At 48.6% G+C, this 57,671-nt stretch carries 53 protein-coding genes, 2 tRNA genes and 3 pseudogenes (1 of these 58 running past the window's edge); 15 read left to right on the top strand and 43 right to left on the bottom strand.

Features of this window, described 5'->3' with window-relative positions:
• The 9 genes from AK963_RS02040 to AK963_RS02000 form a co-directional block, all read right to left on the bottom strand.
• Positions 1-1,900 carry the 5' portion of an AAA family ATPase gene (locus AK963_RS02040; protein WP_066013678.1) on the bottom strand. 221 nt of this gene lie to the left of the window's left edge, so only the first 1,900 of its 2,121 coding nucleotides appear in the window; the start codon lies at positions 1,898-1,900; its stop codon lies beyond the left edge, outside the window.
• Entirely contained in the window at positions 1,897-2,802 is a 906-nt protein-coding gene (locus AK963_RS02035) for a PDDEXK family nuclease (RefSeq protein WP_238593617.1), read from the bottom strand. The genes AK963_RS02040 and AK963_RS02035 overlap by 4 nt, the downstream gene beginning before the upstream one ends.
• A 2-nt stretch (positions 2,803-2,804) precedes the next feature.
• Positions 2,805-3,560 (bottom strand): BRO-N domain-containing protein, encoded by a 756-nt coding sequence (locus AK963_RS02030; protein WP_066013676.1) that lies wholly within the window; start codon positions 3,558-3,560, stop codon positions 2,805-2,807.
• Positions 3,561-3,619: 59 nt separating this feature from the next.
• Positions 3,620-4,204: a hypothetical protein gene (locus AK963_RS02025; protein ID WP_066013674.1), complete on the bottom strand. Its 585-nt coding sequence runs from the start codon at positions 4,202-4,204 to the stop codon at positions 3,620-3,622.
• Positions 4,205-4,206: 2 nt separating this feature from the next.
• On the bottom strand, positions 4,207-5,055 hold the full coding sequence (locus AK963_RS02020) for an ATP-binding protein (protein ID WP_066013672.1): 849 nt from the start codon (positions 5,053-5,055) through the stop codon (positions 4,207-4,209).
• Complete coding sequence (locus tag AK963_RS02015; RefSeq protein ID WP_066013670.1) at positions 5,052-5,528, bottom strand: hypothetical protein; 477 nt, start codon at positions 5,526-5,528, stop codon at positions 5,052-5,054. The genes AK963_RS02020 and AK963_RS02015 overlap by 4 nt, the downstream gene beginning before the upstream one ends.
• Complete coding sequence (locus tag AK963_RS02010; RefSeq protein ID WP_202969702.1) at positions 5,525-5,827, bottom strand: helix-turn-helix domain-containing protein; 303 nt, start codon at positions 5,825-5,827, stop codon at positions 5,525-5,527. Before AK963_RS02010 ends, AK963_RS02015 begins: the two co-directional genes overlap by 4 nt.
• Before the next feature lie 170 nt (positions 5,828-5,997).
• Positions 5,998-6,933 carry a hypothetical protein gene (locus tag AK963_RS02005; RefSeq protein ID WP_066013668.1) on the bottom strand — a complete coding sequence of 312 codons (936 nt, stop codon included), beginning with the start codon at positions 6,931-6,933 and terminating at the stop codon, positions 5,998-6,000.
• Positions 6,923-8,095, bottom strand: coding sequence for a hypothetical protein (locus tag AK963_RS02000; RefSeq protein ID WP_066013666.1), 1,173 nt, complete (start codon positions 8,093-8,095; stop codon positions 6,923-6,925). The genes AK963_RS02005 and AK963_RS02000 overlap by 11 nt, the downstream gene beginning before the upstream one ends.
• Positions 8,096-8,305: 210 nt before the next feature.
• On the opposite strand from AK963_RS02000, the gene AK963_RS01995 reads away from it, so the two are divergent.
• From AK963_RS01995 to AK963_RS01980, 4 genes are read left to right on the top strand one after another with little or no spacing between them, the layout of a single operon-like run.
• Positions 8,306-8,503, top strand: coding sequence for a hypothetical protein (locus AK963_RS01995; protein ID WP_066013664.1), 198 nt, complete (start codon positions 8,306-8,308; stop codon positions 8,501-8,503).
• Positions 8,490-8,951, top strand: a complete 462-nt coding sequence (locus AK963_RS01990; protein ID WP_066013660.1) for a DUF2924 domain-containing protein — start codon at positions 8,490-8,492, stop codon at positions 8,949-8,951. Before AK963_RS01995 ends, AK963_RS01990 begins: the two co-directional genes overlap by 14 nt.
• Positions 8,938-10,266 carry a recombinase family protein gene (locus AK963_RS01985; protein WP_066013659.1) on the top strand — a complete coding sequence of 443 codons (1,329 nt, stop codon included), beginning with the start codon at positions 8,938-8,940 and terminating at the stop codon, positions 10,264-10,266. Before AK963_RS01990 ends, AK963_RS01985 begins: the two co-directional genes overlap by 14 nt.
• Positions 10,267-10,283: 17 nt before the next feature.
• Entirely contained in the window at positions 10,284-10,733 is a 450-nt protein-coding gene (locus AK963_RS01980) for a hypothetical protein (RefSeq protein ID WP_066013657.1), read from the top strand.
• Positions 10,734-10,777: 44 nt separating this feature from the next.
• On the opposite strand, the gene AK963_RS31745 is transcribed toward AK963_RS01980, so the two are convergent.
• From AK963_RS31745 to gspE, 12 genes are all read right to left on the bottom strand, one after another.
• Entirely contained in the window at positions 10,778-11,797 is a 1,020-nt protein-coding gene (locus AK963_RS31745; protein WP_139117198.1) for an RING finger protein, read from the bottom strand.
• 478 nt (positions 11,798-12,275) lie between these two features.
• Positions 12,276-12,352, bottom strand: a tRNA-Asp gene (locus tag AK963_RS01970).
• Positions 12,353-12,392: 40 nt separating this feature from the next.
• A tRNA-Val gene (locus tag AK963_RS01965) sits at positions 12,393-12,468 on the bottom strand.
• Positions 12,469-12,847: 379 nt separating this feature from the next.
• Positions 12,848-13,360 carry a type II secretion system protein GspM gene (gspM, locus tag AK963_RS01960; protein ID WP_175404413.1) on the bottom strand — a complete coding sequence of 171 codons (513 nt, stop codon included), beginning with the start codon at positions 13,358-13,360 and terminating at the stop codon, positions 12,848-12,850.
• Between the two features lie 11 nt (positions 13,361-13,371).
• Positions 13,372-14,778, bottom strand: coding sequence for a type II secretion system protein GspL (gspL, locus tag AK963_RS01955; RefSeq protein WP_066013654.1), 1,407 nt, complete (start codon positions 14,776-14,778; stop codon positions 13,372-13,374).
• Positions 14,778-15,860 (bottom strand): type II secretion system minor pseudopilin GspK, encoded by a 1,083-nt coding sequence (gene gspK / locus AK963_RS01950; protein WP_066013652.1) that lies wholly within the window; start codon positions 15,858-15,860, stop codon positions 14,778-14,780. Before gspK ends, gspL begins: the two co-directional genes overlap by 1 nt.
• Positions 15,850-16,749, bottom strand: a complete 900-nt coding sequence (gene gspJ / locus AK963_RS01945) for a type II secretion system minor pseudopilin GspJ (protein ID WP_066013648.1) — start codon at positions 16,747-16,749, stop codon at positions 15,850-15,852. Before gspJ ends, gspK begins: the two co-directional genes overlap by 11 nt.
• Positions 16,749-17,183 (bottom strand): type II secretion system minor pseudopilin GspI, encoded by a 435-nt coding sequence (gene gspI, locus AK963_RS01940; RefSeq protein WP_274520489.1) that lies wholly within the window; start codon positions 17,181-17,183, stop codon positions 16,749-16,751. The genes gspJ and gspI overlap by 1 nt, the downstream gene beginning before the upstream one ends.
• 11 nt (positions 17,184-17,194) lie before the next feature.
• Positions 17,195-17,698, bottom strand: coding sequence for a type II secretion system minor pseudopilin GspH (gspH, locus tag AK963_RS01935; protein WP_066013646.1), 504 nt, complete (start codon positions 17,696-17,698; stop codon positions 17,195-17,197).
• A gap of 20 nt (positions 17,699-17,718) precedes the next feature.
• Positions 17,719-18,189 carry a type II secretion system major pseudopilin GspG gene (gene gspG, locus AK963_RS01930; protein WP_066013642.1) on the bottom strand — a complete coding sequence of 157 codons (471 nt, stop codon included), beginning with the start codon at positions 18,187-18,189 and terminating at the stop codon, positions 17,719-17,721.
• A 112-nt stretch (positions 18,190-18,301) separates the two neighbouring features.
• Positions 18,302-19,522 carry a type II secretion system inner membrane protein GspF gene (gene gspF, locus AK963_RS01925; protein WP_066013640.1) on the bottom strand — a complete coding sequence of 407 codons (1,221 nt, stop codon included), beginning with the start codon at positions 19,520-19,522 and terminating at the stop codon, positions 18,302-18,304.
• 43 nt (positions 19,523-19,565) lie between these two features.
• Positions 19,566-21,101, bottom strand: a complete 1,536-nt coding sequence (gene gspE / locus AK963_RS01920) for a type II secretion system ATPase GspE (protein ID WP_238593616.1) — start codon at positions 21,099-21,101, stop codon at positions 19,566-19,568.
• A gap of 292 nt (positions 21,102-21,393) precedes the next feature.
• Here gspE and AK963_RS01915 point away from each other — a divergent pair, with 292 nt between their 5' ends.
• Both AK963_RS01915 and gspD read left to right on the top strand, forming a co-directional pair.
• The gene (locus tag AK963_RS01915; RefSeq protein ID WP_066013635.1) at positions 21,394-22,041 is read left to right on the top strand and encodes a type II secretion system protein N; all 648 of its coding nucleotides are present in this window, start codon (positions 21,394-21,396) and stop codon (positions 22,039-22,041) included.
• An 89-nt stretch (positions 22,042-22,130) separates the two neighbouring features.
• Positions 22,131-24,176: a type II secretion system secretin GspD gene (gspD, locus tag AK963_RS01910; protein ID WP_066013633.1), complete on the top strand. Its 2,046-nt coding sequence runs from the start codon at positions 22,131-22,133 to the stop codon at positions 24,174-24,176.
• 99 nt (positions 24,177-24,275) lie between these two features.
• Here gspD and AK963_RS01905 read toward each other — a convergent pair whose 3' ends face one another.
• From AK963_RS01905 to sdhC, 10 genes are all read right to left on the bottom strand, one after another.
• Complete coding sequence (locus AK963_RS01905; RefSeq protein WP_175404412.1) at positions 24,276-25,154, bottom strand: prenyltransferase; 879 nt, start codon at positions 25,152-25,154, stop codon at positions 24,276-24,278.
• 146 nt (positions 25,155-25,300) lie between these two features.
• Positions 25,301-26,173, bottom strand: a complete 873-nt coding sequence (sucD, locus tag AK963_RS01900) for a succinate--CoA ligase subunit alpha (protein WP_066013626.1) — start codon at positions 26,171-26,173, stop codon at positions 25,301-25,303.
• A complete protein-coding gene (gene sucC, locus AK963_RS01895; protein WP_066013624.1) occupies positions 26,173-27,339 on the bottom strand; it encodes an ADP-forming succinate--CoA ligase subunit beta in 1,167 nt (388 codons plus the stop codon). The genes sucD and sucC overlap by 1 nt, the downstream gene beginning before the upstream one ends.
• 122 nt (positions 27,340-27,461) lie before the next feature.
• Positions 27,462-28,901 carry a dihydrolipoyl dehydrogenase gene (lpdA, locus tag AK963_RS01890; protein ID WP_066013622.1) on the bottom strand — a complete coding sequence of 480 codons (1,440 nt, stop codon included), beginning with the start codon at positions 28,899-28,901 and terminating at the stop codon, positions 27,462-27,464.
• A 114-nt stretch (positions 28,902-29,015) separates the two neighbouring features.
• Positions 29,016-30,245 (bottom strand): 2-oxoglutarate dehydrogenase complex dihydrolipoyllysine-residue succinyltransferase, encoded by a 1,230-nt coding sequence (odhB, locus tag AK963_RS01885; protein ID WP_066013620.1) that lies wholly within the window; start codon positions 30,243-30,245, stop codon positions 29,016-29,018.
• A 138-nt stretch (positions 30,246-30,383) separates the two neighbouring features.
• Entirely contained in the window at positions 30,384-33,218 is a 2,835-nt protein-coding gene (locus AK963_RS01880; RefSeq protein WP_066013692.1) for a 2-oxoglutarate dehydrogenase E1 component, read from the bottom strand.
• A gap of 377 nt (positions 33,219-33,595) precedes the next feature.
• A complete protein-coding gene (locus AK963_RS01875) occupies positions 33,596-34,300 on the bottom strand; it encodes a succinate dehydrogenase iron-sulfur subunit (protein ID WP_066013615.1) in 705 nt (234 codons plus the stop codon).
• Between the two features lie 13 nt (positions 34,301-34,313).
• A complete protein-coding gene (gene sdhA / locus AK963_RS01870; RefSeq protein WP_066013614.1) occupies positions 34,314-36,086 on the bottom strand; it encodes a succinate dehydrogenase flavoprotein subunit in 1,773 nt (590 codons plus the stop codon).
• A 3-nt stretch (positions 36,087-36,089) separates the two neighbouring features.
• The gene (gene sdhD, locus AK963_RS01865) at positions 36,090-36,458 is read right to left on the bottom strand and encodes a succinate dehydrogenase, hydrophobic membrane anchor protein (protein WP_066013612.1); all 369 of its coding nucleotides are present in this window, start codon (positions 36,456-36,458) and stop codon (positions 36,090-36,092) included.
• Positions 36,452-36,826, bottom strand: coding sequence for a succinate dehydrogenase, cytochrome b556 subunit (sdhC, locus tag AK963_RS01860; RefSeq protein ID WP_066013690.1), 375 nt, complete (start codon positions 36,824-36,826; stop codon positions 36,452-36,454). The genes sdhD and sdhC overlap by 7 nt, the downstream gene beginning before the upstream one ends.
• A gap of 464 nt (positions 36,827-37,290) precedes the next feature.
• Between sdhC and gltA the strand changes: the two genes are divergently transcribed.
• From gltA to AK963_RS01830, 6 genes are all read left to right on the top strand, one after another.
• Positions 37,291-38,583, top strand: a complete 1,293-nt coding sequence (gene gltA, locus AK963_RS01855; protein ID WP_066013611.1) for a citrate synthase — start codon at positions 37,291-37,293, stop codon at positions 38,581-38,583.
• Positions 38,584-38,718: 135 nt separating this feature from the next.
• Positions 38,719-39,444, top strand: a complete 726-nt coding sequence (locus AK963_RS01850) for a TerC family protein (RefSeq protein WP_066013609.1) — start codon at positions 38,719-38,721, stop codon at positions 39,442-39,444.
• On the top strand, positions 39,441-40,061 hold the full coding sequence (locus AK963_RS01845; RefSeq protein WP_066013607.1) for an HAD family hydrolase: 621 nt from the start codon (positions 39,441-39,443) through the stop codon (positions 40,059-40,061). The genes AK963_RS01850 and AK963_RS01845 overlap by 4 nt, the downstream gene beginning before the upstream one ends.
• Before the next feature lie 46 nt (positions 40,062-40,107).
• The gene (gene ddpX, locus AK963_RS01840) at positions 40,108-40,680 is read left to right on the top strand and encodes a D-alanyl-D-alanine dipeptidase (RefSeq protein WP_066013603.1); all 573 of its coding nucleotides are present in this window, start codon (positions 40,108-40,110) and stop codon (positions 40,678-40,680) included.
• A gap of 202 nt (positions 40,681-40,882) precedes the next feature.
• Complete coding sequence (gene ddpX, locus AK963_RS01835) at positions 40,883-41,458, top strand: D-alanyl-D-alanine dipeptidase (RefSeq protein WP_083232385.1); 576 nt, start codon at positions 40,883-40,885, stop codon at positions 41,456-41,458.
• Positions 41,459-41,901: 443 nt separating this feature from the next.
• A complete protein-coding gene (locus AK963_RS01830) occupies positions 41,902-42,813 on the top strand; it encodes a cation efflux transmembrane domain-containing protein (RefSeq protein WP_066013599.1) in 912 nt (303 codons plus the stop codon).
• A 25-nt stretch (positions 42,814-42,838) separates the two neighbouring features.
• On the opposite strand, the gene AK963_RS01825 is transcribed toward AK963_RS01830, so the two are convergent.
• The 6 genes from AK963_RS01825 to nirB all read right to left on the bottom strand — a co-directional run bounded on the left by AK963_RS01825 (position 42,839) and on the right by nirB (position 50,886).
• A complete protein-coding gene (locus tag AK963_RS01825; protein ID WP_066013598.1) occupies positions 42,839-43,579 on the bottom strand; it encodes a hypothetical protein in 741 nt (246 codons plus the stop codon).
• A gap of 366 nt (positions 43,580-43,945) precedes the next feature.
• Complete coding sequence (locus AK963_RS01820; RefSeq protein WP_338011539.1) at positions 43,946-46,381, bottom strand: molybdopterin-dependent oxidoreductase; 2,436 nt, start codon at positions 46,379-46,381, stop codon at positions 43,946-43,948.
• A complete protein-coding gene (locus AK963_RS36765; RefSeq protein WP_338011537.1) occupies positions 46,327-46,668 on the bottom strand; it encodes a hypothetical protein in 342 nt (113 codons plus the stop codon). Before AK963_RS36765 ends, AK963_RS01820 begins: the two co-directional genes overlap by 55 nt.
• Before the next feature lie 29 nt (positions 46,669-46,697).
• A complete protein-coding gene (locus AK963_RS01815) occupies positions 46,698-47,993 on the bottom strand; it encodes an NAD(P)/FAD-dependent oxidoreductase (RefSeq protein WP_066013597.1) in 1,296 nt (431 codons plus the stop codon).
• Positions 47,993-48,349, bottom strand: coding sequence for a nitrite reductase small subunit NirD (nirD, locus tag AK963_RS01810; protein WP_066013596.1), 357 nt, complete (start codon positions 48,347-48,349; stop codon positions 47,993-47,995). Before nirD ends, AK963_RS01815 begins: the two co-directional genes overlap by 1 nt.
• Complete coding sequence (gene nirB, locus AK963_RS01805) at positions 48,349-50,886, bottom strand: nitrite reductase large subunit NirB (protein WP_066013686.1); 2,538 nt, start codon at positions 50,884-50,886, stop codon at positions 48,349-48,351. The genes nirD and nirB overlap by 1 nt, the downstream gene beginning before the upstream one ends.
• A gap of 649 nt (positions 50,887-51,535) precedes the next feature.
• Between nirB and AK963_RS01800 the strand changes: the two genes are divergently transcribed.
• Entirely contained in the window at positions 51,536-51,901 is a 366-nt protein-coding gene (locus AK963_RS01800) for a YacL family protein (protein ID WP_066013593.1), read from the top strand.
• Positions 51,902-51,943: 42 nt separating this feature from the next.
• Here the strand turns inward: AK963_RS01800 and pdxB are convergent, their stop codons facing one another.
• The 4 genes and pseudogenes from pdxB to AK963_RS01785 form a co-directional block, all read right to left on the bottom strand.
• The gene (gene pdxB / locus AK963_RS01795; protein WP_066013588.1) at positions 51,944-53,110 is read right to left on the bottom strand and encodes a 4-phosphoerythronate dehydrogenase PdxB; all 1,167 of its coding nucleotides are present in this window, start codon (positions 53,108-53,110) and stop codon (positions 51,944-51,946) included.
• A 232-nt stretch (positions 53,111-53,342) separates the two neighbouring features.
• Positions 53,343-53,681: pseudogene (locus AK963_RS36820) on the bottom strand (IS5 family transposase); the annotation flags it as partial.
• Positions 53,682-53,809: 128 nt separating this feature from the next.
• A pseudogene (locus AK963_RS36815) lies at positions 53,810-53,920 on the bottom strand (transposase); the annotation flags it as partial.
• Positions 53,921-54,481: 561 nt separating this feature from the next.
• Entirely contained in the window at positions 54,482-55,036 is a 555-nt protein-coding gene (locus AK963_RS01785; RefSeq protein WP_066013586.1) for a lipid-binding SYLF domain-containing protein, read from the bottom strand.
• Positions 55,037-55,638: 602 nt separating this feature from the next.
• On the opposite strand from AK963_RS01785, the gene AK963_RS01780 reads away from it, so the two are divergent.
• Positions 55,639-56,214, top strand: coding sequence for a hypothetical protein (locus tag AK963_RS01780; protein ID WP_066013584.1), 576 nt, complete (start codon positions 55,639-55,641; stop codon positions 56,212-56,214).
• Between the two features lie 131 nt (positions 56,215-56,345).
• Here the strand turns inward: AK963_RS01780 and AK963_RS35035 are convergent.
• Positions 56,346-56,441 (bottom strand): annotated as a pseudogene (locus AK963_RS35035) (nucleoid occlusion factor SlmA); the annotation flags it as partial.
• A gap of 94 nt (positions 56,442-56,535) precedes the next feature.
• On the opposite strand from AK963_RS35035, the gene AK963_RS01775 reads away from it, so the two are divergent.
• Positions 56,536-57,177: a hypothetical protein gene (locus tag AK963_RS01775; protein ID WP_066013582.1), complete on the top strand. Its 642-nt coding sequence runs from the start codon at positions 56,536-56,538 to the stop codon at positions 57,175-57,177.
• Positions 57,178-57,266: 89 nt separating this feature from the next.
• Here AK963_RS01775 and AK963_RS33070 read toward each other — a convergent pair.
• Positions 57,267-57,671, bottom strand: a 405-nt coding sequence (locus AK963_RS33070) for a hypothetical protein (RefSeq protein ID WP_175404411.1), incomplete at its 5' end; no start/stop codon positions are given.

The raw sequence follows: 57,671 nt of genomic DNA, 5'->3' as shown, positions 1-57,671 counted from the left end.
CCTTGGTCGCCAGCACATGAATCCGTTCATAGATGGTTGCTTTGGCCCCCAATCCACGCTGGTTTTCAAATCGCTCAGAGAACTGGTTCGCCGTATAGACATTGCCCTGTAATGCCTCGTCATGAAGGATCTGGACGATCACTTCCCGCTTGCGAATCCGTTCTGCATCGTGTTTCTTTCCCATCTCCTCACCCGCAATACGAACACCATTAGCTGGTGCTTCACACCATTGCCCCTCACGCTTGATGATCCGTTTGGCATCGGGCGATGACCCGTTTCGCAGTTCGTAATAGAGCATCCGCTCCGGTTCCATTTCCTCAGGCTTGAACAACAACATGCCGGAGGTGTAATAACCACGCAGACTGCCTGCACCAGAGAGTGCCTGAAACGGATCTTCCTCCAGCTGCTTCTTGGACATCTTCCTTGTGTGATGAACCAGGATCAGGCCCGCTTCCGGACTTACCATATCCCGCAGTTGCTCAACCCGTTGCTGCAGGAAGTACATCATGGCGTTGTTGTCGTTTTCACTGCTGGCTTCCGGACCGGAGTCAAAGACATTTCGAATGGGATCGATGACAATGACATCCGGAGCATCGCCGAAAGCAGTACGGATGGAGCGGACTGCCAACTTCAGTCCATGGTCGTTCAGTACCATTTTCAGGCGAGCGGTCAACATCAGGTTTTCCCGCACCTGAGTGATTTGATAATCCTTCAGGGGCAGCTGCTGCACCCGTTCCTTCAGGTAGTGATATTGCACTTCAGCCTGCAGGTAGAATATTTTCAAAGGTCGACTGGGGCGCATATCCAGAAATGGCAGACCTGCAGCCATATGGGCCAGCAGGTTCAACATAAAGTCACTCTTGCCCACCTTGGGTGCGCCACCGATGACCAGCATCCCGCCCGGGGTTAACACTCTTGGCGATAGCAGATCAGCAGGCGTGGGTGAGTTGTCATCCCATAGATCGCCGAAGCTGTAGACCGGCACCGACTCTTTAACCGTTTTACGCTCCACGGTCACCAACCAGTGACGTACATCGGTCTGCTCAGCCACAGCATCGGCTGCATCCCATTTTTCTGGCTTGCCTTCCGGTGGCCTGAGAATAAATACGGACGTAGCTCCGGCATCGGCGATGGCCTGGGCAGCGTTTCGTGCGTAGAGTATTCCCGCTTCATCATTGTCAGGCCAAATCAGTACCTTCTTGTTTTGCAGGGGGGACCAGTCTGTTTTCTCCACCGGAGCATTGGCTCCATTCATTGCGGTGGTGGCACAGATATTCTGTTCGATCAGAGCCTGTGCCGCTTTCTCACCTTCCACCAACACCACTTCTTCTGCGGTTTTGATTCGGGGCTGGTTGTATAATGGTCGTGGATTCGGTGCCTGATGCTTGCGAGCCTTCACATCCCAGGGACGAAACTGCTTACCTTCTGGTGTATCGTAGCGGTAAACGCAGGCCAGCAGATTGCCGTTACTGTCGTGATAATCCCATTTGCCCGTATGTGCACCAAGCTCATCTATAGCGGGTTGAGCCGTGGCAGACCCAACCGGTATTGATGGCATACCAAGCCAGTCAGCCATAAACCGGACAATGGTTTGATAATCACGTTTGTCATCCAGTCCTTGTGAGCGGGCAACCAGCGTCACCAGATCACCGCCCTCACTGCTCTCAAAGTCATGCCAAAGCCCGGACCGTTCTCCGGTGAGTTCGATCTCCAGGCTCTTCCCCTTAACACCAGAGACATTTCCAAGAACAAACTTCTGCCCTTTCACTTTGCCATTTGGATAGAGATACCCAAGGAAGTCAGGCAGTCGATCCAATATGCGTTTTTTGACGTCTTCTGCAGCCAGATCATCAAGAATGGTCGGCTCCTGCGCATCATTAAAATCCATCCAGTTATTCATGTTCCTGGCTCCCAGCATTGTTGTTTCCACGGACACATCTTGCAGAGGTAATGACCGGCATCGGTGCTGATCCTCGGTAACAGCTCACCGCTTTCACAAGCCTGCAGAATGGCCACCGCCTTATCACTGCACTGCTGCGCCAGTCCGGCATCAAAAGGCAGCCATTCAAAATAGAGTTCACAGGTGTCTTTATTCACCGCCGTAAACAGCGCCGGATTCTGTGAAATACCAGGAACGGCTGGTTCCATATAGGCTTGATACAAGGCGACCTGTGCCGCATAGATGGGTTTAGAGAGCACCACACCCCGCTTGACGGTATCCTTCCAGGACTTGTTATTCATGGACTTACACTCCCACAGGGCCGGACAGCTCATCTCAATACCATCCGGAGCACCGTTGAAGATCCCGTCCACATGGCCTTTCAATTTTCCATCCACTGCGGAGAAGCCAAACTGTCCGCCCTCACGGGTTTCGGTGTAGAGCTCAAATCCCGCCTGTCTCAGCCAATCGATAGCCAGTTCTTCAAACTGATGACCAAACTGGAATATCCGCAGTAACTGACCTCTGAAGTGCTGACCCTTATCCACGGGCTGGTGCCAATACTCAAACTGCAGCCGTCGCTGACACTCTTCACCAAGGCGTGAAGCCCCGAGATAACTGCGCGGTGTCTTCTGCTGCTCCACCGATTCCAGAGCCTGGTCGATTTTTTCCGTGATCTGCTCACTGATCGTGAGCTTGTGGTTGTAATCCAACATAACGTCTTCCGTGATTTTTTCGGTATGAAGTGACAGGCAATCCAGACTGCAAAACTGCCGCAGGGTACCTGTTGTAAAGCGTCGTTGTTGCGTGGGAGCCCACCCGAATCCCCGGGCAGGCTCACCGCATTGGTAGCAGGCAGCCATGATCAGGCCGCTGCATCATCCAGATCACAACCGAGTAACCGGGCCAGCGTTGTGCGACCTTTACTGTTGTAGAAAAACTGCTCGACCTGCTTATCGCTGTGACGGGACTTACTGATACGGAACTCACCGTACTCATCACACTTCATTCCGTTCTGGTTAGCGGTCTTGCCAAGCCGCTGGGGAGAAATGCAAAACTCTGCAGCCAGTTCCGATGCGGTCCAGAAACGTTCTTCAACTTTTGGCAAAGGCAAGCAGCGAATACCTACAACTTCCTCTGTAAGCGTGGCCATCAATGCCTGTTTGGAAGATTCACTGAGGTTGGGCAGATTCTGGGTAGCCAGCTGAAAGTAGTCAGTCACCACCTCCAGTGCTTTAGCCGGATGAATACCTGACTCCGCAGGGCTACCCACATTTGGGGTAACCCCTGTCATCACGTACTGGCCTTGCTTACGGATACTCGGCAATACCTCTCTGGTGACCCAGCGTTTGAATTTTTTGGCCTGTGCTTTACGCGATTTCAAAATGCAGGAATACAAACCGGACTCATTGATCATGCTGACTTTCTGCTCTCCACCCGGGGTGGGCACAATTCGCCCTCCCTTCTCATCATCATCCAGCCCCCGAATACCATCTTTGGCACTCAGAAAACCCAGGGCATCCGTAACATCCTTCGCCACAAACCAGGTCTCCCCCTGCTCATCAGTCAGTGTGCGGATATTGCCAAACTGCTCGTGATTGAAAATGGTCATCGCTTTCATAACTCATGTCCTTATTGGTTTTGAATGGCCCGGTCATTTACCGGGCACGATGTAAATGATTAAGCCCAGCTGGGAGGCTCACTCGGGAATGGAGGCTGTTCCCCCTGAGGTTGAGTCGGTGCCTGAGCGGTTTGGGGAGCAGTACCCATCAACCGGGCATAATCCTTATGCTCCGGAGTCACCGCCTGCTTGATGACGTTTTTTTCATCGCCGTACTGATCCCGCTCCACAGCCACCCGGGCCACAAACTCAATCCCGTCCAGTTCACTGAATGACTGAATCTGTCGTGCCTGCTGGGCCCGGGGAGAGCGATCATCGGTGCGAATGCCCCGTGCAGACTGCAAAATACCTCGCACCATGGAGCGCCCCATCCCTGCCCAGGCTGGGCCTTTCGGACTGTGCAGGCCAATCAGGGTCCACAGCTTGCGCCGTGCAAACGGCCCTTCCAGCCCCACAAACTCGGTATTGAGATAAACGGCACCGGTATCGGTATTCTGGGTGGCATAACCATCGTTCCAGCCCATAACCGGTTCATTGTGACCACCCGGTTTGATGGTCATGCGAACCTTGAGCAGGGTGCCAGCGGGAATGAGCTCAAACTGGTTCTGGTCTTCCGCGTCGTTAAAATCGTTCCATGAAGTCATGATCAGGCTTCCTTAGGGTTGTTGGTTGTAGCGGTTGCAGGGCGGTTCCGAATCCGGTGAAACAGCTGACCGAGGTGAGCCGGTTCAATCATGTCCAGACGACCACTTCTGTCTTTGGCGGGATAGCCGTAGGGGTTGAGGGTCTGGCAGACAAAGGCTCTCTGCGGATTACCCTCAGCATCCGGCAGGCTGACCATGGTGATTACCTGATCCACAATGCCAGGCAGTTCCAGACCGGTTTTGCTGCCCTCGATCTGCAACTGATAGTGCTGACGGTTAAAGTCATCCGTGCGCTCTTCCAGGATGGCGACAAATACCACGTTTTTGCCTCTGGCATGCTGCAGATGGGTTAGCGTGGCGATCATCTCCTGACCGTGCAGACCATAAGCTCCACGGATGTCCGGCTTGCCAGTCTTCTCCGAGTACGCCTGCGGTTGCCCTTTTGCCCACTGCAGACAGAGCCGCGCCAGTGCCGTGATGGAGTCAACGAAAAAGGTGTCGTATTTCTCAAGCATCTGCGGGTCACCGTATTTCTGGCAAACTGCCTCAAAGTGCGCCTGTGAAAAGGGCTGGTCATCCCGCAGGGCCGGATTGGCTCCAGCAATAAACGCAACAAGGTCCCGAAAATCCTGCCAGGTACGGGGCCGAAGCGTGTCTCCGGTAAAACTGGCGACGGACAGATCACCGGATTCAATATCAATGAAACAGGTACTGGCCGGTTCCAGCGTCAACAGCTGAGAGGTTTTGCCAACCCCGGAAGGGCCTGCCAGTACCGCCTTGATCCCCTGCCGCAATTTCATGCGCTCATCGGCGCTGATAATGGGTAATGCCCCGGAAGGTGCTCGGGTCATGAGGCATCCTCCCCAGCAGGCGACAGCTTGTAGACGGGCTTCCCGGTCTTCAGGGTTCGGGCAGGCTCAAACGCCTTACGGATCGTGTCTGGCCAGGCACTGTATTTGCGCTCGGCGACCTTGTAGGATACCTCCAGGTACTCAGCCGGATCCTCACCCTGGGCGGTGATCTTTTCAGCAATGGTCTTGAGTTGCTTCTGATCCCAGGTCACTCGCTTGGGCAGATCAGCAGATACCTTTATGCCTTCGTCCAGGAGATGAACGACGCCGCTCTCTTTCCCTTGTTCAGTGCGCAGCTTGGTCACCTGACTGACGTACTTATAGCCGATGGCGCCGTCAATGAACTCCTTCAGCGACTTGATCTGCTCCAGTTCCAGGCGGGCGGCTTCTGACAACTGCAGTAACTCTGCTGACGATTTAGCAGCCAGCTCAAACACCGGCATGCCGAGGATGTTTTGCAGGGAAGTATTCATACCTCACCTCCCTGTGCCACCGGCATATCAACTGCGTCATAGAGTCGAGACTGCTCATACGCCAGAACATCCGACAGTCGATAGACAACCTTGGCCCCAATGCGCAAAAAGCGAGGGCCGGTCCCCTTCTGCCTCATACGGCTCAGAGACTTGATACTGATATTGAGCCTGCGGGACAGCTGAACAGAATCCATATGAATCACATCATGCTCAGCTGTAGGCGGACATGTAGGAGCATCGCAACGATCTCCTGCCACGAGGTTCCCTCCGGAACCAGATTGATACCTAACGTCTTGCATATTGGCCTCCTTAGGCTTTGTGTTTATGCAAGACTGAGTTTGAGGGAGGTACTGTAGGCCAACTGTAGGAGCTGTAGGTGAAACTGTAGGAGCGAGTGATTTTCAAAAAATAAATGAAAAAAAACCGACTCAATGGCCGGTTCAGAATGTAATGTCCAAAAGAAGTCTGGTCAGGCTTTTTCTTTCTGAAACATGGGTAACTCTACAAATGCCCTAAGCCAGCAACGCCCTTTGGCGCCTGCCTCATAATCAATGAAATGCTTCCATAAGCGATCCTTGTGAAAGAATTGACTGAGATTACTGGAACTGGACTCCTCCAGTAACCACTGTGTCAATACTTTGGGATTTCCACGCCGACCAGCGTTGAACAGCTCACTGATCAACTGACATTTCCCGGGAGCCCCTTTCAACACCCACGGCTCATGCCCAACCACACGCAAAATACCATTGACCTCATCCCACAGAACCCCTTCACGCTCCAACCGTGCCTGAACCGGATCGATGTACGACAGAAAGTGGTGGTAATCGACTCGAACCGGCCCCTTGGTTGGCAACACGTCACTCAGCTCTATCAGCTGACACCCAGGGGGCAGTTCAAGTCGTCTAGTGGATGGCAGATTTCTTGAAATCAACAGGCTTGATGAAAGTGCCTGTGACTCCACAGCATCAAGAACCTCATCCAGGTTTTGTCGAAGCCCACGGGCCAACAAGACAGTGACACCTTCTAATTCCCCCAGGCACCAGAGCCGGTCATCCAGAAGGGATGCTGGCTCAGTCAGTTTAAGACTGGTACTCAACCACCGGGGAAACCAATCGGGACGAAAGGCATACATTCTCATATCGTCGTCTGAGACAACATGGCGTCCGTTGTAATAATAAACGAACTCATCTTTCTCTCTATACACCTGCCGATAGCCGTCTGAATCCTCGTCATCGTAATCCACCCGAATCAGCCGGTCTTGTGCCGCACCTCTCGGGATCAACGCTTCGCTGGCAATAATCTCCTGCCAGCAGTCGGGAAAATCGAACTTCAACTCGCTGATCCGCTCACTCTGCATTCTGGCTTCAAATGCTCTGACCAGGTAGTTCAATACCTCACGCTTCATCCTTGTCCTCCGGTAAGAACACGCCCATTTTCACCAGCATATCGTGATTGATATACCGTTCTCTCAGGTTTTGGTCTCTGAGGCTGCAGTGATTAGGTCCCTTCAACCTGACGAGTATGGTTTCTTCCGGTAGATGCTCTGTTTCATCACAGCGAAAAGCCAGAGTAACCGCCCGTAGGTTAAAAGTCTGATCATCAAACGGAAGGAGGTCACCCGCTTCCAGCCAACTGTTGTAGGCATCGTACTGAAAGGATTTCCTGGGAGTGGCTTTAATGATTTTAATGCCATTATGAGGGCGTATTTGTAACTCAACTTCTTTAACAATGACTTCCTGAATACCGTGGCGCAATTCAAAGGCGTTCGAAAAATCGGGCTTGTCACGAAAGAGTTCCAGATTGACCTTTCGCAGTTTGATTTTGGTCGGGTCCACCGTTTGTTTCAGCACACTCTCACAGAATGCCGTTTTCAGCTGTTCCCTGAGATCTTTTGTATCCGCATACAGTTCAATAATGCCCGTCTGTGGTTCATAGGTGACAGCGTATTCACGGGCAGGATGAATAATTTCCACGACAACATCCTTACCCTCTTCATCCAGCACTTCAAAGCTCGTAGGCAGCCCCTCCCGATAGATGATGAACTGCAACACTTCCAGGATCTCATCATCATCGTTACAGCGCTTCCTGGACTGACGGCGACAAACCAGCTTGTTCTGGTTGAAAAAATCTCTGAGCCGCTGTTCAAAACCGGATAAATCAACCCCGATATCCAGTGGCACGGGTTCCGTCAGGTAGAACCCTTCCCACATCCTTGACTGGTAACGGTGGAATTCGACATAGCGGATTTCTTCTGCCTTACGAAAGTTCTTCTCGTCACAAGCCAATAAGTGAAGTGCGTTGTCGTAGGGGTTTTCGGTGGGGTTGAGGCACAGGTCATTCAATACCTGTTGTCCAAGCTGATCAGCCATCCCTTCAATCCGGGCTGAAAGACGGATAAGTTTTGCCTGTTGATGCTCATTCAGTTGAACGACATGATGCATCACTTCTTTCGGTGAAATAATACGTGTTGTGCCCGGGGAGACAGCCTGCAGATCAATACCACACAAAGTGAAAAGCGTATCAGACTCCAAATCGGCACCACGCAGAACGCGCTGAACGGACTGCATAGTGACTCCTTTTGTTGTGCTTGTTGTTCCTTAACATCAACGAACAAACACTGTATGTATAAACAGTTTCCGAGTCAACAGGGAACCCGTAAAGCCATCAGATGACAGCCTTCCCAATCTGGGACAAATCACCCCAAATTGCCCTTTTACACAGTGTTTTCGGTGACGAACAATAATAAAGAACTTCTCAGACACATCAGGCAAACCATCATGGACGAATCATTATCACTCAAGGATTGCGACCTCAGCCCACGGGATGAAATTGCAGCTCTTATTGCCACTGCCATCCTCCGAAAACAGCAGAGAAAGATGAATAAAGACCCTGACCGACTGGATAACTCCGCTACCTCATGCATGACTGTGAACACCCCTGAGAAGAAGACTGAGGTAGCTTATGAATCACGATAAAACCCTTGCCGCCAGGGTGGTGGCAATTCAATCAATGAAGACAGAAGAACTGCGTAAATTATGGAAGGAGCTGTACGGCAAAGAGGCTCCTGAATTGGATTTAAGGATTCTGAGACAACGACTGTCCAATCGAATTCAGGAGCTGGCATTGGGGGGACTGAGTGAGAAGAGCTCTGACCGGCTGAAACTGGCCAGCAAGAAAAGTGAGCACAAACCAAAGTCGGCAAATAGCCGCTTAGTGAAGCCTCCGTTGGGGACCGTTATCACCAAGGAGTACAACGGGGAAACCCACGAAGTCATCGTGACACCGCAGGGTTTTGAGTACCGGGGAGAGATCTATAAAAGCCTGACCCGCATTGCCAATATGATCACCGGCACCAGCTGGTCGGGACCAATGTTCTTCGGGCTGAAATCCAAGTCAAAAGGAGGTGTACATGGCCAAGCGTAAGGAAGCGTTGGTGAAGAAGCGGTGTGCAATCTATACCCGAAAATCGACTGAGGAAGGACTAGAGCAAGAGTTTAATTCGCTCCATGCCCAGCGGGATGCATCGGAAGCGTACATTCACTCCCAGAAACATGAAGGCTGGGTTCTGATTCCGGATGACTATGATGATGGTGGTTTCTCTGGTGGGAATGTGGAACGCCCAGCCCTGCAGCGATTATTGAGGGATGTTCAGTCTGGTCTGATTGATATTGTGGTGGTTTACAAGGTGGATCGCCTCAGCCGGTCATTGGCTGACTTCGCCCAGCTGGTGGACCTGTTCGACAAGCATAATGTGTCGTTTGTATCCGTCACCCAGCAATTCAACACCACCAGCAGTATGGGAAGACTTACTCTCAATATTCTGCTCTCTTTTGCCCAGTTTGAAAGAGAGGTCACCAGCGAGAGAATAAGAGACAAATTTCTTCTCTCCAAAAAGAAAGGCATGTGGATGGGGGGTAACCCTCCACTGGGCTATGACGTCGTTGAGCGCAAACTCACCGTTAACCCTGTTGAAGCAGGCCTGGTTAACCTGATTTTCAAAACCTTTGTGAAAACCCGCTCCATTATCCAAACCTGTGAAGTCATCAATAAGAAAGGCTATCGAACCAAGGCGATCCCGTTACACGACGGAACCGTGAGAGGCGACAGTCTGTTTGCCAAGAACACCGTGCATCGCATTCTGCGCAACCGGATCTACATCGGGGAGATTGGCAACAAGGGCGAATGGTACCCCGGTGAGCATGAACCGATTATCCCCATGGACTTATGGGCAAAGGCTCATGGTACTTTCGATGTCCACGCCCAGCTGCGCTCCAAGTCTTCCAGGCACCGGAACAATCCTTCATTTCTTAAGGGCATGTTGGTAGGACCGGATGGTTTAGCCATGACCACCAGCAGTACCCGCAAAAAAGGCCAGCTGTTCCGTTATTACGTGACCGGCACCAGTCAGAAACAGGGAGCCAAAAACAGCCCACTGCCGCCCCTGTCGGCCCGCACGTTGGAACTTATGGTGCTGGAGGAGATACGGAAACGACTGGCCAGCCCGGAGTTGCTGTTCAAAGTATGGCAACGGGCCAGTGAGCAGGATGGCAACCTTGATGAAAACACCATTCGAGCCGCACTGGGTGATCTGGCTTCGGTATGGGATGAGCTGTTCGCTCCGGAAAAACGACGCCTGACGGAGTTGTTAATCAAACGCATCGAGCTGGCTGCAGAGCAAGTCACCGTTTACTTCCGGCCTGACGGCATGAATGCCGTTGCCGTTGAACTACAACCATAAACTGCAAGGAGAGGCCCATGGCCATTGTCAAAAAAGTCGGAGAAGAGACCGTTGAATTTCTTGAAGAAGAAAACCTGATCAAAGTCACCATCCCCATCAAGATTATACGACGGGGTGGTAAGAGCACGATCAAGACACCGGATGGCATGGTTGGCCATGACGAAATGGAAGCCCTACAGAAAGCGCTTATTCAAGGACACCGCTGGATCAAATTGCTGGAAGACGGGAAGTTCAAAAGCGTCCGGGAACTAGCAGACAGGGAGAAAACCGACAAAGCCAAAATCTCCAAGTTCATCCGCCTGACCTGCCTGGCTCCGGATATTCAGGAAGCGATTCTCTGTAACACTGGGACATGGATATTAACACTGAAGGACTGCCTGAAGCCATTCCCAATGCTGTGGTCTGAACAGCGAGAACACTTCGAAAAAATGGCCATTGTTGCTCCCGAAGATTCATCGGAAAACTGAAATAACCGTACCGATCCGCCCATGGGGTTAGGTGAGCATATAACTTACATGTCCCCAGAATACCAAACAACATCTGGAGAATTGATAGCTTCATCCCATTGTTTTTGTAAAAATTGTACAATCTCGCGGTAGTTTTCAGATTGGGCATACTCTCTAGTAGCTTTGTCATACTGTGGTGTAACTGATTTTTGGTTGCCCGGTTCAATAGGTCCTAAAGCATCAACTGAGCTGCTGGAGGCTAAAAACTCGGCTTGGTTTAGATCACTAATCGTACTAGTGGTGTTAAGGGCTTCCTCATTAAACCCCTCCTGTTTAACTGTCAATTCTGTTGACTTCAAGGGATTACCTGTTTCTTGAAAAGTCTGAGCATTCGGTCTCTTTTCACTGTAAGACTTATTAAGCTCTGGTTGAGCTTTGTGAAGCTGTTTCTTTTGCTGTTTCTTTTTCTTGCTTTGAGCTCCTGCAGCATTACCATCAAGATATTCACCCTTAGTCACCAATCTTTCAGTGAGCAATTTATATTGATCAATTGAGAGATCTGAAAGTGGCCTTTTAGACTCAAGATGAGGGTGATGAGAAGCCTCATGTCTATATAAATCAAAGAGGCTACCTCCTGTCCAACCCCTGCAGTCTTTGATGGGACACTCTGTTATAGATATATTTCTTGATTCTCGTTTACTAAATGGACTGTCTGGTACTAGTTCAATATTTAACCATGAATATTTATTACCTTCTGGACTCTCGCTTCTGCACGCAGGGCAAAAAACCTCATCAGAGGTTTTTTCTAATTTCTTACTGACAAATACACGGAAATCATAGCAAGTTTTACAGGTGCGATGGCCACAATCCATCTGCTTTATATTGCGCGGTATCCCATTGCAATAACTACAAAGGTAACCAACCAATCTTCCCTTATCGTTTTCAGACACTACTCTTAATGGGTAACCAGCAAAATATTGAACTGAGTTTTTTGGCTCCTTATTCTTGGTTTTTTTATGTATTTGGCTCTGATTACCAAAATATGGGAGCCGTATAGACATATCTAAACAATCATTTGGAAACATAAATATTTTACTTGAAATAAAAAATAATAATTTGTGCGAAAAGGACTGCGCTATAAATCAATAGAAAGCTTCAAAGTACAAAAGTTCAATTTTTTTAATTTAGTCAAAGGGTGACAACTCCAATACCAGAATAATCGCATAGCGCAGCCATCGTTATGTATTGGAAAAAATGACCAAGAATAAAGATCATTTCGAATCCAGTCCCGAGCCCCTACCGGAAAAACACCTGCGAACCACCGGCGCGACATCCAGCAAAACTTAAACTAAAGTACTGATATTAAAAAACAAAAAAAGTGGAGGACTCGAAGGGCCAATTCCTCCACTTTTTCAGAGAGAAGAGAGAAAACGGCAAAAAAGGGTCGAAAATAGCTTGTTTGTGGGGAGGGAAAATCCTCCAGCGAAGTGCGTTTAACCCTTTGTTTACAGGGCCTATAAACGACAAAACCCTTACGACAGGAATCGTAAGGGCTTGAAGATATGGCGGACCGGACGGGACTCGAACCCGCGACCTCCGGCGTGACAGGCCGGCATTCTAACCAACTGAACTACCGGTCCGCTGTTTTTCGATAACTTTAACAAGAAGTTATCGACAACCTGGTGGGTGATGACGGGATCGAACCGCCGACCCTCTGCTTGTAAGGCAGATGCTCTCCCAGCTGAGCTAATCACCCTGCGCTTGTGGCCGGTATAATAGCGAATCGAGCGATAGAGTCAATCCCTTTTTGTGGTATTCATCAGGAAAATAATCGAATCACAGTGGTTCCGGATAAGAAGCGTCAAGATCAGGGCAAATTTTATACTGCGTTGTTTAGGGGGCGTTACCAACTGGACATACAACCAGCCCCCCATTATTTGTGCCAGACAATACCCTTAGGGCATAAAGGCGCGAGCTGCGTATTGTGGTTGCTCCACATGAGCAGTGAGCAACGCTGTATGGTGCAAATAATGGGAGACCCTTCGGGTTGCTCATACAAGCACTCATACCGCGTTGAACGCCTTACCTGAGTGCTTGTATGACCAACTGGTTGAATGGCCAGTTGGTAACGCCCCCTAGCCCCCCAAGTGAATATAACTCTTGACCCGCCCCTGCTCTTTCAGCTGATCAATACGAACCTGCTGAATGGCAACACTGTGCTTTGTTTGCAACAGAACAAGCCATTTAAGCAGTTTCTGGTAAGCGGCATCTTCAACCCAGACAGAAAGACCCTTGCGGTCTGGCTGAACTCTTCCCAAGGTTATACCTGCCTGCTGGGCAACGCTGGCAGCTATGGAAGATAGCTCCTGATGGGCAGAGGATGCCTGTTGATTTTTCTGCAGGTCTCGGGCCTTTGATAAATTACCGTGCAACCAGGTATTCATTTCCTGCTGATAGAGATAGGCACTCTTCTGAGCCTGTGACCATTGGGTTACTGGCTCCCAGACCAGTATGTAGATGAGTCCTGTTAACACCGTAGCAAAAAGCAGCTGGAGTATTTTACGATCCCTCGGAGGTCGCACTTCATACCAGGATTTACATTGCTGCCAGTACGGGTTGGCCATTAGCAGGCTATTCAGTTTTTGCATGCTTCCCCCAATCATCTCCTGATCGTCACTCTGGCAATCACACTGGACTTACCCTGGTTAGCGTTATCCAGCCTGCCCTGAAAACCTGAAGCATTGAGCTTTTCCAGGAACTGGTTAATCGTTTCCAACTCGCCGGTTTCAAATTCATAAACCAGTTGACCTGTAGCATCGTTGAAATCCAGATTCCTCGGCTCAAGCTTTGCCTTTTCACCCATTGAGCCAGAAACACTGGAAAGCACCTGAAGCATTGCCAGGAAAGGGGTTTCGGATGTTTGTGTGTCCAGTGTGCGAAAGCGGTTCTCCATTACCTGCTTAACATTGAAAGACATTTGTTCCCGCGCCTGTGCCTGTTGCGCTTGTCGATCACTGGGGAATACCGTGAGGTAATTCTTTATGGAATCTCTCCAGAGCGATTCCGATTTATGTTGATAAATCACGCCTTCTGTCACTGACAGCCCAAGCTCAAGAATCAGCCAGCAGCCAGCAGCGGCCACCAAAGGCCACCAGCGCCTGATAAACCGCCCGGTTCTTCTGGGACACTGATAGGCTCCCTGCCGGAAATCAAGTAGCTGATTGCTACGTCTATTAGTAAAGTAGTGCTCTGCAAAATACTCAAAGACCGCCCCCTTAAGCGGTATCTTATCGACAAGCCAACCTCGCTCAGATAGCAAATCGGATGTTTCATTTATTCTGGATGTTGAAACAGCCAGTGTATTGTCAGAAAACATCAATCGGATTTGCGAGGGTGGTTCATCCAGTGTTTCGGAAACCGTATTTTCGAGAGAGCTGACCAACGTATCAGGGAGTTCTTGGCCTTCCTGACCGGAGTTATCAGGAAATATGAAAGGAAGCGCTTCGTCGTTCAAGGCAATGCCTGCACGACCGGGAGAGGCCATCATCACAGAATCGTTGTCTAACAGCAGACAGGTATATCCCGGCTCAGACTCCAGAAACTGCATTTCCGCCACGATGCTGGTCAGGGGCATCTGATATTGTTCGAAAAGTGCAAGCATGGCCTGTAAGGTGGCATGCGGAATACCTGCAACAGAAACCTGCAAGTCTTTGTCAGGATAACCATTAACAATATGCATGGTTTCAATATCCTGAGCCAGATGCTCCTCCACCAGATAAGGGAGCGCTGTTGAAAGGTGTTTTTTCTGGCCCGCATTAATGGTCAGGCGCTTGTATAAACAGAGCGATCCCCCCAGGAGAAGAATTACTTCATCCGGCAGACGGTCAACTTCCTCTAGATCTTCAGGCTCATCAGCACACCATGCCTCTCTGAGCTCATCAATCGCAGTAAGATGGAGTTCTCCAGCAAGCGAGCCTGCCAATGTGAACTTTCCCCACTGCACAACGGTATTAGCATCAACAGCGCTGACTGGAGAAGGAATTCGAATCAATAGCATTTTTTTCATTATTTAAACCCTGAGTTCCCTGTTGAATCACCCTCATTAGCAGGAGCCCAATATTGACTCGGCCCAATTTCTCTCCCGACAACCTGTACATGCCCCTCACTGCTTCGGTAAAAAATCGTTTTTAAGTAAAAGGCAGTATCTCTGTATGTCGCCTTAATCTGGGCATTGAAATACTGACTGCCAAAAACCACCCGTTCATTTTGAAATACTCCAGCCTTTCCAGATAGAGCGACAAGCTGATTCAATTCTTCAATATTTGATAATCCGGCATCACCCCGGCTATTACTGATCATTAAGGCATCCCCTTCTGAGATATTCTTGTTTAAAGAGCGGATAACCTCTGGCTGAGCAGTGTTCATATTCATTTTTGATGATCTGGGTATAACCGTAATATATGGCAACAGTTTTTCAACTTCCTCGCTATTAAAACCATCAATTAACATCAATTCCGAGACTGACGTCATTTCTGTTTGTCCGGTTCTCCTTGGGGGGACAAGCGATAGATAGATCAGGTCTTCCGATCCCTGTGATGGACTATTTGTCTGCTCCTTACTCATCCAACGAGCTATTTTATAGGCCAGCTGAGGGTCCATGGATTGAGCTGACAGCAGATTCTCAAACATGTGCACACCCGATGAACCACCTTTCTCAGCCGGCTTCTCGCCTGATTGTCTATTTTCATCCGCCAGCCAGTTCAAATTAAATCGGCTCTGCTCATCCTGAACCTGTAACTCTATAACGCCCTGTTCAACTTCATAATTGATGGTATCAACCTTCCACAGCTCATTTTCATGATCCACCATTCGGTTATTCTTTTTATCCTGTTCAAAATCTTTCTCTAACAGCCACGCAACGTACTGTTCAGCTCCCAGCGCATAGTGTTTTGCCTGTGTTCTTTCCAGGTATCTGGCATTCTTCTCAGTGTGCAGCCAGAGATTCATTACGATCTCAGAAGCGACGGTTGTGATCAGTAAAAAAATCAGCAACACATAAATCAGGGCAATCCCTGACTGATGGCATGACTGGAATTTACCTGTCGAAGCCAGAACTGGCTGACGGTTTTCAGCTGGTTCAGTAGCCATCGACACTGTCTCCGGATCTGGCTCTGGGTTGTGGCCGTATATTACCCGGCGTGTTCATATTCTCCTGAGAGGGATCTCCCTCTTTATTACCCAGATCAGGTTTGTACGTTATCAGAGGAACCACGGTTACCATTGATCCCATATCTTCATGAACAATGGTCAACTCCACTGCTGCCGGCACTTGATCCACACTCCCCCCGGAAGAAGCTTGCTGCAGATTCTGTCTTGGGGGCCAGGCACTTACCCATTGCTTATGGTCATTGAGGAACCGTACTTTCATGCTGTTCACACCCGACATCACAACCTGCCGAATACGGGTAGCTTCTGGTGCCCTATCCAAAACAGGCCAGTAATAACGAATTAACTGCTTACCCTCCACGACATAAGCCACACGCTGCAGGGTACTTCGCATTTCCTGAAGGGGGTTTTGCCATCCTGAACGGGTAAACTCCATGGATGCTCCGCCCGGACCGGGGGCTTTCAGTGCAGGCTGCTGCATGCCCCGTTCATCCCTGGCCGGTCTTCGTGTCATTTGAAACAGGTCTTTTTCCAGGACAATTTCAGCTCGTTGTAACTTATCCAGGTCGTCCAACACCACTTGCGTTGCTTCCTGCGCACGCGTTACTGACATAAACAGCTTATAGGCTGCCGTACTGATCATACTGAACAATACAATGGCAACCATTAACTCAAGGAGGGTAAAGCCATTGGAAATGGCTGGCAAACGCCACCCGCCGCCCGCTGACCGCTGCCCGGAAAAACAACCGTACTGCCATTTTTTACGGTTAGCGGGAAACGGGCTGTGAGTAGAGACCTTAACCAGTCTCACTAGTATTTGGACCTGATTCCAGAACAAGTCCCCGGCAACAAAACAGACTTTACTGAGCATTATTGCCGGGGCCTCCTCAGCCAGGTAGATAACCTTGCCAGGGGAGCAGCACCTTTTTCCGGCTCAGACTCACCAATAAATACTTCGACCTGAATCTTTCTGAAATCAGGTAACCCAGTAGACGCAGATGTTTCCCGAACATACCACTGATAACCGGCATAGCTTTCAATTTGCGGCTTGACTGCCGGTCCACTCCAGCGCCCCTCCGCGTGAAGTACATTGAGATAATGGTCTGCAATCTGCGAAGCCAGTATTTTTTCCTTCTGATACCGGGTCTGCCGAATGCTGTTGCCATCGGAAAGAATAAGCATGGATGCAGCCAGGGCAAATACTGACAGAGCAACCATGACTTCCAGCAACGTAAACCCACTACAGCAGTTCAGGCTCCTGTTTCGCAGAAAAAGCCGGTTTAGCTTTAAGCCCCAATGACTCATGGAAAAGTGCATCACTCCCTGACTCGTTCAATATCTGACAACCCATCTGTGAGCAGATAGAGCGATTGTTTTCTATTTTCAACTGGAACAATTCTGAGCCTGAATGGCGTTACCTGGTAGTCTGAATAGAAAACAACCGACGGGTATTGCTCATCCAACTCAAAAGGCGTGGAATTCTCAATTGACTCCAGACTCAGGCTTAATGTTTCCGGTATCAACCTTGGCTGAAACGGAGACTGCTCCAGCTCTGCCCATTCCTGACTATCCGCCGGGAGTACCCACCAGCGGTAGTACCCCTCACTGTCAATTGAAAAGCCGTAGTGAATATTTTCCAGCAGCGCTTTGTCACGAACCTGGGTGAATAGTACCTGCAATCGTGTCGCTTCCTCCTGAACCACCTTGTGAATGCTGCCGGTAATCGGACTTAGCAAGGTAATACCCAGAAGCACACCAATGATGACCACCACCACCAGCATTTCGATCAGGGTAAATCCTCGCTGTTGAGGTGATGCCATTACGTATCCTTGTCTGCCTGCTAGTTATCCCAGTTACCGATATCAGCATCCAGACCTTCACCTCCCTCACGACCATTAGCCCCCAGAGAATACAGGTCATACTTTCCATGGTTACCTGGCTGTAAATACATGTAGGGATTGCCCCATGGATCCAACGGAACTTTTTTCAAGTACCCTTCAGGGTTCCAGTTTCTAGGCTCTGGTGGAGAAGATGGCTTCTGAGTCAGCGCTTCCAGCCCCTGATCCAGAGTGGGATAAAAACCATTATCAAGCCTGAAGAGCTCCAGCGCCTGAGAAATCGTTTCAATATCAGCACGGGCAACGGTCACCTTTGCCTGATCAGGCCGGGAAAGGATTTTGGGAACCACCATCGCGGCAAGGATCCCCAGAATGACCACCACCACCATAATCTCAATCAGTGTAAAGCCCTGTTCAGCTTTCGCTGAATTAGCCGCATAATGCTCTCTTCTTCTGAGCCAGTTTTTTATCATGTTGGTTGACCTCGATTTTCTGTGAATATGCCGTTCAGCACTTTCACATAGGACGGTTTAACTCCGTTTCGCTCAGCTCAGGGCTTTCTATCGCTCAAGGCTGCCTGCCACATTAGTTCAACAGCTGATTCATATTCAGTATGGGCAACAAGATGGCCAGGACAATCATCATGACCACGCCTCCCATCAAGACCAGCATTAAAGGCTCAAACAGTCCAAGCATGACAGTTATTCGCCCCTCCAGCTCCATCTGCTGATTCTGTGCTGTTCGCTCAAGCATCTGGTCCAGCTCTCCTGTTGCCTCTCCACTGGCAATCATGTGGAGCATCAGTGGTGGAAAATAGCCAGTTTCTGTCAGAGCCCTGTTCAGACTGGTTCCTTCACTGACTCGCCGGGCAGCATTCTGAACAGCATTTTTGATAGCATCGTTATTAACCACCTGAGCGGCAATCATCAGAGCCTCTACCAGCGAAACTCCACTGCGAGTCAAAATGCTCAATGTACTGGCAAAGCGGGCGGCATTAGCTGTGCGGAAAAATCGCCCAATAAACGGCAATTTCAATAGAACTCGATGCCAGGAAAGTCGTATTGACGCCTTTTTCAGTAAATGCTGAACAAACAGAATAGCCGCGGCAATTCCACCAAAGATCAAAGGCCACCATGTCTGAAATCCCTCACTGGCATTAATCAACAGTTCGGTGATTAATGGCAGCTCCTGACCGGAATCAAGAAAGACCTTAACAACATCAGGCACCACAAATCCCAGCAGGAAGCTGACAATCCCAATGGAAGCTAGCATTAGAATGATTGGATAAACCAGTGCCTGCTGTATTTTCTGACCAGAACGCATTCTGGCCTCAGTGTAGTCAGCCAGACGATTGAGCACACGGTCGAGATAACCGGCATGCTCACCTGCTGCAACGGTCGCCCGATACATTTGGGGGAAGACTTCCGGGAACGCTTCAAGGCTTTTGGCCAAGGTATAGCCTTCAAGCACTCGGGAACGAACAGACAGCAGTATATTTTTTATTCTTCGCTTTTCCTGTTGGGCTGCCACACCATTCAACGCTTCCTCTATAGGCATTGCAGCCTGAATCAGTGTAGCCAGCTGACGGGTTACCGTAGCCAGCTCAATGGCTGAAATACCACGGCGTAGAAAGAAGCTTCTTCTTTCCTTTCCCTCCTGTTTGCGATCGGCAAGCGTATTAACTGACAGAGGCGTCCACTGTTTATCCCGCAACATCTGGCGAACCTGGCGCCCACTGTCCGCTTCCAGTGTACCTTTATGCTGTTTACCCTGATGGTCCAGGGCAATATATTCAAACGCGGCCATAATCGTGAGCCTTTATCCTGCAACAGTGCCTCTCTGGCACTTATCAGTCTTTCTGGGTAACCCGAAGCACCTCTTCAAGTGTGGTTACCCCTTCCAGTACTTTTCTGCTTCCATCTTCACGTATGCCGGGACTGGACTCACGAACATAGTCAGTAATCTCCTGCTCCCCTTTGAGAGCATGGATCATTCGCCGGACCTGTTCATTAATAACGACAACTTCATAAATTCCGGTACGGCCACGATAGCCACTGAAATTACAGGCCTTACACCCTTCAGCGTGATAAAGCGTTACCCCGTCAGGAGAATCAATACCTAACTGCTGACATTCGGCATCATCAGGGTGGTATGGAGCCTTACAGTCACTGCAGAGCACCCTGACCAGACGTTGCGCTATCACCCCAAGTAGACTGGAAGACATCAGAAAAGGTTCAATGCCCATATCCTGGAGACGGGTCAACGCACCGACAGCAGTATTGGTATGAAGTGTTGAAAGCACCAGGTGCCCGGTCAAACTTGCCTGTACAGCTATTTCAGCGGTTTCCTTATCACGGATTTCTCCAACCATCACCACATCAGGATCCTGTCTTAGAATAGCTCTCAATCCCCGGGCAAACGTCATATCAACTTTTGTGTTTACCTGGGTCTGGCCAATCCCTTCCAGGTGATACTCAATGGGATCTTCAACAGTAAGAATGTTTCGAGTCTGGTCATTCAGTAGAGTAAGACTGGCATAAAGCGAGGTTGTCTTGCCTGATCCCGTTGGCCCCGTCACCAGAATGATGCCATAAGGCTTTTTCAGCAGACCTTCGATAAGAGAACGGTTATGCTCTGTCATCCCAAGGTGCCTGAGTTCAAGACGGCCTGCCGCTTTATCCAGAAGCCTTAGCACCACCCGCTCTCCGTTGCTGGATGGCAGCGTGGAAACCCGAACATCCACTTCCTTGCCGGCAACCCTCAGTGAAATGCGGCCATCCTGGGGCACACGTTTCTCGGCAATATCCAGCCGAGCCATAACCTTGATGCGAGAAACCAATAAAGATGCAATGGTTCTCTGAAGTGACAGTACTTCCCTTAAAACTCCATCAACCCGAAGCCGAACCACCAGTGTCGACTCAAACGTTTCAATGTGGACATCTGAAGCACCTTCCTTGATAGCCTCTGTCAGCAACGCATTAATTAAACGGATAACTGGAGCATCGTCACTTTGCTCAAGCAGGTCTTCCGTGACCGGAACGGCATCCGCAAGACTGGTCAGATCCAGGTGATCGCTGATTCCAGCCGCATCCTGCAAAGCCTCAGAACTATCATTGTGATAGCAGTGAGCCAGCACCTCTGACAGTTTTTCGACACTTACCCGCTCATAGGCAGGAAAAACACCAGAAAAGCGACTGATTTCAGCAATCAGGTCAGCCGCAGGTGTGTTATGAAAATAAAGTGTGGCAGCCCCTTTATCATTCTCAATAAGAACAACGCCATGCCTTTTGGCAAAGCTAAAAGGCAGTCTTGGTAACACACTGGCTTCACTTTCAGCCTCGTCTTCAGGGTCATAGCCATCGGTTAGCAATGTAGCCAATATCATTAACTCCTTAAATCAAAAGGGAAGCACCTGTCATTTCTGGTTAATTATTTCTCGACAGATCAGTAAATACTAAGCTTGTTTTATTGGCACCAAATCCAAGACAACAAAAGCAGTCTGGAGCATTATTCCTATTTTACAAACCATAAAATCAAATTTTTCTACTGGCTTTTCAAAAAAAATGTAAAGTTTTTTTTGAAAAAACTTATTTCTTTAAAAAACAAGACTCTTATGCTTTTATTTAGACTAAAGAATAGCCTATTAATCCGTTTCGTTAACTTCAGAAGATATGACCATGAAACCAGTGGTTCCCACCACATTTCTGCAATGGGGGCATAAAAATAACCGGAACCTTATGATTCTGATTATTTTAATCATCATGATCCTTAGCATCAGTTTTCAAGCATTTAACTTCTATCAAATAGTCAGCAGCGAATCTTTGAAACACAGCGACAATAACAAAACTGTCGTTTCGAAAAGCACTTCAACAATTAAGCAGGAAGACTTTGATCTTATTTTTGGCTATAGCGACAATCAGGAAATAACTCAAAACAATAAAGAGATCCCGATAACCAAAATGAACCTGATTCTCAGAGGGGCTCTATCAGGGATTGAAAACAAAAAGTACGCAAGTGCAATTATTCAGGTATCCAACCAGGACAAGTTATATGAAATTGGTGACCCACTTCCTGGAGGCGCCATATTGAATCAGGTTTATTCTGATCACATTGTCATTAAACGGGGTAATCAACTTGAAAAACTATACTTTCCAGAAACAGCCAGAGATTCCAGAGCCTTTCAGGAATTCAGGCCTGTTGCGGAAGACATCCCCGAGTCAATGGAGCAGCGCCCGGGCAACCATGATTATCCGGATGACATGTCTCTTGAACAGCGAATGCAGGACCTCAGGGAAAAACTGCAGGAAGCCAGTCAGGAACTGTAACGACAACAATGACAAACTGCTGAGTTAATGGTCATAACATGAACACCAGAGCGCTACTCTTTTTACCGCACCCTCATCACAGGAAGTCAATGAGAGCAATTCCCCTGCTACTGCTGCTGGCAGTTACACAGCTGTTTGCCGAGGTAAATACCGGTTTACAGCCCGCCGCTGCAAATAATACCGTACCGTTGCCCGATGATAAGCTCTGGACACTGAATCAGCAGAATGCCGATATTCGAGAATTTATCACCCAGGTTGCCAAAATAACCGGAGAGACATTTGTCATCGATCCCCGGATTAAAGGTGGCAATACCGTTACCGTCATTTCGAGTAAGCCATTGACTCGGGATGAAGTCTACGATGTTTTCCTGGAAGTACTGTCCGCTAATGGTTATACCGTCATTCCAAAATCCGATGGCCATATTATTAATGTTGTTCCTACAACGACTGCCAAAACCAGCAGCCCCGGAGACACTCAAAAGCCAATTGATGGCGTAATGACAACTAAGGTTATTGACCTGCACAGCGTATCTGCCGTTGAAGTTATCCCAATCATTCGCCCATTGATTGCCCAGTACGGGCATGCTGCTGCATCTGCCTCCAGTAATGCGGTCATCATCAGCGACCTTGCCGATAATGTCGAGCGCATCACCAAACTGGTCAGGGAGCTGGATGACGCTGGAAATAATGACTACGAAGTCATCCAGCTGAAACACGCCTGGGTCGGGGATGTATCAAAAATAATCTCTGACACGCTGGTCACCGGAAAGGGGCAGCTACCCAGCGGGCTTCAAGTGATCGCAGATGAGCGAAGCAATCGTCTGGTGGTTAAGGGCAATGCCAGCAAACGCGCACGGGTCAGGAAGCTGGCAGATACCCTTGATAAGGAAGGTATTCGAAAATCAACCACCAAAGTCATGTTCCTGAGTTTTGCTGATGCCAAAAACATTGCTGAAATTCTTTCCGAAGCATCAGGAATCATTCAGGACAGCCAGGGGAAAAAAGCCGCTTCCACCCAATCGTCACCTGTCGCATCGGGCTCAGTCTCTCCAACCGCATCGTCTAATCAGTCATCTTCCCAGGCTAGAACTACCACCAAATCTGGTGCTAAAAGCAAGTCGGCAGGAACGACGGCTTTTGTAAAAGCGGATGAAACTCAGAACGCTCTGGTAATGATTGCCGACCCGGAAACCCTTCAGGAAATGGAGAAAATTGTCAGGCAGCTTGATGTTCCCAGAGCTCAGGTTTTACTGGAGGCTGTCATTGTTGAAGTATCCGGCGGCATTAATGATGCCCTGGGTATTCAGTGGGGTATTGATGGAACAAAAACCATTCGTAGCACAGCAGCCAGTTCTGACAGTGGTAGCAGCGTAAAAAGCAGTATAACTGGTCATATTCTTGATAATGCAGGTATTGCTCTGGGTTCACTGGCCCTTCGCGCCGATAATTTCGGTGTCTTAGTTAGCGCTTTGAGCTCTAAATCCAATAACAATATATTGTCTACACCCAGTATGTTGACCTTGGACAACGAGGAAGCAGAGCTGATTATCGGTAAAAATATTCCCATAAAAACCGGCTCATACCAGACATCTTCCAGTGGCAGTAGTAACAACCCTTTCACAACAACAGAGCGAAAGGATGTAGGTTTAAAACTGAAAATCACTCCCCATATCAATGAAGGTAACAGTCTAAGACTGATGCTGGAGCAAGAGGTTTCTTCCCTTGATGTAGGTACGACCAAGCAACTCCTTGGTTCGGATAGTAATGACCTGCTGTTCAATACCCGCTCCCTGAAGACCGCTGTACTGGTGGATGATGGGCAGACCGTCGTTATTGGCGGGCTGATCGAAGACATCAAATCCAAAAGCCGGAAAAAAGTGCCGCTGCTTGGAGACATTCCCATTCTTGGCAACCTTTTCCGTTACAATCAGTCCGGAGATGAGAAAAAGAACCTGATGCTGTTCATTCGGCCAACGATCATGCGCAACTCTGAAACACTTCTAAAAGCGACCCAGGATCGATTTACCAAGCTGAAACTTATCGGTAATGGCAACACCAGAAAGTCTATTAACCTTCCAGAGCGGCCCGATGAGTTATTTGAAACAGAAACGTTTGATCTGAGAAACAGGAACTGATTGGTTCCAGCATTTACAAGCAGAAACCAAAAACCCCAATGTGCCAGGAGCTTTTGGTTTTCGTGAAACAGCAGGAAATGGAGTTGCTTCATTGACCCCTTACAAAAGAATAGAAAGGATGAAGCCCAGCCCAAAGATAATAAAGAAACGTCCCGTCAGAGGAGGCAGACGAACCATCTCTGCATCACCTGATTGATTGGAAAGCAACTTGAGAGGTGCAATAGCAAAAGGGAGCGCTATCAACAGATAAAGGGGGTTTTCCAGCTCTCCCAAATAGTACAACATAACACTGAGGGGAAACCCTGCCAGCAGAAGCACGGCATAAAGGCATTTCGCCTTAATCAGCCCTATACGAACGGTTAACGTGCGAATATTATGACCGATATCATCCAGATAATCCCGGATCTCATTTGAAAGGATAAGTGCCGAAGCCAACAGACTTACCGGTATGGATATCCATACGACCTCATTACTCCATACCCCACCCACAGCGTAATAAGCACCACTGACCATCAGCACGCCGGTAAAGAGGAAAACAGCAGGAACCCCCCAACCTCGTTGCTTATAGTTCACGGGCTCACCTGTGTAGAAATAACCACCAATAACGCCGAATATCCCCAGCATCAGTAATTGCCAGCCAACTTCATTAACCAGCCACAAGCCCATAAGGCATGCCACAAAAGAAAAAACACCGGCAAGCAAGAAGTTGATTTTAATCTGACGAACAACCTGTCTGGACAGCTCACCTGGCTGTTTACGCCAAAGGACGATATCCGCATGATCGTTGGCAAGGTTACAGGCTGCCTGAAGCAATACTCCCGCCAGAATAACCAGCAATGCCCGAAGCTCATTACCGTTACCCTGCTGATAGGCCAGAACCACACCCAAACCACAGGTCACCAGAGCAACGGAATAGGAAAAGGGTCTGAGGGCTCTGACAAGCCGATACTTGTCTGGATTCAAATCAAGTGTATCCACCGGCAGACTCCTGAGCAAAATCAGGGAGGATATTTAAATTCCCCTTTCGTTGCTATAGCAAGATACCGATTCATCATTAATCAGGCACAAAAAAAGAGGATAAATCAATTACCCTCTTTTTTTGTTGGTTTAGAAACGCAAAGTGATTACCAGCCGGTAATTTCTTTCAATGCTTCACCAATATCAGCAAGACTTCGAACGGTCTTGACTCCCGCAGATTCAAGTGCCGCAAACTTCTCATCTGCAGTACCCTTACCACCGGCAATAATCGCACCGGCATGGCCCATACGCTTACCTGGAGGCGCTGTTACGCCGGCAATGTAAGAAACAACGGGTTTAGTTACATACTCCTTGATATAAGCAGCCGCCTCTTCTTCAGCAGAGCCACCGATTTCACCAATCATAACGATGGCTTCGGTCTTATCATCATTCTGGAAGAGCTCCAGAATATCGATAAAGTTGGAACCGGGAATTGGGTCACCACCAATACCAACACAGGTAGACTGGCCAAAGCCATAATCAGTCGTTTGTTTGACCGCTTCATAGGTCAGTGTACCGGAACGGGAAACAATACCCACCTTGCCAGGAAGATGGATGTGACCAGGCATAATACCAATCTTGCACTCACCTGGCGTGATGACACCCGGGCAGTTTGGACCGATAAGACGAACACCCAGCTCATCACACTTAACCTTGCATTCCAGCATATCCAGCGTAGGAATACCTTCAGTGATGCAGACAATCAACTTGATGCCGGCATAAGCCGCTTCAAGAATGGAGTCTTTACAGAAAGGGGCTGGAACGTAGATAACAGAAGCCTCTGCACCAGTCTGATCAACCGCTTCAGCAACCGTATTGAATACAGGCAGGCCCAGGTGAGTCTGGCCACCCTTGCCAGGTGTTACGCCACCCACCATCTGGGTACCATAAGCAATAGCCTGTTCAGAGTGAAAAGTACCCTGAGCGCCAGTAAATCCCTGGCAGATAACTTTAGTGTCTTTATTGATTAAAACGCTCATTACTGGTTCCCCGCTGCCTTAACTACCTGTTGAGCAGCCTCGGTCAAACTGTTGGCCGCGATGATATCAAGTCCACTATTGGCAAGGGTCTGTGCACCCAGCTCAGCATTGTTACCTTCCAGACGAACAACCACTGGTACTTCAACGCCTACTTCCTTAACAGCGCCGATAATACCTTCAGCAATCAGGTCACAGCGGACAATACCACCAAAAATATTTACCAGAACGGCCTTCACACTGTCATCGGAAAGAATGATTTTGAATGCTTCGGTAACACGCTCTTTGGTTGCACCACCACCTACGTCGAGGAAGTTGGCAGGAGCACCACCATGCAGCTTGACAATATCCATGGTGCCCATGGCAAGGCCTGCACCATTCACCATACAGCCAATATTGCCATCCAGTGCGACGTAGTTCAGCTCCCACTCTGCAGCATGGGCTTCACGGGCATCTTCCTGTGAAGGGTCATGCATGGCTTTCAACTGTGGCTGACGGTACAGGGCATTGCTATCGATGTTGATTTTCGCATCCAGGCAGTGCAGGTCACCTTCTTTAGTGATAACCAGTGGGTTGATCTCCAGCAGGGCAAGGTCGCACTCCTGAAAGAGTTTCGCCAGACCAAGGAAAATCTGGGTAAACTGCTTAATCTGCTTTCCTTCCAGACCCAATTTGAATGCCAGCTCACGCGCCTGATAAGGCTGGGCACCGGTCAAAGGATCAACAGTGGCTTTAAGAATTTTCTCTGGAGTTTCTTCCGCCACCTTCTCAATTTCAACACCACCTTCAGTGGAGGCCATGAAAACAATTCGACGGGTTGCTCGATCGACAACGGCTCCAAGGTAAAGCTCTTTATCGATGTCAGTGCAGCTTTCAACCAGTATTTTGCTGACCGGCTGGCCATTTTCATCTGTCTGATAAGTTACCAGGTTTTTGCCCAGCCACTTCTCAGCAAACGCGCGGATTTCGTCCTTACTGGTGACCAATTTGACACCACCAGCCTTACCACGACCACCGGCGTGTACCTGAGCCTTAACAACCCACTGATTGCCACCGATTTCATCGGCAGCGGCAGCTGCCTGTTCTGGAGTATCCGCAGCAATGCCCTGAGACACGGGCAGCCCATATTTGGCAAAGAGCTGTTTGCCCTGATATTCGTGAAGATTCATTCTGACGCGGCCCTCTATTTTTATTTGAGCGTTGTTTTTAAGTTTCTCGTCAATCCATATCCCTGGATATTTTCTATGGAGAAGGGAGCAGGTCGACCCTGACCGCTCCCCATAAGATAAGTTTAGCGGCGCTTGCGATTGGCAATATGGATAGCGTGGCCATCAACAGCCAGAACCGCTTCGTGCAGCGCTTCACTCAAGGTTGGATGTGAGAAAATAGTCAGAGCAAGATCTTCACTGCTGGCAGCGAACTCCATTGCAATAACACCCTGCTGGACAAGCTCAGCAGCACTGGGACCCACAACATGAACACCAAGAATACGGTCAGTTGCCTTGTCAGCAATCACCTTGACCATGCCATGATTTTCATTGGCAGCAAGTGCACGACCACTGGCAGCAAACGGGAAGGTACCTACTTTGTACTCTTCGCCACTGGCCTTGACTTCTTCTTCTGTTTTACCGACCCACGCCACTTCAGGGTGAGTATAAATAACGGAAGGAATCAGGTCATAGTTCATCTGTGCTTTCTGGCCAGCAATGATTTCTGCCACCATAATGCCTTCTTCACTACCCTTATGAGCAAGCATCGGGCCTCGAACCACGTCCCCAATGGCGTACACGCCAGGAACGTCAGTTGCACAGTGATCATCAACGAAAATGAAACCACGCTCATCCAGGTTAACACCTGAGTCGGTAGCCAGCAGGTTTTCGGTATATGGACGACGGCCGACAGCAACAATCAACTTATCAAAAGTCAGCTTCTGCTCATCGCCATTGGCATCCTGATAGGTAACTTCAACTTCGCTGCCCTTAGCCTCAGAGCCGGTTACACGGGCACCCAAACGAATATCAAGTCCCTGCTTCTTGAATATTTTCTGGGATTCTTTAGCGATTTGCTGGTCAGCCAGCGCCAGGAATTTATCCTGAGCTTCAAGAACAACCACTTCAGAGCCCAGCCTACCCCATACAGAGCCCAGTTCCAGACCAATGACACCGGCACCAATAACGCCAAGACGCTTGGGAACGTCCTGAAACTCAAGGGCACCGGTAGAGTCAACTATCAGACCTTCAGTTAGCGGGGTAGGTGGAATTTCAATCGGACGAGAGCCAGTTGCAATAACTACGTTCGCAGCATCAACAACTTCAACAGAGCCGTCAGCCTTGGTGAGTTCAATCTGCTTGCCAGACAGCAGCTTACCGGCACCCTCCAGCAAGGTCACACCGTTTGCTTTGAACAGCCCGGTAACACCAGTCGTCAGCTGGTTTACAATGTTGTCCTTACGGGCAATCATTGCAGGCACATCGATGTCTACACCACTGTGCATAATGCCGTGCTTGGCAAAATCTTCCTTGGCTTCGATGTATTTGTGGGAGCTATCCAGAAGCGCCTTGGAAGGGATACAGCCAACGTTCAGGCAGGTTCCACCCAGTTTGGCCTTGCCCTTATCATCGGACCACTTCTCGATACAGGCAGTTTTCAGCCCCAGCTGGGCTGCGCGAATAGCGCAGACGTAACCAGCAGGGCCTGCGCCAATAACTACCACGTCGAACTGATTTGCCATAAGTTATTTCCAAAACGAACGGTTTAAATAAACAAGGTATAACAGGTCAAGGCAATAATGGGCAGCACAGTATAAAAGATACGAAACAATACGACTGCCCCATAAAGTCTGGAATCAAACGTCCAGAAGCATTCTGGCTGGATCCTCCAGCAGCTCCTTGATGGTCACCAAGAAGGTGACCGCTTCCTTACCATCCAACAGTCGGTGGTCATATGACAGGGCAAGGTACATCATCGGTAAAATTTCAACCTTGCCATTGACCGCCATTGGGCGATCCTGAATTTTATGCATACCCAGAATCGCTGACTGAGGCGGGTTCAGGATTGGAGTTGACAGCAGTGAACCAAATACACCGCCATTAGAAATGGTGAAAGTTCCGCCTGTCATCTCGTCGATGCCAAGCTTACCATCCATTGCCTTTTTACCAAACTCCCGAATTTTTGCTTCAATATCGGCAAGGCTCATATCTTCGGTGTCACGAAGCACTGGAACCACCAGGCCACGGTCACTGGAGACAGCTACACCAATGTCCTGATAGCCATGGTAGACAATATCATTACCATCAATAGAAGCATTAACCACCGGATGACGACGGAGTGCTTCCACACAGGCTTTTACAAAGAAAGACATGAAACCAAGCCGAACACCATGCCGCTTCTCAAACATATCTTTATATTGGGCACGAAGTTCCATGACCGGCTTCATGTTGATTTCATTGAATGTAGTCAACATGGCTGCATTTTGCTGAGCCTGAACCAGGCGCTCAGCAACTTTGGCACGCAGGCGGGTCATAGGTACCCGCTTCTCTACCCGCTCACCGGCAAACACAGGCGCTGTTGCCTCTACCTGAGGTGTAGAACCAACCGGAGTAGAAGCAGCTGCCGGGGCAGATGACACCTGGCCACCACCTTCAACATGACGAACCACATCTTCCTTCGTTACACGACCACCTTTACCAGTACCGGTAATGGCAGCAGGATCAAGACCTTTCTCATCAGCCATGCGCCGTGCTGCAGGATGGAGAACAGGCTCTTCCTTAATGGCTTCCGATGAAGCTACCGGAGCGGCTGATGCTTCAACAGAGGCCGGGGCGGTGCCAGCAGAAGCACCTTCTTCGAAGATTCCAACAACTTCACTGCTGAGAACAACCTCACCTTCAGGCTTGATAATTTCACTCAAAACACCATCTGCTGGAGCAACAACTTCAAGAACCACTTTATCGGTTTCGATATCAACCAGCAGTTCATCCCGCTGGCACTGCTCACCAGGCTTCTTGTGCCAGGTTGCGACTGTGCCATCAGCAACGGATTCAGGAAAAGTAGGTGCTTTAATTTCAGTGGCCATTATTGATCCTTTGCGTCTTCGCCCCTTTGAGCGTTTAACACTGTAACTGTGATAAACGCTCTGGCCAGATCGATAAGTAATACCTGCTGGCCGTTTAACTAATATCACTGCTCAGTCTTGAGCAGTAATTTTCATTTTTCAAATGCTGAAAGCATCATTTACCAACTGCTGCTGTTCCTGGGCATGTGTTGACATATAACCACATGCGGGAGCTGCTGATGCTTCTCGCCCTGCGTATTTGAGACTCATCGTTTTATTCGGATGTACGGCAACTGAGCGACGCATGTGATGCTGACTACAGTACCATGCCCCCTGGTTCATTGGCTCTTCCTGACACCAGACCACATCTTTCAGGTTTGGATAACTGATAATCAACTCATCCAGATCGTCCTGAGGGAATGGGTAGAGCTGTTCAATACGGATAATAACCGTATCATTCAGCCCTTCCGCTCTCTTCTTTTCAAGCAGATCATAGTAAACCTTGCCTGAACACATAATCATCCGGGTGATGGCTGATGGCTCATGACCGTCAACCTCAGGGATAATAGTCTGGAAACTACCATCTGCCAGCTCTTCCAGAGAAGAGGTAGCCAGTTTGTGACGGAGCAGACTCTTCGGGGTAAATGCAACCAATGGTTTACGCAACGGACGAAGTACCTGGCGACGCAACATATGGAACACCTGTGCTGGCGTTGTCGGAACGCAAACCTGAATATTGTGTTCCGCACACAGCTGCAGGAATCGCTCAAGCCTGGCAGATGAGTGCTCAGGCCCCTGCCCTTCATAACCATGGGGCAGCAGCATAGTCAGGCCAGACAAGCGTCCCCACTTATGCTCACCACTGGAAATAAACTGGTCAATAACCACCTGGGCACCGTTAGCAAAATCACCAAACTGAGCTTCCCAGATAACCAGGGCATTCGGCTTAGTCGCTGAGTAACCATATTCAAAGGCCAGAACCGCTTCCTCCGACAGGAAAGAATCCCAGATCTGGAATCGCGGCTGATCTTCAGAAAGCTTTGTCAGGTTGACCAGAGTAGAGCCATCTTTCTGATTATGGAAAACGGCATGCCGGTGAGAGAACGTTCCCCGACCAACATCCTGCCCGGTAATTCGGACTTCACTGCCTTCCATTAACAGTGATGCATAGGCCAGCAGTTCAGCACACCCCCAGTTAATTGGCAGAGCCCCTGCTGCCATTTTCCGGCGATCCTCAACGATCTTATTCACCTGACGCTGTAACACAAAACCTTCCGGAATTTCGCAGAGCTTCTGCCCTAATGCCTGAAGTGTTCCTACAGCAACTCGGGTATCATGACGGGCAGTCCATTCATGACCAAGATAGGGAGTCCAGTCAACAAAGAGCTCTTTATTAGGCTCTTTTACCAGAGCCTTGACCACATGCTCACCATTGTCGAGCGCATTACGGAAACTCTCTACCAGGTCTTTATCACCCGCCTCACTGATCACACCTTCACCGAGCAGAGCCTTGGCATAAAGATCACGGGTGGTCATGTGGGTTTTAATCTTGCTGTACATCATCGGCTGAGTTGAGGATGGCTCATCCGCTTCATTGTGCCCGCGACGACGGTAACAGACGAGGTCAACAACAATGTCTTTATGGAACTCCATCCGATAATCAAGTGCCAGCTTGGTGGCAAACTGAACCGCTTCAGGATCGTCACCATTAACATGAAGGATCGGCGCTCCTACAATCTTGGCAACATCAGTACAGTATTCCGTTGAGCGGGCATCCTCACGGAAACTGGTGGTAAAGCCAACCTGATTGTTGATGATGATATGAATAGTTCCACCGGTTTTATAGGCACGGGTCTGGGACATCTGCAGGGTTTCCATGACAACCCCCTGCCCGGCAAAAGCAGCATCACCGTGAATGGCAATAGGAACTACCTTATTGCCGACTGAATCCTTACGACGATCCTGACGGGCTCTGACAGAACCTTCAACAACAGGGGTAACAATTTCCAGATGCGATGGGTTAAACATCAGAGCAAGATGCACCTCTCCACCCGGCGTCATAACATTGGAAGAAAAACCCTGATGGTATTTCACATCGCCGGAGCCACGCTCAACCAGTTTTTTGCCTTCAAACTCATCAAACAGATCGCCAGGCTTCTTACCCAGAATGTTAACCAGAACGTTCAGACGGCCACGGTGAGCCATACCGATTACCAGCTCTTTGGAACCATAGGAGCCAGAGCGCTGAATAATCTCATCCAGCATAGGGATCAGCGACTCACCACCTTCCAGGCCAAATCGCTTGGTTCCGGGAAACTTGGTACCCAGGTATTTTTCAAGACCTTCCGCTGCGGTCAATCGCTCCAGTAAGTGAAGTTTGGCTTCAATCCCTACTTCCGGACGACTGCGAACACTTTCCATACGACTCTGGAACCAGCGACGCTCTTCTGTCTGAGGAATATGCATATACTCAACACCAATTGACTCGCAATAGGTGGCTTTCAATGCGTCGAAAATTTCCCGTAGAGGAGCGTGTTCCTTACCGATAAAAAGGGTTGAAGTCTGAAACTCAGTATCAAGGTCAGCCTCGCTGAGACCGTGGTATGCAAGGGACAGATCAGGGAATTCTTCCCGCTTCATCACACCAAGAGGGTCGATAACGGCCTTCTGATGACCACGAATCCGAAAAGCACTGATCAAACGCAAAACCTGAACCTGCTTGCGTTCATGATCGCTGGAAACAGAAGACGTCTGAATCGGGCGGGTAGTTTGACGCTGACGCGCCATAAGGATGAAATTTTCCTGGATGGTAGAATGTGGAACGTCTGCTCCTCCACCACTAACCGGGGGCAACTTTTCAAAATAGTCACGCCACTGCACCTCTACGCTATTGGGATCGCGCAGATAGCGTTCGTACATATCCTCGACGTATGCAGCATTTCCCCCTGCAATGTGGGATGAACTCCACATCAGCTGCATTACACCTTCTTGCATGATCATTACCCCGTGAGTCTGGGGCTTATCCCGGGAAACCTGTCTGTTTTAACAACCCTGACTGGCTGAAAAACAGATGTCACTGATGGTGTCGATAGTCAGTCAGTGAACAATCCCCCTCAGATAGGATCGGATGTTTTCCGACCGCCCCTGCTGGTTCAAGCTATTGCGCCCCCATAATTCCGGATGGCAGCAGCACAATTCATTTCAAAACGCATTCAACAACAGGCTTAATACTGCCAGAAGCCGCCTGCACACTCCTGACACAGCTTAGCTAAGTTCGCGACTCTATGGTTCGGAAGTACCCCCAAGAAAAGACTTCAGGGAGGTACTTTTGATTACCAACCACCAACAGGGTGGAATGACCCACAACTATACTATGTCGCGCTCTTAAACAACATCTGCCTGATATGACCAATAGCCCGCGTTGGGTTTAAGCCTTTGGGGCAGACATTGACACAGTTCATAATGCCTCTGCAACGGAAAACACTGAACGGATCATCAAGCTCCGCCAGGCGCTCCTCTGTCGCTGTATCCCTGCTATCGGCAAGAAAACGATAAGCTTGCAACAAACCGGAAGGCCCAACAAACTTGTCTGGATTCCACCAGAATGAAGGGCAGGCTGTTGAGCAACAGGCACAGAGAATACACTCATAAAGCCCATCCAGCTTCTCTCTGTCTTCAGGGGACTGGAGGCGTTCAATTGCTGGAGCCGGATTATCGTTAATCAGGTATGGCTTAATCTTTTCATACTGTTTATAGAAAAGACTCATATCGACAACCAGGTCCCTGATAACTGGTAAACCAGGGAGTGGACGGATGATCAGCTTATTCCCCTTGGCAGCTTCCGACAACGGGGTGATACAGGCCAGACCATTGGTACCGCCAATACTCAAGCCGTCGGAGCCACAAACACCCTCTCGACAGGAACGTCGGTAAACCAGTGTTGGATCCTGCTCTTTAATCAGATTCAGAACGTCCAGAACCATCAGGTCCTTGCCTTCCGGGATAGCGACATCAAAGTCCATCATATAGGGCTTTTTGTCGGTTTCCGGATTATAGCGATAGACACTTACCTTCATAACCCTCTCTCCCTTAGTAGCTTCTTGCCTTGGGAGGAAACGCCTCCATTGTTGCCGGTGCGAAGTTAACAGCACGCTTACTCACAGATTTATCAATAGGCGAGTAAAGTGAATGCACCAACCAGTTTTCATCATCCCGTTCCTGGTAATCATTACGGGCATGAGCTCCACGTGATTCTTTTCTAACCTCGGCAGAAACAGCAGTTGCATAGGCAACCTGAAACAGATTTTCCAGCTCCAGTGCTTCAACCCTGGCCGTATTAAAAGCCAGACTCTTATCTTCAAGGTGAAGGTTCGCCAGCCGCTCACCCAGCTCATCCAACAGCTGGAGACCTTTCTGCATGCTCTCACCTTCACGGAACACGCCAAAATAAAGCTGCATGGTGTTCTGCAAGTCAGCACGAACCTTGGCAACACTTTCGCCACTGCTTGACTTATTAAGGCGATCAAGTCGGGACAGGGCTGCTTCAACATCGCTGTCAGAAGCATCAACAGAGTCAAAGCCTTCTTTCAGGTTCTTCTCTATCTGCAGGCCTGCAGCGCGACCAAAGACCACCAGATCCAGCAGAGAGTTACCACCCAGACGGTTCGCACCGTGAACTGATACACAGGCTGCTTCACCACAGGCATAGAGGCCTTCAATCACTGCATCATTACCCGCTCCATCCTGACGAAGAGCCTGACCGCCAACATTGGTTGGAATTCCGCCCATCATATAGTGACAGGTTGGTACCACAGGCACCGGTACTTTTACAGGGTCGGCATGAGCAAAGGTTTTAGACAGTTCACAGATACCGGGCAGACGCAGGTTCAGCGTCTCTTCACCCAGATGATCCAGCTTCAGCAGTACGTGATCCTTGTTGGGACCACAACCACGACCTTCGAGGATCTCAATAACCATAGAGCGAGCAACAACGTCCCGACCAGCAAGGTCTTTGGCATTTGGCGCATAACGCTCCATGAAGCGCTCACCTTCGCTGTTAATCAGGTACCCCCCTTCACCCCGGCAACCCTCGGTTACCAGTACACCCGCACCATGAATACCGGTCGGGTGGAACTGCCACATCTCCATATCCTGCATAGGATACCCAGCGCGCAGTGCCATGCCGATACCGTCACCGGTATTGATCAGGGCATTGGTGGTAGAAGCGTATATACGGCCTGCACCACCGGTAGCCATTACCGTTGCCTTTGCCTTGATATAAACGGTTTCGCCGCTTTCAATATCAATAGCAATAACACCGGCAACCTGACCTTTCTGGTTCTTCACCAGATCAACGGCATACCATTCATTAAGAAAGGTTGTTCCACCTTTCAAGTTAGCCTGATACAGAGTATGAAGCAGTGCATGCCCAGTACGGTCTGCAGCTGCACAGGTTCTGGCGGCCTGACCACCTTTACCAAAGTCTTTGGACTGACCACCAAAGGGACGCTGATAAATTCGCCCCTCTTCGGTCCGGGAAAATGGCAAGCCCATATGCTCCAGTTCGAAAACCGCCTGAGGTCCTACAGAACACATGTATTCAATAGCATCCTGGTCACCGATATAGTCGGAGCCTTTTACGGTATCGAACATATGCCAGCGCCAGTCATCTTTAGGATCTGAGCTGGCAATCGCACAGGTAATACCACCCTGGGCAGATACCGTGTGAGAACGGGTAGGAAATACTTTACTGACACAGGCCGTTTTAATTCCGGCTTGAGTAAGCTGGAGCGCAGCACGCATGCCTGCGCCCCCACCACCTATAACGATGGCATCATAGGTAAGGGTACGAAGTGCTGACATCGATCAAAGCCCCCAAAGAATTTGCACGCCCCAGATCACATAGCTGAACAAGGCAATAAAGCACACAACCTGCATAGGAAAACGAATTAGAACGGACTTACCGCCAAAAGCGCGATCATTAAAATAGTCAGTGGTAATCGTCCACATACCAACCCAAGCATGAGCCAGAATAGAAATCAGCGCCAGCAGGGTAAAAACCCGCATCCATGTTTCGTCAAAAAGCTCAGCCCATTGGCCGAACTGAAGGTCAGGATTCATGACCAGATAACCAAGCAGGAAAACCGAATAGGCACCAAGAATGATTGCCGTCAGCCTTTGCAGCATCCAGTCATAAAGCCCGCTGCGGGACAAATTGGTGATATTGGTTACCATACCCAAACCCCCGCAAGGATAATCAACACTATTGACAGAACCAGAGTAATGATAGCTCCCAGCCTTCCGGACTCTTTGCCATCACCCACGTCCACATCCATCAAAAGATGTTTCACTCCGGCAATAAAATGATAAATCAGGGCAGACAGGATGCCCCAGATTATAAATTTCGCCAGAGGAGCTGACAGCAAGTCTTTAAGAGAGCCAAATGACTCCTCAGAAGCAAGCGACAGTTCTAGTCCATATAAAAGAAAACCCAGACCAATAAACAGGATGACACCCGATATGCGATGCAATATCGAAGTGTATGCAGGCAGGGGTAGTTTGATTGTTGTAATATCGAGATTGACAGGTCTTTTGCTATTCACTCTTTTGCCCCAACGCTCGGTGGCGTACACAGCAGAATCAGCAAGAACATCCAGGTTCTCTGGACCCTACGACAAGCAGGCGGGAAACGCTAAATGCGAGATAAACGATTCCCCCTCAATTTAAAGCCGGGGGTCAGAAAAACCGGCCCATACGGCTTCGGGGTCGGAGTATATACACTCTAACATGTAATTACAATTGCTCACTTTATTAAGCACTTACCCCTAAAACACGAAGCCGAAAATCACATACCTATTACGGATTACATTCATCATCAGTTCGTTTGACAAAAAAATATATCTCTCTATAGTGGTCGAACCGTAAAAGGGGGCTAAAAACACTTAATTCGAATACTTTTTAAACAGACCCCCGGCTTTATTTGTGATTTTTTTGTGGCTTCATTTTTGTAAAAGCATCCATCTAAAGTAACTATAACGAGACCAAACGGCATGACAGGAGGCCATAAATGGCTGACAAGAAAGCTCTACTCTCCATTGACGGCACGGACCAGGCTCTGGAGTTACCGATTTACTCAGGCTCTCTTGGGCCTGATGTTGTTGATGTCAGGGGGCTGACTTCCAGCGGTCTGTTCACCTACGATCCGGGGTTTGTTTCTACTGCGTCCTGTGAGTCCAAAATCACTTACATCGATGGCGACAATGGCATTCTTCTGCATCGTGGTTACCCCATAGAACAGCTGGCTGAGCAGTCTGATTACCTGGAAACCTGTTACCTGCTGCTTTATGGAGACCTCCCCAGCCGCCAGGAAAAGGAAAAGTTTGAAAACACCATCATGCGTCACACCATGATCCATGAGCAGATGAGCGATCTGTTCTCCGGATTCCGTCGTGATGCCCACCCCATGGCGGTAATGTGTGGTGTTGTCGGGGCTCTGTCTGCGTTCTATCACGACTCACTGGACATCACCAATGAAGTACATCGAGAAATCTGCGCCTACCGCCTGATTTCCAAAATGCCTACACTGGCTGCGATGGCTTACAAATACTCCATTGGCCAGCCGTTTGTTTATCCTCGAAATGACCTGAGCTACGGCGGCAACTTCCTTCATATGATGTTTGCCACACCCTGTGAAGAGTATGAAGTCAAGCCGGTCCTGGCAAAAGCAATGGACCGTATTTTCCTGCTGCACGCTGACCACGAACAGAATGCGTCCACATCAACCGTTCGTCTCGCAGGCTCTTCCGGCGCCAACCCATTTGCCTGTATTGCTGCCGGCATCGCTGCACTCTGGGGCCCTGCTCATGGCGGCGCCAATGAAGCCGTACTGGTTATGCTGAACGAGATTGGTGATGAAGCCAATATCGATGAATACATTGCCAAAGCAAAAGACAAAGATGACCCATTCCGTCTGATGGGCTTTGGACACCGTGTTTACAAGAACTTTGACCCTCGTGCCAAAGTGATGAAGCAGACCTGCGACGAAGTCCTGACTGAACTGGGCCTGGAAGATGATCCTCTGTTCAAGATTGCCAAGCGTCTGGAGAAAATTGCCCTGGAAGATGAGTACTTCATCAAGAAGAAACTCTACCCCAATGTGGACTTTTATTCCGGAATTATCCTCAAGGCTCTGGGCATTCCAACCGAGATGTTTACAGTAATCTTTGCTACCGGCCGCACGCCTGGCTGGATTGCCCACTGGCATGAGATGATCAGCGGTGATTACCGTATCGGGCGCCCTCGTCAGCTATACACCGGTGAGACAACGCGTGACTACGTACCTGTAGCTGAGCGCAGCTAACCCCCTTCTTTTCTCTTCCGGTATCACTTCCAGAGGTGATGCCGGGCTTTATCCCCACTTTTCCCATCATTAGTACCCGGTTATTTTCATTGTCTAAGCTAAGGTAAATATCCTTCAGACCAATGGAAACAGGCAATGGATCTGCTATTCACTCCTGAGTCACTGATTGCCCTGCTCACCCTGACCTCTCTGGAAATTGTCCTCGGCATCGATAATATTATTTTTCTTACTATTCTTGTTGATCGGCTTCCTTCCCACCAGCGCGCTTATGCCAGAAATATTGGTCTGGGGCTGGCCATGATTACCCGGCTTGGTCTGTTATTCTCTCTAAGCTGGATCATGAGCCTGACAGAAACCCTGTTTTTCATTCTGGATCAGGCTATTTCCGGCAGAGATATCATTCTTTTGACAGGAGGGCTATTTCTTATCTGGAAATCAACTCATGAGATACACGAATCCATTGAAGGACTGTCCGAAGGAGAACCTGAAACATCCTCAGGCAAACAATCAACAAAATATTTTTTCTTTATTCTTGGCCAGATAGCCATCATTGACGTGGTTTTCTCTCTGGATAGCGTCATTACCGCTGTCGGACTGGTGGATCAATTATGGGTCATGGTATCAGCCATAGTGCTGGCGGTGATTGTTATGATGTTTGCTGCCCGCTCTATTGGCGAGTTCGTCAGTGATCATCCGACGCTCAAGGTTCTGGCCCTCAGTTTTTTGATTCTGATTGGTGTATCGCTCGTCGCTGATGGTCTGGACTTCCACATTCCCAAAGGCTACATATACTTTGCCATGGCGTTTTCCCTCATCGTGGAAATGCTTAATTCTCGACTCAGGAAGCGCCCCATCTCATGAAAGCAGTATTAATCTTTGATATGGACGGTGTTCTTGCCGACTCTTGGGAAGTTTGCTATCCATGCTTCCAGCAGTTTGCTGCATCATTGAATCAGCCCCAGTTGTGCAGCAAAGAAGCAATTCTCAGTCTATTCGAAGATAACTTCATGACCAGCCTGGGTCGCGTCATACCCTTACCAAGCCTCCAGTCTGACCTTTTCCTGCAACTGGCCAGCGATATGAATAACGCGTTGACCAAGGCAACCTGCTTTGCCGGCATCAAACCGACTCTTGAAATACTGTGTAAAGACCACTTTCTTTTCCTGATCACAGCAAACTTTACCTCGGCTGCTCATACATTCTTGAAGAACCAGCAACTAAACTGTTTTCAGGGAATATCTGGAGCTGATCAATCTTTTAACAAAGCCGAGAAAATTCGCTTCATTGCAAAAAACAACCCTGGTCTCCCGGTTTACTATATTGGAGATACTCTGGGTGACATCATTGAAGGAAAGGCTGCCGGGGTTAAAACGGTTGCTGCAGGATGGGGCTGGCATGACGCAGCAACCCTGAGAAGAGGAAAACCTGACTATTTTCTGAAGCATCCCGAAGACTTGCTGAGTTTAATCAATACTTGAAACAGATCTGACAACGATCTTGAAATAAAAATGCGAGATAGCCTCAATGAAAACAACCATACCCACAGAACTGACACTGATTACTGCAGAACAGTTTGGCATTGAAATCGAAATGGCGTATGCAACCAGCAATAATTTTACCGGAAATCCGGTTTATAAAAGCCACGACTGCTATCTACACCCACTAGCCGCACAAGGACTCAAGCGGGCTTCAGAACTATTGCGCCCTCTGAATCTGAAACTGAAAGTATGGGATGCTTTCAGGCCAAAGGCCGCGCAGGCAGAGCTCTTCAGGTTTATGCCTGATCCAGATTACGTTTCTGATCCAGAAACCGGCTTGTGTACCCACTGCCGAGGCATAGCGGTTGACCTCACCATTATTGACCACTTTGGCCGTGAGCTTGAGATGGGTACCGCATTCGATGATTTTCGCTCTTTGGCACATCATGGCAACGAGCAGATTTCTGAAGAGGCACAACGCAATCGTCTACTTCTGGCGGGTGTGATGAATATTGCCGGCTTTGATCCTATTGATACGGAATGGTGGCACTATCAACTGCCCGAGGCCCTGAATTATCCAATTATTAAACCGGATCTGATACCACCGACACTAGTGTAACCGCTTGCTCACTTTATTTTTTTAGTATTAACCCCTTCCCATAGCAAGCCATGGCAAAAAATACAGTCAAAAGGCCACTTGCTGAAAACGCTTAATCTGCATTAGAAGCCAAACCTTCTTTACTGTCCCCCCACCACCAAAAATACAGGAAACCTGTGAAATAGTGACTATGCTTGCCATTTGCCTTTGTATGGAGACTCCAATGACGATAATAAATAGTATCGGCAATCTGGTTCTACTTAGCGAAAAAAGCCATCAGGTCACACTTGATATCGCCTATGCCAGTAGCAACAACTTCACCGGCAAAGCAATTTACAAAAGCAGCCTATGCTACCTGCATACTGACGCATTAGCATGCCTGCTGAAAGCTATTGAGCTACTCAAACCACTGAATCTCCGACTCAAAATCTGGGATGCCTTTCGCCCACTGTCGGCACAGAAAATCCTGTTCAAACATATGCCTGACTCTAACTATGTTGGCAACCCGGAATCCGACCCCTGCCCTCACTGCAGGGGTGTTGCTGTTGATCTCACCATCACTGACCGTTATGGCCGGGAGCTTGAAATGGGCAGTATATTTGATGACTTTCGCCCACTGGCCCACCATGGCAATGATCTGGTGTCAGAAGAAGCACAGCGCAACCGACTTCTGCTGGCAGGAGTGATGAACATTGCTGGCTTTAAACCTCTAAACACCGAGTGGTGGCACTACCAGCTGCCAAACTTGGATAGCTACCCCTTCATTTCTGAAGACGAGACACCTGAAGGGATCATGTAACACCTTGAATTCGACAGCACCAGAGATCAAGTGAGGGGGGAGTAAAGCCACTTGTGCATGACAAGAGCAGGTCGCTCAATGTTAAAGGAGCCCCCCTTACATCCGAAGCCTTTTCTTACCTGCAACACAAGGATCCAGCTTTTCATTTCTGAGGGCATTGAGGTCTAAAATTACCGCCTTGAGATATCCAGAAGAAAAGGAGTAGCACTTCTATTCCTGCGTAGAATAAAACACAAGTAACACTATGATTTGCTATAAATCATAGCTGATTTTAAATAATTACCTTTATGCCAATCCTGCACCCTTACACTGAAACATTTGAGAATCTGAGACTACATGCCCTCATTACACAAGAGACTGCTCAATGGTTAAGAGTTTAGTCATCTCCGAAGATGGTATAGAGCAAATTCTCACGCTCCTGAGCGATTAATCAGGAGCAAAATATGCATCAATGGCTACAGCTAAATGAACTCTTCATCCTGCGCTGCTCTGTTCTACTTGAACTGTTTTTTGGTGTGACCGGTATTCTTGTCGCCTTATACAGTCACTCAAATGCCGTACTTCTGGATGGCTGTTATTCCCTGCTTTGCACATTGACCATGATGGCCAATGTACGCATATCCCAGATGGTCAAGCTGCCGCCATCACCTGAAAGCCCATATGGCTACCCAACGCTTGAGCCATTAATGCTGTTTTTCGAAGGCATCATTTTGCTGGGTCTATGCCTTGCCCTGCTGTACTTTTCTGTCTGTAAGCTCATCATGGGAGGTTATATACCGGAGTTTGACCTTGCCCTGGCTTATGAGATTTTTTCAACAATCGTCGGAGGTGCTACCGCCACTCTTTTTTTCCTGCTGAACCGCTCAAAACCATCACCGCTGATCTATTTTGAATTTCAGGAGTGGCTGGTTGATTCTGCAGTCAGTGCAGCAGCCGCTGCAGCGTTTGCAATAGCTTACCAACTGGGGAATAGCCACCCTGTCACCCCTTATATTGACTCCACCCTAACCATCTTGCTGTTGCTCTTTTTGGTTCGGCTCCCTTTGAAGACAATGCGCAAAAACTTTAAACAGTTGCTTTTAAAAGATGTTGCTGCGCCCGAGTTTGCAGAGTCGATAAGAAATGCCATTTCAGAAGACTGGAACATTCAGAAAACCAGTATCAGTATGATCTGGCTCGGCAGATGGTTATGGGTCAATATAGAAATAGCCACCCATAACGATACATCACCAACTAAATACGAGCTACAGAGTATTAGAGCGAAAGCAGAAAGTACTATTAGCTCAAAATGTAAATACTATCGTCTCCAGCTTAGTTTCAGGCTCTGTTCCCAGGAAAAAGAACCCTCTCAATAAAGTGCAAGTAACTGGATTATACTCATCAGTAAGTCTGCATTTTATGCGCCGCATACTTGTGAGCAATCGGATCAGTAATCACCACCGTATCACCACGAAGCATAAAGTTGCCGCCATGAAGATCCATTGAGCCCACCGTTGATAACTGGGTCAATACATCAAAGAGTGTTTCCAGAAACTCTTCATGGGATTCAATGATACTGTCATCAACCACATCCGAGATGTCGTTGTCCGTTCTTTTCACCAGATGCGAGCTTGATACTTTTATTTTCTCGACAAACACTTCCAGTGTTTTGACTTCTTCAGGAAACTCGCTGTTATCCATTCCAAACGACTGCATGACCGCCTTGAAAGAGCCCCATAAAAGGCCAAAGTCATAGTCATGAAAATGCTGGGGCTGTGTGGCCCGTGAACCATCATCTGTAAAGTCTGAAAGACGTTCAACCACGTAAACGCGCACCACCATGCCGCAGGGCAAGGTAATGATATCTTCACGATGAATAATGGGAAGGTGTGGGTTGCTCTGATTTTCCGGTGTCATGCACCACCTGGCAAAAATGTAATACCCGTCTTTCTTGTCAGGGCACACCTTAACCACCTTATCCGGTTCATCGGGAAGGTTATAAACCGTGGCATAAACCCCCTCTGCGACAGGGTCAAGCTCCGAGCAGCGGTCTAGAAATTGTTCAATATCCTGCTTGTCTTTGATTTCATTCTGTTCGACAAGCGCTTTTATTTCCTGGATTGTTTCCGAGTAAATCTTCATTTTAATACTATCCCTATGCCCATTCAGGCGCAGGAACGTCCGTTTTTTAATCTGTATTTATAATTTGCTCATTAATGAGCGTAGCCTTTTATTTTACAACAAATCAGCAAGGCCATATCAACCAGATCGAAAAGTGTGCATTTAATGGTTATTACGTATTCAATTCGTTTTCTTAAATACCCGACTGAAAGTCACAATTAACATTATCCGAGTCAATTGTATTTCTTTAATAAATACAATTAATAAGCAACAGTCAGACAACGTCAACTCTGGTATTTACAGATAAACTATCAGGCATTTTATCGTTATCAACAAATCATTAATGCCTGATTCGGGTAACACTCTAACATCGATAAATGGTCTTTGTCAGCCCCGCTCAATTAACCCTCTGATTTCAGGAATACAGGACCCACAGTTTGTTCCAGCCTTCAAATGGCTGCCCACCTGAACAGGATCGGTAAACCCATGCTCCGCAATGGCCCGGCAGATTGTCTTCTCTCCAACCCCAAAGCACGCACATACCTGCCTGCCGGCATCTTCACCCTGGGGAGGATTGCCAGCGAGAGCCCACCAGGCCTCCTCAATGGAAGCACTCTGACAAAACCAGGACTGCAACCACTGCCGGTCACAAGTCGATACCGTCTGACCTGTTATCCAAAGCGCCTGAAGCTCTGCAACGCTGAACCAGGCCACACGCCGCTCACCTGCTGCATTATCCATATACTCCACCTTCTGGTATGGCTTGAGCCGTGCAAACAGTGACAGCTGACCCAGGCTTCTACTGGCCATTTCATAGCGATAGCCATTTTCAATACGGACCTCGGTCATATAGGCAATATCCCGAACAGCCAGTCTCTCCCTGGTTAACAGGACGCCATACTGCTCAGCCTGATAGGGCTCAACAGCCACTGGGGTAAACTTCAAATCCGGTTGTTTGGACACAGGATCAAGCACCGGATTCACCAATACCCCGGAAAAACCAGACTCACTGTGCTGACGCGTCCAGTGCATGGGCATAAACACTTCACCTCTGCGTTGAACATCAGCAACCTGAACCCGCACCACCGCATTGCCGAACTCTGATGAAATCTGACACAGCGCCTGATCACTCAACTGGTAACGTTCAGCATCGTCCGGATGTATGGCCAGAAACGGCTCATCGGTATGTTGATTCAAACGGGCTGAAAGCCCTGTCCGCGTCATCGTATGCCAGTGATCACGCACACGGCCGGTATTCAACAATAATGGATAAGACTTACCAGGCGTATTTACCGGGCGGTGAACAGGAGTGGCGATAAAATTCGCTCGGCCATTCTGGGTGAAGAACCCCCCCTCCTTAAAAAAGCGGGCCTTGCTTTCCGTGTTTGACATGACCGGCTTTGTGATAGAGGACAACCTGGAACCATCAAAATCACCCTGAACCTTATCCTCTGATAGTGGCCATTGAAACGGTTCCAAAGCGTCATATTCTGAATCAGTGGCTCGAGCCAGAGGGGCTATATTGAAATCTCGAATTTTTCCCTCAGGGTTATTTTCATAACCGGAAAGCGCCGCATGCTCACGGAAAATATCGGCACTGCCGGAGTAGTCAAACGCCTCAGCAAACCCCAGCCGACCTGCCACTTCACTGATAATCCACCAGTCCGGTCTGGCTTCTCCTGCCAGGGGAAACAGTGCCCGCTGCCTGGAAATTCGGCGTTCAGAGTTGGTGACCGTGCCATCCTTTTCACTCCAGGGAGCAGCAGGCAATAAAATATCGGCAAATTCAGCGGTATCGGTGTGTTCAATGCAGTCCGAAACGACCACTGTCTGACACTTTTTCAGCGCCTTTATTACGCGGTTACTGTCAGGCAGACTGACAACCGGGTTTGTCCCCATGATCCAGACAAAACGTATCTCCCCCCGGTCAATCGACTTGAACAGATCAACCGCTGTCTTTCCCGGGGACTGTGCCATATTGGGTGCACGCCAGAAACGCCCGACTCTGGCGACATCTTCAGGTGTAAACTCCATGTGCGCAGCCAGCTGATTTGCCAGCCCACCCACTTCCCTGCCACCCATGGCATTGGGCTGCCCGGTCAGTGACAACGGACCACTGCCGGGCGTTCCGATACGGCCGGTCGCCAGATGGCAGTTGATCATGGCATTTACTTTATCAGTGCCCGCTGCTGACTGGTTTACTCCCTGTGACCAGGCCGTCACCGTTTTTTCTGTCTCACAGAACCAGTGATAAAACTGAACAAGTGCTTTTTCCTCTACGCCACAGGCATCCGCCAGTTGTTGCATATCACTAAAGCTGGTTCTGGCAGCCTCCAGTGCCTGATCAAAACCCTGGCAGTATTTGTCTATATAGGTCTGATCCAGAGCATCCTGATCAGCAAGCCACGAAAGCAGACCATTAAACAGCAGCACATCAGAGCCCGGTTTTATGGCCAGATGCAGATCAGCAATATCACAGGTTTCCGTGCGCCTTGGGTCAACCACCACTACTTTCATGTCCGGCCGCTGTTCTTTCATCGCCCGGATACGCTGGAACAACACCGGATGGCACCAGGCGGTATTGGAGCCCACCAGCACCAGCAGGTTAGCCAGCTCCAGATCCTGATACGTATTCGGTACGGTGTCGGAGCCGAACGCTCGTTTCTGACCAGCCACCGTGGAAGCCATGCAGAGCCGGGAGTTGGTATCCATATTGGCACTGCCAATAAACCCTTTCATCAGTTTATTGGCCACATAGTAGTCTTCGGTCAGCAGCTGACCTGACCCATAAACAGCCACAGAGTCCGGCCCATAGTGCTCAATGGTTTCCTGCAGCCGTGAGACCAGTTCATCCAGCGCTTCAGACCAGACGACCTGACGACCTGACGACCATGAACCTTTGGATAAAGAAGACGCCCATCCAGTGATACCGTTTCTCCCAGGGCGCTTCCCTTGGAACAGAGGCGACCATAATTGGCAGGATGATCTTCCCGGCCCTTGATCTCAATCAGGTGCAACTCAGAATCAACGACCCTTGCGGAAATACCGCAACCCACACCACAGTAGGCACATGTCGTATTGATATCCTTTGTCAGTTGATTTACTGCCATGATACTTCCCTGAACCTTTTACAGAACCGTCATGCAGCCAGAAAACGCTGCCCGAAAATAAGTTGTTGCCGGATGGCTGAAATGTCAGTGCCCGACTCCATCAACGTCTGGTACCACAAACCATCGGATACATCGCCGTACAGGAGTACACCTTTGATCCGATTATTCTGAAGTACCAGCTTGCGATAGATACCCGCATCTGAAGCATCAAGCGTAATCACTTCGTCCCTGCTTATTTCGTCGCTCTGTTCATCACTCTTTTCTACAAAACAGGAAGGGTTGAATTCACCACTGGAAAACAGGTTGATGCCATCCACTTTCAAATTGGTCGGTATGGGGACTGGGGTAAACGTCTGGCTCTGATCACCCAGCAGGGACGCTGCAACGATTTCAGCATGCCGATAAACCGGAGCAACCAGACCAAACAGCAATGACTGCGTTTCCTGCCCGGAAGTCAGCTGCATCTGCGCACATTCACCCACGGTAAAAATATCCGGGTCAGAGGTCTGCAGCCGGTCATTGACCAGAACCCCACGGTCGCACTTCAGTCCAGCTTCCTGCATCAGCTGTATGTTCGGCCTGACTCCAGCTGTCACCACCACCAGCGAGGCAGGTAGATATTCACCGTCAACCTGCACACCACAAACCCGACCATCAACGCCCTCATAGGATTTCAGCGTTGCACTGCTGCGAAAGGCGATACCTCTTCGTTCGAGTTCCTTGCGCAATAAATGCCCGGCATGTTGATCCAGCTGACGAGCCATGGGAATGGGCATGTTATCCACGATGGTCACCAACATGCCCCGCTTTGCCAGACCACTGCCACACTCCAGCCCCAGCAAACCGCCGCCTATCACCACAGCCTGCCCCTGACCCGCTTCAAGCATCAAGTCGACATCGGCAAGACTGCGAAACGCGAGGACCCCCTGAAGGTCAGCACCCGGCACAGGTATCTGATTGGGCAGTGACCCGGTGGCAAGAACAAGACGGTCATAGTCGAATGTCTCACCACCTTGAGTGACCACCCGCTTTAATGAGCGATCAATCTGAATAGCCCGGTAGTCCTCCCCCATCAGCAGCTTTATACCCTGCTGCTGATACCAGGTGGCACTTTTCAGATGAATCCCTTCCAAATCGACACTGCCTGCCAGCAGCTTGGACAGTTGAATCCGGTTATAACCTGGACAATCTTCTTCAGAGAGCACAGTCACTTGAAAAGGACACTGACCACCGGCAAACAGCTGCTCAAGAAACCGGACCGAGCCCATGCCATTGCCAATGACCACCAGTTTTTGCCGGCCGTCCGGCTTTTGATAATGGCTCATCAGACAACCCGTTCAGCAACGTGTCCGACCAGCGGGGTGGGCATCACCTGTACGACACCCTCATGTAAACGAACCGGGAACACCTTCAAACTGACCGTATCATCTTCCAGACATTGTCCACTGGCTAAATCAAAGTGCTGTTTATAGATGGGCGATGCCACGACCAGGTGGCCCTTAAGGTCACCCACAAGTCCCCGGGACATCACATTGGCATTACTGAATGGGTCAAAATTTTCCAGGGCAAACACCTGATCCTTCACCCGGAATACAGCAACCTGATGGCTGCCCACCAGGGCGCAGATGCCAAGGTTTGAAGAAAGCTGTTCATCCTGACAGATCGTCGTCCACTGGCTCATTACATCACCTCCTTCAGCTGAATCTTTTCCAGTTCCGTTGCGGGTCGTATCTGGTCCCGTTCATCCACAAAGACAACATTGCTGTCCAGCTGGTCGCTGTTGATGAAATGACTGAAACGCTTGAGTTTCTCAGGGCTCTCCAGCGTCGTTTTCCATTCACACTGGTAGGTTCCGACCAAGTGAGTCATCTCATCTTCCAGCTCCTGATTAATACAAAGACTGTCGTCCATGATGACGGACTTGAGATAATCCAGACCACCTTCGAGGTTATCCAGCCAGACCGACGTTCTCTGGAGACGGTCAGCGGTTCGAATATAAAACATCAGGAAACGATCGATGTATTTCACCAGCGTTTCATCATCAAGCTCGGTGGCAAACAGGTCAGCATGCCGGGGTTTCATCCCTCCGTTACCACCCACATAGAGGTTCCAGCCCTTCTCGGTAGCAATTACGCCAACATCCTTACTCTGGGCTTCGGCGCACTCCCGGGTACATCCCGAAACGGCCATTTTGACTTTATGTGGTGAACGCACTCCTCGATAACGGTGCTCAATGGCAATGGCCATGCTGGTGCTGTCCAGAACACCGTAGCGGCACCAGGTACTGCCCACACAGGATTTAACCGTTCTCAGGGACTTCCCGTAGGCATGCCCGGTTTCAAACCCGGCATCCACCAACCGCTTCCAGATAGCCGGCAACTCATTAACCTGGGCACCAAACAGATCGATCCGCTGGCCGCCAGTGATTTTGGTGTAGAGATTAAAGTCTTTAGCCACCTCACCAATCACAATCAGCTTCTCCGGGGTAATTTCACCGCCGGGAACCCGTGGCACAATGGAGTAGGTACCATCCTTCTGCATATTCCCCAGGAAATAATCATTGGTGTCCTGAAGCGGAGCATGATCACTCTTCAGAATGTAATCGTTCCAGCAGGAAGCCAGTATGGAACCAATGGTAGGCTTACAGATATCACAACCCATGCCGCGACCATGCTTTTCAATCACCTGGGAGAACGTTTTCAGCTCGCCAACCCTGACCAGGTGATACAGTTCCTGCCTTGAATGCGGAAAGTGCTCACAAATATCTTTTTTGACTTCAACACCCAGTTGAGTCAGCTCGTGGTCGAGCACCTGCTTTACCAGCTGGGCACAACCACCGCAGCCGGTTCCGGCATTGGTTTCTGCTTTAAGTGCGGCAATATCCTGGCAACCTCCGGCCACCGCACCGACCAGATCCCCCTTACTCACATTGAAGCAAGAACAGATCTGGGCCGTTTCCGGCAGTGCAGCCACCCCCATTCCAGCACTGGCAGAGCCATCACTCTGAGGTAAAATCAACTCAGCAGGGTTAGCCGGAGGCACAATGCCATTCAACATCATTTGCAGTAACGTTCCATAGTCGTCTGCATCCCCGACCAGAACGGCACCCAGAACTCTCTTTTTGGTTTTGGATACGACCAGCTTTTTATAAACCTGTTTTTCCTGGTCAATGAACTGGTAACTCAGTGAGCCTTTTGTATTGCCATGAGCATCACCAATACTGGCCACATCAACGCCCATCAGTTTTAGCTTGGTACTCATATCTGCGCCGGTAAACTGGCTATTACCGTTACCGGTTAAATGATCAACCGCTACCTGGGCCATTTGATAACCGGGAGCGACCAGACCAAAAATCCGGTTTTCCCACAGCGCACACTCACCAATGGCGTAAATCGATTGATCCGAGGTCAGGCAGTCATTATTGATAACAATGCCACCTCGCTCTCCCATGGCCAGATCTGCCTGTTTTGCCAGTTCATCCCGTGGACGAATACCCGCAGAGAACAGCACAATATCGGTATTCAGCACCTCACCATCAGCGAACTGCATTTGATGGACTGCGCCCTCACCATCAGTGATCAGCTGGGTGTTCTTGCCGGTATGGATTTGCACGCCAAGCGCTTCAATCTTCTGTCGAAGCATGGCACCACCGCCATCATCCACCTGAACAGCCATCAAACGGGGTGCAAATTCAACCACATGGGTTTCAAGGCCAAGATCTTTTAACGCTTTGGCGGCTTCCAGCCCCAACAGCCCGCCACCGACAACGGTGCCAACCCTGCTGCTGCCAGCCGCTCTGGCAATGGCTTCCAGATCCTCAATGGTACGGTACACAAAACAGTTGTCCCGCTCATGACCGGGTACTGGTGGCACAAAAGGATAGGAGCCGGTGGCCAGAACCAGCTTGTCGTAATGAATACTTCTCTCTTTATTGGTGGTTAATTCCCGGGCATCTCGGTCAATGGCAACAACCGCTTCATCAAGAATCAGATCAATACCGTTCTCCTGATAGAAACCTTCCGGCACCATGGACAGGTCTTCGGCACTTCGACCACTGAAAAATTCGGAAAGGTGAACACGGTCGTATGCAGGGCGTGACTCTTCACCAAAAACAACCACCTGGTAGTGCTCTAATCCACCAGCAGCCACCAGCTTTTCCATAAAGCTGTGACCGACCATGCCATTACCGACGACTACCAGGGTTTGTTTCCCGCTCATTTCGGCTAATTCCCCATTGTTGAACACACTTTGTCTGCCAGCATGCAGGGGGTATGCCAAAACACTCAAAGCTATGCCTGAAAGTTAAAAGTAAAGATTTACTGGAACCACAAAGAGCACGAAGAACACCAAGTCTTTAAAAGATACCTTTGTGAACTTTGTGTCCTTTGTGGTTAGAAGGCTTGCAATGCCTTTGATGTGGAAGATAAATCCTGGGTATTTTTTGAACCACAAAGCGCACGAAGAACACTAAGTCTTTGAAAAGATACCTTTGTGAACTTTGTGTCCTTTGTGGTTAAAAGGCTTGTATTGCCTTTGATGCGAAGGGCAAATCTACAGTATTTTCTTGAACCACAAAGGACACGAAGAGCACAAAGCCGATAAAAAGATAACTTAGTGAACTCTGTGATCTTTGTGGTTAAAGGGCTTGTAATACTTTCGCCACACTCCCAAAACCAGAGCATACGCAACACTGCCAGACTGTACCCGTCGTCGAAAATCATGCACCAAAATAAAAACAACAGCCCACGCCGGCGTCATTATTTGGTGCATATTGTGCAATTTTTGATTGAACTACTTATTGGCAAACTGGCTCAGCCCCCTAAAATAGCCCACCCGTTTTTACTGGTTTCCCTGATATCACAAAACTATGGACTATCATTTCCAGCGCAACTATTCCGGTCGACCCGAAGCTCAGTTCTCCATGGACCATGAAGCCATGGGCATCTGGCTGACAGAAGAGCTGGGCAGCAACAGGCAGCAGCTGGAGTACTTGTTACAGGTAGTGGATAGTCTGGAGAAAGGTCAGCGCTGGGAGTATTTTGACGATGGCAATGACTATCGCCTTCATCTGACGCGCGATCACGCCGAAGTGCGGGCAGCCCTTCTGGATACCGAAATGGGCTGTGATGAAATGGAAGAGCTGGACTATTACGACAATGAGTCCATCAGCCACTGCGGGCTGGATGATTTTAAAACGCTGCTGGTCTGCTGGCAGGACTTCCTGAATATTTAGGAGGCCGCCTGAGCATAGACAGCCTCTTGGAATGAACTCCGTTCAGAGTTCATCGCCAATCTTAAACTGCAAAGCCTGAAAAACATCGGCCATTTCGGCTGCACAGTTTTTCAACTCCACACGCAGGGTACTGAACTCCCGACGCTCGGGATAATCCTTACGGAGCCGGTCAAACGTCAATCGGCGCTGAGGCTCCTCAGCCCCCATCAGCCCTTTTCGCATCACCGCATCATCACGACGAATGTCGTAAACCGAACGAATCGCTTTTGAGCAGGTGGTTGCAAACGTCGTTCCCTCGCTGAACTTCATCTGTTTCAGCACAGGCAGTGGCGTAATGGCCGGCAGTCGAACCCTGGCCGGAAGACCAAAGTGCTGACACAGTGCCTTGTAGATCATCTCCGTACCGCGAATCTTTCCATCCAGGCTGTAGCCAGCAATATGCGGGGTCGCAATATCGACCCGAGCCATCAACTCCGGATCGGCATCGGGTTCGTACTCCCAGACATCCAGCACCACGGTCAGATCATCACGCTCACTCAGGCACTTCTTTAGCGCGGCATTATCAATCACCGGGCCGCGTCCGGCATTTATTAACACCGTTCCGGGTTTCATCGCCCGGAGCTGCTGCTCACCAATCAAATAATGGGTTGGATAAGGGCCATCCATCGTCAGTGGGGTATGCAGACAAATAATGTCCGAACACTCAATCAGCTGACCAACACTGACATAGCGGGCATCATCACGGCTCTCTTCGTTTGATTCCAATAATGGGTCACAGGCACAGACCTCAACCCCAAGACGTTCCATCATGCGGTACAGACGACCGCCCACCTGCCCCTTGCCAATGATGCCAACCCGTCGGTCACGCAGCTCAAAACCGTCACGCTCTGCCAGAATATCCAGGGCGGCCAGCACATACTCCACCACGGCGGTGGCATTGCACCCCGGTGCATGGCTGAAAGCAATGCCATGGCTGGCCAGATAGTCCCGATCGATATGATCAAACCCTGCAGTGGCCGTACCCACAAACTTCAGTGAGCTGTTTTCCACCAGCTGCCGGCTGACTTTCGTCACCGAGCGTACCAGCAAAGCATCCGCATCCTGCACATCCTCCGGTGAAATGCTACGACCAGGCAGAGCCACCACTTCCCCCATCGCCCCAAAGCACTCCATCAATAAAGGAATATTTTCATCGGCCACTATTTTCATAAAAGAGGGTTCATCACCTTGTTTTCATTAACGCGCTGAATCATTCAACAGCTAAAAAATATTGGTTATGTTATACCAATATGAAAGGCTCGATAACAGTATGACTGCCTGGGGGGCGTTTACGACTACCCAGCCGATTAGGTCATGATCTGAATTTAAGCCAGCCAGGTCATGATCGCTGCTGTTTGAAGCCTTCCCATATAATTACGCGCAAGTCTTTCATAACGTGTTGCTATGGGCGAAAGCTCTTGAGCTTTTGGAAGAGTCGTTCAACCAGATTTCGTTCCTTATAGATTTCCCGGTCATACCACCTCTGACGGACCCGATTGCTTCTTGATGGAATCACCGGCTCGGCACTAATTTCCTTGATAGCAACAATGAACGAATCAGAATCATACCCTTTATCTGCGAGAACAAAGTCTGCTGAAACTCCCTCAATCAGGGCATTGTCCTGACCATATTCTGATGCCTGCCCTGTAGTAAGAATAAAGCGTACCGGATTGCCCAAGGCATCAGTGGCAACATGAATCTTGGTGGTTAATCCACCTCTTGATTTTCCAGTCACTTCAGCATTTCGCGCTTCTCTTTTGAGGCTCCATGCTAATAAACACGAACGATTGAGCCATCAACCATAAGATATTCTATATCACAGTCCTTGTTGACCTCGTCGAATACTTTGTTCCATATGCCTCTTGAGCATCATCGATTGAAGCGCATGTAAACTATATGCCAGCGACCAAAGTCCTCCGGTAGATCTCGCCAGGGTGAACCGGTTCGAGCTATCCATAGAACCGCTTCAATAAACAGGCGATTATTATTTGGGTAGGACCGGGATCTGAGACCTTATCTGGCAGCATCTCTTTAATACGTCCCCATTGTTCATCTTTGAGAATTGTACGAGCCACCGGGAATCCAAAAGATAAACTGTAGCTCGCTACCGGTATGTCGTAGACCTGAATAAAGACTTACGCGTCGGTTAAATGTGAACGCCCCCTAGGCTTTGGTCAAGGTTGCGACTTAATATCCAAATCTGCAATCTATGTGGGCTTGTCGACGGGGATCACAGGGATTTTAACTCCATGAACATCGGACATATGCTGGGCAATATAACTACGGGAGAAACTACGTTGGCAATGATAGCACTTGAAATTAGCCTTTAAGCGATCTGAAGGTTAATTATTTATCCCCAGTAGAATCGTTCGACTGCCTCAAAAATGAAGCAGATAAGTGAACCCATTGCGTTCTTTTGCCTTATTTTTGTAACTGCTCAAAATTTGGTGGAAAATTATACAGTGACACACCTTAAGCCCAGTAAAATGAATAAAAATTTTGCAAGAAATGCATTTTTACCATCAAGTTTTAAGCAATTACTTATTTTTCAATCTTAGTGATTTTTGATCCTTCCAGAGTGAGGTTATACATCAATCCTTTACTATCCAGAATAAAGCCGATGACCGGATGCATTAACGTTTCCGATTTAATAGAGCCACCAGCACCAAACTCAGCAATCGCGACTCCACCATCAACCCCCACTTCCCAGCCCCAGCTATTCTGGAAGTTAACCAGTGCAGAACTTGTCATAAACATGATGATCTCGGTTCGAGCCTGAAAACCCAACTGAAAACCATAAGATGCAGACACAGTGCGATAGTAATCACGGATATTACCGTCAATCAGCAATGCACCTTCACCATACCCTCCTCCAATTGCTCCGAGCCCCCCCTTCTTGACAGATGGAAAGACCAAGATGCCTTCTGCCTGTTCACCCAACTCCTTGGCCGCAGGTCGTTCTTTATAAAGTTTGTCTAATGCTTCGTTGACCGTTGCATCCAATTCCTTTTTGGATGCCGCTTCTACAGGCATCACTGGAAACATCATTATCGTTGTCAACAGTGCAGACAATAAAAACCGAACCTGAACATTCATTATGCACTTACCTGCTGAAATATGCCTTGAAGGATAGCAGTAATATCAGCAGATAAGCGGACGAAAATGCAAAAATAGCCAGCTACTATAATAATAGAGCCCTGATGGCATCAAGCATAAACAAAGATATCAAGAAAGATAAGAAAGATAAGAAAGATAAGAAAGATATCAAGGACACCCATAAATTATTTGACCACCCTACAACTAATTTACCTTTCCTCTCGAAACTATAAATAATGCCATAGTCACAATGACCAAAGAAAAAGGGCGTCTATTAAGTACACAGAAGAAGATATAAAGGGCCATCTTATTTTAGGCCACATCTATCAAGGGCTTGGACGGAACCTGCTGTTGTTTATGAAGTACCCGGGTTAAATCGGAACTTTTACATCACTGAATGGACTAATGAATTATGTTGAACTTTAACTGAGCCTCCAGTCATTTCCCGTACACTTCCGAATAGGAATATTTGAGCCTGTAAATAATTCTGTGTAAACGCCACCAAAACTATTACTCCTTGAACCGGTCAGGAAACATAATTTCAAACCGGTTCAAGGAGTAATAGTTTTGGTGGCGTTTACACAGAATTATTTACAGGCTCAATGATACAGGCTCTCGGTACTGTTTCTGGAATTCCGGAAACCAAGGCACTGGGTAAAAATCAGGAACCAGTAAGGATAATGCTTCCTAGCTTTGCATTTGAGGATGAAAAACTCAGTATTCCATTAAAGCATTTGCAAGAGCAACTTCCTAATAAATTTACCATTACAACAATGGAACAAAGTGCGGTATGCACTCCAGTTTTATTGCCAGTTATGCATTCCTCCAGAATTGCCAGTGATTTTAATGGTGCTTTTTGGAGAGAAAAAATCCCACAAGGAAACCACGTAATAATATTATTATTTCAGCCTGTTAATCCAGGCTTTAAACCGCCAAAGGCGATTTTGGCAGAAAAGTTTTATTGCTCAGAACAACCACAATTATTATCAGCCACTAAGCAAACTGAACAAATGGAACTACTAAGGGTTGCTGGCGGCAGCTCACATGCCGTTATAGAATTTCACACGGTCAGTTCTATAGATAAAGACAATCCTGAGAAATCAAGAATAATGAATTCCGACAATAATATCGTAGCTTTATCAGACTTTACAGAAGCTCTGGAAAAACTAAAAAAATAAGGCATTTTTTTAGAATTTTTAGTAAGTAATAGCTACTATTTTAGATACTTAAATAGTAGCTACTAGAAAATCTAATATTTAAATGCCATTTTATGCTGCTGTGTAATCAATTCTCTCTCAATGTCTAAATCTTAACGAAAAACGGCTTCGCACAGTATTACCCACTGATCAGCCCAGTTTTCAGTTGGCTTACGCTTAAACTCACTGCGAACATACTGGGCGATCCGACCTTCAGCAGAAGTTACCCCTCACTTAACACCAACGGTCACCGACAGGGAGCCATCTCGTTTTGTCTCCTCTGAGGTCGTAGCCGTTACCCTTATGCAGGGAAAGAGTCTGTCACAGGAAATTGTCGATCGTGAGCAATGTCGTATCCAAGCCTCAATTGAAAAACATCGTGCCAGAAATACCGGTAATCACTCAGAGTCCAATAGCGGATTTATAATCAGCCCTCTAACCCAGCTCCTTTCAAAGGACAGTCCTGAACGAAACCTTGTTCTTGATACCCTTTTGATCGATAGCGAGAATATTGATAGCACTTATATCATTCCTGATGGCATTGATGCTTTAGAAGAACTGGATCGTATTCAATACTCTGTTCTCACTCACCATGAACAGGAGATATCTCAAACGCATCACAGCCAGTCAACCACTGTTTTCTGTTCCAGGCAGTTCCGTAGAAACACACCCCATGATGAAGTCTGGGCAACCATAACCCAGAAAACCATGGAGCTAGTAGAGCTTGCCCGGAAGCATCCTGCTGGTAACAGGCCAGAACCCAGCGAGCGAGGAGCAGCCAGATCCGAAAGCGCCCTTTCGTTTCCAGCCATTATTCACCAGATGACCGGAATGATGGTCAATTCAATGGCCGGATACCACTATTACCTTTATGATTATTCCTACAAACAAAAACCATATGTCATCACCGGCGTAAAAAGTCCTCAAAACACCAGTCCAAAATGACCTGTCGTTAAGTATAGCTTTTTGGGGTGGTCTGCAAGTCTGATAGTTCCAGAAAGTTAAATATTTTACTAAGCTGACTCTGTCCGATCTTATTCAGGATGCATGATTGCAAGCAGGCCTTTGATAAAGGACTTCTTATTGATCTCGTATTCATTCACGCACGGTGCTGTTGATAGCCAGTGGTTAACGCTTTGTACAAAACCATCACGGTGATCATGGTTGTTCAATTTTATTTGAAGCTTCTTAGCAAGTGCATGAAGGTGTTGTTGTTCTGGAAGATGGTTAGATTTTTCTTCAGAGTATAAAGAAATAAACTGCTTGCCTTTATTTAGGGTAAGCAGAGAGCGCATAAACAAGCCATAAATTCGCTCATCGGATGTTTTGGGGAGGTTAAAAAGAATGGTTCGCGGTACGTCAAATACCTCCCCTTTTTGCAATTGCTCTGTTAGCGGAGCAAGGTGATCAACCAGATATTCCAGTGTGTCGTTCAGTAA

The sequence above is a fragment of the Endozoicomonas atrinae genome, from assembly GCF_001647025.1.
Taxonomy (GTDB): Bacteria; Pseudomonadota; Gammaproteobacteria; order Pseudomonadales; family Endozoicomonadaceae; genus Endozoicomonas; species Endozoicomonas atrinae.
This window is presented reverse-complemented; position numbering and strand designations above follow the sequence as displayed.

What these genes read in the sequence shown, in the direction of transcription:
- AK963_RS01815 (WP_066013597.1), bottom strand. Translation starts at nt 47,993, where the DNA reads ATGAGCCATTATCAAAAGCCGGACGGCCGGCAAAAACTGGTGGTCATT.
- AK963_RS02010 (WP_202969702.1), bottom strand. Translation starts at nt 5,827, where the DNA reads ATGCAAGACGTTAGGTATCAATCTGGTTCCGGAGGGAACCTCGTGGCA.
- AK963_RS01830 (WP_066013599.1), top strand. Translation starts at nt 41,902, where the DNA reads ATGCATCAATGGCTACAGCTAAATGAACTCTTCATCCTGCGCTGCTCT.
- gspH (WP_066013646.1), bottom strand. Translation starts at nt 17,698, where the DNA reads ATGGCATCACCTCAACAGCGAGGATTTACCCTGATCGAAATGCTGGTG.
- AK963_RS01980 (WP_066013657.1), top strand. Translation starts at nt 10,284, where the DNA reads ATGGCCATTGTCAAAAAAGTCGGAGAAGAGACCGTTGAATTTCTTGAA.
- AK963_RS02035 (WP_238593617.1), bottom strand. Translation starts at nt 2,802, where the DNA reads ATGGCTGCCTGCTACCAATGCGGTGAGCCTGCCCGGGGATTCGGGTGG.
- AK963_RS36765 (WP_338011537.1), bottom strand. Translation starts at nt 46,668, where the DNA reads ATGGCAGTAAATCAACTGACAAAGGATATCAATACGACATGTGCCTAC.
- AK963_RS02020 (WP_066013672.1), bottom strand. Translation starts at nt 5,055, where the DNA reads ATGACCCGAGCACCTTCCGGGGCATTACCCATTATCAGCGCCGATGAG.
- gspM (WP_175404413.1), bottom strand. Translation starts at nt 13,360, where the DNA reads ATGCAAAAACTGAATAGCCTGCTAATGGCCAACCCGTACTGGCAGCAA.
- AK963_RS01845 (WP_066013607.1), top strand. Translation starts at nt 39,441, where the DNA reads ATGAAAGCAGTATTAATCTTTGATATGGACGGTGTTCTTGCCGACTCT.
- gspL (WP_066013654.1), bottom strand. Translation starts at nt 14,778, where the DNA reads ATGAAAAAAATGCTATTGATTCGAATTCCTTCTCCAGTCAGCGCTGTT.
- gspF (WP_066013640.1), bottom strand. Translation starts at nt 19,522, where the DNA reads ATGGCCGCGTTTGAATATATTGCCCTGGACCATCAGGGTAAACAGCAT.
- sdhA (WP_066013614.1), bottom strand. Translation starts at nt 36,086, where the DNA reads ATGTCAGCACTTCGTACCCTTACCTATGATGCCATCGTTATAGGTGGT.
- AK963_RS02030 (WP_066013676.1), bottom strand. Translation starts at nt 3,560, where the DNA reads ATGAAAGCGATGACCATTTTCAATCACGAGCAGTTTGGCAATATCCGC.
- ddpX (WP_066013603.1), top strand. Translation starts at nt 40,108, where the DNA reads ATGAAAACAACCATACCCACAGAACTGACACTGATTACTGCAGAACAG.
- AK963_RS01990 (WP_066013660.1), top strand. Translation starts at nt 8,490, where the DNA reads ATGAATCACGATAAAACCCTTGCCGCCAGGGTGGTGGCAATTCAATCA.
- AK963_RS01825 (WP_066013598.1), bottom strand. Translation starts at nt 43,579, where the DNA reads ATGAAGATTTACTCGGAAACAATCCAGGAAATAAAAGCGCTTGTCGAA.
- odhB (WP_066013620.1), bottom strand. Translation starts at nt 30,245, where the DNA reads ATGGCCACTGAAATTAAAGCACCTACTTTTCCTGAATCCGTTGCTGAT.
- AK963_RS01850 (WP_066013609.1), top strand. Translation starts at nt 38,719, where the DNA reads ATGGATCTGCTATTCACTCCTGAGTCACTGATTGCCCTGCTCACCCTG.
- AK963_RS01775 (WP_066013582.1), top strand. Translation starts at nt 56,536, where the DNA reads ATGCAGGGAAAGAGTCTGTCACAGGAAATTGTCGATCGTGAGCAATGT.
- lpdA (WP_066013622.1), bottom strand. Translation starts at nt 28,901, where the DNA reads ATGGCAAATCAGTTCGACGTGGTAGTTATTGGCGCAGGCCCTGCTGGT.
- gspD (WP_066013633.1), top strand. Translation starts at nt 22,131, where the DNA reads ATGAGAGCAATTCCCCTGCTACTGCTGCTGGCAGTTACACAGCTGTTT.
- AK963_RS01995 (WP_066013664.1), top strand. Translation starts at nt 8,306, where the DNA reads ATGGACGAATCATTATCACTCAAGGATTGCGACCTCAGCCCACGGGAT.
- pdxB (WP_066013588.1), bottom strand. Translation starts at nt 53,110, where the DNA reads ATGAAAATAGTGGCCGATGAAAATATTCCTTTATTGATGGAGTGCTTT.
- nirD (WP_066013596.1), bottom strand. Translation starts at nt 48,349, where the DNA reads ATGAGCCAGTGGACGACGATCTGTCAGGATGAACAGCTTTCTTCAAAC.
- AK963_RS31745 (WP_139117198.1), bottom strand. Translation starts at nt 11,797, where the DNA reads ATGTTTCCAAATGATTGTTTAGATATGTCTATACGGCTCCCATATTTT.
- AK963_RS02015 (WP_066013670.1), bottom strand. Translation starts at nt 5,528, where the DNA reads ATGAATACTTCCCTGCAAAACATCCTCGGCATGCCGGTGTTTGAGCTG.
- AK963_RS01880 (WP_066013692.1), bottom strand. Translation starts at nt 33,218, where the DNA reads ATGCAAGAAGGTGTAATGCAGCTGATGTGGAGTTCATCCCACATTGCA.
- nirB (WP_066013686.1), bottom strand. Translation starts at nt 50,886, where the DNA reads ATGAGCGGGAAACAAACCCTGGTAGTCGTCGGTAATGGCATGGTCGGT.
- sucD (WP_066013626.1), bottom strand. Translation starts at nt 26,173, where the DNA reads ATGAGCGTTTTAATCAATAAAGACACTAAAGTTATCTGCCAGGGATTT.
- AK963_RS02000 (WP_066013666.1), bottom strand. Translation starts at nt 8,095, where the DNA reads ATGCAGTCCGTTCAGCGCGTTCTGCGTGGTGCCGATTTGGAGTCTGAT.
- gspI (WP_274520489.1), bottom strand. Translation starts at nt 17,183, where the DNA reads ATGAGTCATTGGGGCTTAAAGCTAAACCGGCTTTTTCTGCGAAACAGG.
- AK963_RS01915 (WP_066013635.1), top strand. Translation starts at nt 21,394, where the DNA reads ATGAAACCAGTGGTTCCCACCACATTTCTGCAATGGGGGCATAAAAAT.
- gspK (WP_066013652.1), bottom strand. Translation starts at nt 15,860, where the DNA reads ATGGCTACTGAACCAGCTGAAAACCGTCAGCCAGTTCTGGCTTCGACA.
- AK963_RS01785 (WP_066013586.1), bottom strand. Translation starts at nt 55,036, where the DNA reads ATGAATGTTCAGGTTCGGTTTTTATTGTCTGCACTGTTGACAACGATA.
- AK963_RS01780 (WP_066013584.1), top strand. Translation starts at nt 55,639, where the DNA reads ATGATACAGGCTCTCGGTACTGTTTCTGGAATTCCGGAAACCAAGGCA.
- gspG (WP_066013642.1), bottom strand. Translation starts at nt 18,189, where the DNA reads ATGATAAAAAACTGGCTCAGAAGAAGAGAGCATTATGCGGCTAATTCA.
- gltA (WP_066013611.1), top strand. Translation starts at nt 37,291, where the DNA reads ATGGCTGACAAGAAAGCTCTACTCTCCATTGACGGCACGGACCAGGCT.
- sdhD (WP_066013612.1), bottom strand. Translation starts at nt 36,458, where the DNA reads ATGGTAACCAATATCACCAATTTGTCCCGCAGCGGGCTTTATGACTGG.
- gspE (WP_238593616.1), bottom strand. Translation starts at nt 21,101, where the DNA reads ATGATATTGGCTACATTGCTAACCGATGGCTATGACCCTGAAGACGAG.
- AK963_RS02025 (WP_066013674.1), bottom strand. Translation starts at nt 4,204, where the DNA reads ATGACTTCATGGAACGATTTTAACGACGCGGAAGACCAGAACCAGTTT.
- AK963_RS01875 (WP_066013615.1), bottom strand. Translation starts at nt 34,300, where the DNA reads ATGAAGGTAAGTGTCTATCGCTATAATCCGGAAACCGACAAAAAGCCC.
- AK963_RS01985 (WP_066013659.1), top strand. Translation starts at nt 8,938, where the DNA reads ATGGCCAAGCGTAAGGAAGCGTTGGTGAAGAAGCGGTGTGCAATCTAT.
- gspJ (WP_066013648.1), bottom strand. Translation starts at nt 16,749, where the DNA reads ATGCTCAGTAAAGTCTGTTTTGTTGCCGGGGACTTGTTCTGGAATCAG.
- ddpX (WP_083232385.1), top strand. Translation starts at nt 40,883, where the DNA reads ATGACGATAATAAATAGTATCGGCAATCTGGTTCTACTTAGCGAAAAA.
- AK963_RS02005 (WP_066013668.1), bottom strand. Translation starts at nt 6,933, where the DNA reads ATGAAGCGTGAGGTATTGAACTACCTGGTCAGAGCATTTGAAGCCAGA.
- AK963_RS01800 (WP_066013593.1), top strand. Translation starts at nt 51,536, where the DNA reads ATGGACTATCATTTCCAGCGCAACTATTCCGGTCGACCCGAAGCTCAG.
- sucC (WP_066013624.1), bottom strand. Translation starts at nt 27,339, where the DNA reads ATGAATCTTCACGAATATCAGGGCAAACAGCTCTTTGCCAAATATGGG.